Source organism: Streptomyces crystallinus, assembly GCF_039521265.1.
In the GTDB taxonomy this organism is placed as follows: domain Bacteria; phylum Actinomycetota; class Actinomycetes; order Streptomycetales; family Streptomycetaceae; genus Streptomyces; species Streptomyces crystallinus.
The window spans coordinates 1-57671 of record NZ_BAAACA010000039.1; the positions used below are offsets into that span (position 1 = coordinate 1).

The following is a 57671-nucleotide window of genomic DNA, read 5'->3' on the forward strand; positions in this document are numbered from 1 at the left end:
CCCCCCCCCCCGGGAAACCACCTCCACCCCCACCCACCCCCGGAGGGTTTAGGCGAAGGGGCGGGGTGGGGGAATCACCCGTCCAGGCCCGCCAGGATCAGCGGCAGACGCGTCCCCCCACCCGCCGTCAGGCGAACCGGCACCCCCCAGTCCTGCTGATGCATATGGCACGCCGGGTACTCGTTCGAAGGATCGTCGTCGCACGACGCCGCCATCGCGGAGACATGCAGGACCCCCTCCGGCACCGACGGGTTCAGCACCAGGTCACGGGAGAGGTCCGTCCCCGTGCCCTCCCCGGACACCAGCAGCTCCGCCGGCGTCGAGGACACGATCAGCCGCGTCGACGGGCCGTAGCGGGTGTCCAGCTTCTGGCCGGACGGAGCCTGGAAGACCACGTCGAGGCGGAGCGCGCCGGGCGCGACCTCCGTCGCCGCGCGCTGGGTGCGGTGCGCCACCGCGTCCACCCGTACCGCCGCCTCCGGCAGCCGCAGCCGCGTCAGCCGGTGCCGGGCCGACTCGACCACCACGATGTCGTCCCCGACCAGCACCGCGTCGCTGGGCTCGCGCAGGTCCGTGGCCAGCGTGGTCACTTCGCCCGTCGCCGGGTCGTAGCGGCGCAGCGCGTGGTTGTACGTGTCGGACACCGCCACCGACCCGTCCGGCAGCGCCGTGACGCCCAGCGGATGCTGGAGCAGCGCCTGCCCGGCCTCCCCGTCCCGGTGCCCGAAGTCGAACAGCCCGGTCCCGACCGCCGTACCCACGACGTACCCGGAGCCGGCGGGCTCCACGTAGCGCAGCGCGGAGTTCTCCGAGTCGGCCACCCACAGCCGGTCCCCGGTGACCGCGAGGCCGGACGGCTGCGCGAACCACGCCTCCCCGGCCGGACCGTCGACCAGGCCCTCCTGCGTCGTCCCGGCCGCGACCTCGACCGTGCCGGTGGACGGGTCGTACGTCCACAGCTGGTGCACCCCGGCCATGGCGATCCACACCTTGCCCTGCCACCAGGCCACGTCCCACGGCGAGGAGAGGTCCACGGAGAGGGCCGGGCCGGACGTGGGCGAGCCCTGCCACCACTGCTTGCCGGTGCCCGCGACCCGCTCCACGGCCCCGCTGACCGGGTCGAGGACCCGCAGCGCGTGGTTGACCGTGTCCGCGACGACCACCCGGCCGTCCGGCAGCAGCGCCAGCCCCTGCGGCTCCTTGAAGCCACCGGACTCCGCGCCGTCGATCCGGCGGACCACCGTCTCCCCGTCCGGCTCCAGCTCGACCAGCTCGTGCCGGGTCGAGTCGGAGACCAGGAAGTTCCCGCTGCCGGGCAGCACGACGGCCTTGCCGGGGAAGCGCAGATCGCTCGCCACCGCCTCCGGCGCCACATACGGCCCGTCCCCGCGCCGCAGCGTGCCCTTCGCCGCGTGCTCGGCCTCCAGCTCCTCCACCAACTTGGCGATGGCGTGGGCATGCCCCTCGCCCGCGTGCTGGGCGACGATGTACCCCTCGGGATCGATCACGACGAGCGTGGGCCAGGCCCGTACCGCGTACTGCTTCCAGGTCGCGAGCTCCGGGTCGTCCAGGACCGGGTGGTGCACCTGGTAGCGCTCGACCGCGTCGACCACGGCCTGATGCTCGGCCTCGTGCACGAACTTCGGCGAGTGCACCCCGATGATCACCACGGTATCGCGGTGCTTCTCCTCCAGCTCCCGCAGCTCGTCCAGGACGTGCAGACAGTTGATGCAGCAGAACGTCCAGAAGTCGAGGATGACGATCCTCCCCCGCAGGTCGGCGAGGGTGTACTCCTGATCACCGGTGTTCAGCCAGCCGCCCTTGCCGATGAGCTCGGGGGCGCGGAGACGGGCATGACGGGGAGCTGGGGCAGCGTTCATGGGTTCCAGGGTGCCACCCCGCCGTGAACGCCGGATCACAGCCTCGTGATGAGGGTTTCCGGGACCTCAGAAGCCGCTGGTGTCGATCGGGCAGTCGAAAGGAGCCGGGATCCTCAGCTCCTGGCCGAAGGAGACGGTGGTGCGTGAGCGGTATCCATGCGGAGAGGGGTCCCAGCAGCAGGTGATCTCGCGGTCCTGCATGTCGACCACCAGGTAGACGGGCACCAGAGACCCGTACACCTCCAGCTTCTCCTTCCAGTCCACATCGCGGGTGGAGACGGAAGTGAACTCGGCGACCAGCGCCAGCGCTTCCGCGTCCGCATGGCGCCCATCGGCTTCGAAGGCGGACTCGTCCGCCACGAAGAGGTCCGGCCCGTAGGCGCGGCCCGCTGCCGGGAAGCTGAAGAGAATGGGCGCGACGTCCGCGATGTGCGAATCCGGTACGTGGGCTTCCAACTGTTTCCGCAGTAGCCGCATGGGGCGGTAGTAGCGCAGCTTGGACCACGGCGACACGATGATCTTCCCCCGGATGAGTTCGGCCTTGAAGCCGTCCGGCGTGTCCAGCTCCTCGACGGTCCGCAGAAGGTCGTCGAACGTCCGTTCCCCCATGCTGTCTATAGGCGTGGCCTGATCCGTCATGGCGGTCACCGTGGTCCTCCGGATGCTGCGGCGTGCTCGCTGAACTCCGTACTCCGTGCCATGTCCCAGGCTAGTGCGGGACGGGGCGCCCCGCCCGAGTCATGAGCCGGATTCGCCCCCGGCGCCCGCCCCGCCCTTCAGCGCCCCGGCGTCCGCATCCCCAGCCGCCGGTCCTTCAGCGCCGGGAACTGCTCCCGCGTCGCCGCCACCTTCGTCGGGTCCAGCTCCACCGTGAGGACCTCCTCGTCCTCGCCCGCCTCGGCCAGGACCTCGCCCCAGGGGTCGACCACGACGCTGTGGCCCGCCTGCGGGACGCCCGCGTGGCTGCCGCCGGTGCCGCAGGCCAGGACGTACGACTGGTTCTCCACCGCGCGGGCCCGGGCGAGCAGCGTCCAGTGCGCCAGGCGCCGGGCGGGCCAGCCGGCCGGGACGACGAAGGTCTGGGCGCCCGCGTCCACCAGGCCCCGGAACAGCTCGGGGAAGCGCAGGTCGTAACAGGTCGCCAGGCCCAGGGTCGTCTCCGGGAGCGCGACCGTGACCAGGTCCTGGCCCGCGCTCATCAGCACCGCCTCGCCCTGGTCGAAGCCGAAGCGGTGGATCTTGCGGTAGACGGCGGCCAGTTCGCCCTCGGGTGAGAAGACCAGGGAGGTGTTGTAGAGGCCGCCGTCCGCTCCCCGCTCGGGGACCGAGCCCGCGTGCAGCCAGACGCCCGCGTCCCGCGCGGCCTTTGACATCGCCTCATGCGTCGGGCCGTCAGCAGCCCGTTCCGCCTCGGCCTCGAAGCTCTCGTACGCGAAGGCGCCCACCGTCCACAGCTCGGGCAGGACCACCAGATCGCTGCCGGACTGCTCGCGTACCAGCGACGACGCTCGCTGCCTACGGGAATCCACCGATTCCTGGGGGTCTACACCGAATTGGATGAGGGAGGCGCGCACACTACCACCGTCCTGGCATTCGAGTCGTCAACACGGGCCTACGATCGTCACACGAAAGCACTGCCGGGGTGCCTTTCGGCAGCGTAACTTAACTGCCACAGCGCCCAGCCCGCGTACGTACAGAACCGCCGAGGGGTCCCGTGACCGTCCATCCCAGCCTCCAGACCTACGCCGACGCCTGGACCCACTCCATCGAGGCGATAACCGAGCTGGTGATGCCGCTCGTCGAGGGGGAGTGGAACCGCGCCACGCCGTGCCCGGCGTGGTCGGTGCGCGACATCGTGTCGCACATCATCGGGATGGAGTGCGAACAGCTCGGCGACCCGCGCCCGATCCACACCCTGCCGCGCGATCTCTACCACGTACAGAGTGAGTTCGCGCGCTATATGGAGATGCAGGTCGATGTGCGCCGGCACCACACCGCGCCGGAGATGACCTCGGAGCTGGAGTACACGGTCATCCGCCGGGCACGGCAGCTGCGCAATGAGAGCCGGGATCCCGAGACCATGGTCCGCGCCCCGCTCGGCGCCGAGCAGACGCTGGAACTGGCGCTGCGGATGCGGGCGTTCGACGTCTGGGTGCACGAGCAGGACCTGCGGTGGGCGCTGGGCAAGCCGGGCAACCTCGACTCGCCCGGCGCGTACGTGGCCCGCGACATCCTGCTGCACACCCTGCCCAGAGTCGTGGCCAAGGACGCGGGCGCCCCGCCGAACTCGGCGGTCGTCTTCGACGTCCACGGCCCGGTCGAGTTCCTGCGTACGGTACGGGTCGACGCCGAGGGGCACGGCACGATCGACGGCGCGCCCTCGCTCGGCCCGCTGGTGACGATCGCGATGGACTGGGAGACGTTCGTACGGCTGGCCTGCGGCCGGGTGCGCCCGCACGCGGTGGCGGACCGGGTGAAGACCGAGGGCGACCAGGAGCTGGCGGCGGCGATCCTGCGGGACTTCGCGGTCACGCCGTAGCCGCCGGAAGGCGCGGGGCCCGGCCCTCACGCCGGTACGTGCACCGCCTCCACCCGGCTCGCCACCTGGTGCTCCCGCTCGCGGTGCGCCGCACGGCCGCGCAGCCGCAGGATCTGGCTGATGCCCAGCGCCTGGAGGACGAAGACGGAGGCGAACGCGATCCGGTAGTCGTCGCCGGTCGCGTCGAGCAGCACGCCGACCGCGAGCAGGGTCGTCATCGAGGCGACGAAGCCGCCCATGTTGACGATGCCCGAGGCGGTGCCCTGGCGCTCCGGCGGGTTGGCCGGGCGCGCGAAGTCGAAGCCGATCATCGAGGCGGGACCGCAGGCGCCGAGCACCACGCACAGCACGATCAGCAGCCACATCGGGGTGTGCGCGGCGGGGTAGGCGATGGCGGCGGCCCACAGCGCGGCGGTGGCCCCGACCGTGCCGAGGGCGAGCGGGGCGCGGGCCGCGTGGTGGCGGGCGATGACCTGCCCGTACACCAGGCCCACCACCATGTTGGAGAGCACCACCAGGGTCAGCAGCTCACCGGCCGTCTCCCGGGAGTGCCCCTGCGCCTCGACGAGGTACGGCATCCCCCACAGCAGCAGGAACACCATGGCCGGGAACTGGGTGGTGAAGTGCACCCACATGCCGAGGCGCGTCCCGGGCTCGCGCCAGGACTCGGCGATCTGGCGGCGGACATAGGCGGCCCCGGCGTGCTGGGCGGGCGCCGGCTCGTGGCCCTCGGGGTGGTCGCGCAGGAAGAGCAGCAGCAGGACCAGGACGGCGACGCCCGCCAGCGCGCTGCCCGCGAAGGTGGCCGTCCAGCCGATCCCGTGCAGCGCCCGGGAGATGACGATGGTGGAGACGAGGTTGCCCGCCATCCCGAAGAGCGCCGCGACCTGGGCTATCAGCGGGCCGCGCCGGACCGGGAACCAGCGCGAGCCGAGCCGCAGGACGCTGATGAACGTCATGGCGTCACCGCAGCCGAGCAGCGCGCGGGAGGCGAGGGCGGTGCCGTACGAGGGCGAGAGCGCGAAGCCGAGCTGCCCGGCCGTGAAGAGCACGACGCCCAGGGTGAGCACCTTCTTGGTGCCGAGGCGGTCGACCATGAGGCCGACGGGTATCTGCATGCCCGCGTAGACGAGCAGCTGGAGTATGGAGAAGGTGGAGAGCGCGGAGGCGTTGACGCCGAAGCGGTCGGCGGCGTCCAGCCCGGCGACGCCGAGGCTGGTGCGGAAGATGACGGCGACGAAGTAGACGCTGACGCCGATGCCCCACACGAGCGCGGCGCGCCGCCCGCCGAGGGGGGCCGGCTCGGCTCCGGCGGTGGCGGAACTCATCGTTCCTCCCCTCGGACCAGGACCTTGACCCAGCTCAGGTGCTGGCGCACACAGTGCGCGGCCCGCTCGGCGTCCCCGGCCCTGATGGCGTCCAGCATCTCCTGGTGCTCGGCGATGTTCTTGGCGATCCGGTGGGGCTGGGCGTGCATCACGGCGACGCCCATCCGCAGCTGCCGGTCGCGCATCTGGTCGTAGAGGCGGGAGAGGATCTCGTTCCCGGCGTTGCGGACGATCTCGGCGTGGAAGCAGCGGTCGGTGACGGCCACGGCGGCGAGGTCACCGGCTGCCGCGTTCGCCTTCTGTTCCTCGAGCAGCTCTTCGAGCCGTGCGATCAGCCGCTCGGGCGCGGGCACCGCCCTGCGCACGGCGAACTCCTCGACCAGCAGCCGTGTCTCGACCACGTCGGCGGTTTCCTGCGCGGAGACGGCGAGGACGAGGGCGCCCTTCTTGGGGTAGAGCCGGATGAGCCCTTCCACTTCGAGCTTGAGCAGCGCCTCGCGCACCGGGGTCCGCGACACCCCCACGGCCTCGGCCAGCTCCCCCTCGGTCAGCAGCGTCCCGCCCTCGTAACGCCGGTCGAGGACGGCCTGCTTGACGTGCATGTAGACGCGGTCGGCGGCGGGCGGCTGCTTGATGGAGGACGACGTCACGGAGAGGGGAGCGGAAGGCATGCGCACAGGATAGATACAACAGGTGTACGTGAGGAAGGAGCGTCCGGATGGCGGGACGCCCCGGGGTGCGGCGACAGGCCCACGCCGCCAGGGCACGGCGACATGGCACGGCGACATGGCACGGCGACAAATGGCCGTGCCCCCGGCCGCCTGGGCGTCCGGGGGCACGTGCCCGTCGTGATCACGCGGTCATACGGCTACGCGGTCACGCCCAGGTGATCAGCCGCTTGGGCTGTTCCAGGATGGCGGCGACGTCCGCCAGGACCTTGGAGCCGAGTTCGCCGTCGACCAGGCGGTGGTCGAAGGAGAGGGCCAGCGTGGTGACCTGGCGGGGCTTCACCTTGCCCTTGTGGACCCAGGGCTGGAGCTTGATCGCGCCGACCGCCAGGATCGCCGACTCGCCGGGGTTGAGGATCGGCGTGCCGGTGTCGACGCCGAAGACGCCGACGTTGGTGATGGTGACCGTGCCGCCCTGCATCGCCCCGGGCGACGTCTTGCCCTCGCGGGCCGTCGACACCAGCTCGCCCAGCTCCGCCGCCAGCTGCGGCAGCGTCTTGACGTGGGCGTCCTTGATGTTCGGGACGATCAGACCGCGCGGGGTGGCGGCCGCGATGCCCAGGTTCACGTAGTGCTTGAGGACGATCTCCTGCGCCGCCTCGTCCCACGACGCGTTGACCTCGGGGTTGCGCTTGATGGCGACGAGCAGGGCCTTGGCGATGAGCAGCAGCGGGTTGACCCGCAGCCCCGCCATCTCCTTATCGCCCTTGAGCTCCTCGACCAGCTTCATCGTGCGCGTGACGTCCACCGTCACGAACTCGGTGACGTGCGGCGCGGTGAACGCCGAGCCGATCATCGCCTGCGCGGTCGCCTTGCGTACGCCCTTGATGGGGATACGGGTCTCGCGCGCGTCCGAGGAGACAACGGCCGCGACCGGCGCGGGAGTTGTTTCACGTGAAACACCGCTCGGCGCGGTCTGCTCGACGGCCGGGGCCGCCGCCGCGTGCACGTCCTCGCGGGTGATGACGCCGTCCGGGCCGGTCGGCACCACGCTCGCCAGGTCGATGCCCAGGTCCTTGGCCAGCTTGCGGACCGGCGGCTTGGCCAGCGGCCGGGCGGCGGGCGCCGAGCCGTGGCCGTTGAGCTCGGCCTGTACGGCGGCCGCGGCCTGCACGGGAACCGAGGCCCCCTTGCGCGGGCGGCGCTTGGTGGAGGACTCCGCGACGCCGTAGCCGACGAGGACCGGCTGGCGGCCCTTGGGCTGCTCCTCCGGCTCGGCGGGCGCCTCCGGGACGGGGGCCTGGGCGGGCGCGGCGGCCTCGGGGGCCGGCTCGCCGGAGCCCGGGGCCACGTCCACCGAGATGATCACCTCGCCGACGTCGACCGTGGTGCCCTCGGGGAAGCGCAGCTCGTGCACCACCCCGTCGAACGGGATCGGCAGCTCGACGGCCGCCTTCGCCGTCTCCACCTCGCACACGACCTGGCCGTCGGTGACGGTGTCACCGGGCTGGACGTACCACTTGAGGATCTCCGCCTCGGTGAGCCCCTCGCCGACGTCCGGCATCTTGAACTCGCGGAAGCGGGCAGAAGTTTCAGTCATGGTCACGGGACTCCTCAGTACGCCAGCGAGCGGTCGACGGCGTCGAGCACCCGGTCCAGACCCGGCAGGTACTCCTCCTCCAGGCGCGCCGGCGGGTACGGGGCGTGGTAGCCGCCGACCCTGAGCACCGGTGCCTCCAGGTGGTAGAAGCTGCGCTCGGTGATCCGCGCGGCGATCTCCGCGCCGGCGCCGTAGAACACCGGCGCCTCATGGACCACGACCAGACGGCCGGTCTTCTCCACCGACGCCTGGACCGCGTCGAAGTCGATCGGGGACATCGAGCGCAGGTCCACGACCTCGATCGACTTGCCCTCCTCGGCGGCGGCCGCGGCGGCCTCCACACAGACCTTCACCATCGGACCGTACGCCACCAGCGTCAGATCCGAACCCGCCACGACCGTACGGGCCTTGTGCAGCGGACCGGGGATGGCCTCGGTGTCGACCTCGCTCTTGTCCCAGTAGCGCCGCTTGGGCTCGAAGTAGATGACGGGGTCGTCGCTCTGGATGGCCTGCTGCATCATCCAGTACGCGTCGGAGGCGTTGGACGGCGAGACCACCTTGAGGCCCGGCACGTGCGCGAAGAGCGCCTCGGGGGACTCGCTGTGGTGCTCGACCGCGCCGATGCCGCCGCCGTAGGGGATGCGGACGACGACCGGCAGCTTGATCTTGCCGAGCGCGCGGGCGTGCATCTTCGCGAGCTGGGTGACGATCTGGTCGTACGCCGGGAAGACGAAGCCGTCGAACTGGATCTCCACGACCGGCCGGTAGCCCCGCAGGGCCAGGCCGATGGCGGTGCCGACGATGCCGGACTCGGCGAGCGGGGTGTCGATGACCCGGCCCTCGCCGAAGTCCTTTTGGAGCCCGTCGGTGACCCGGAAGACGCCGCCGAGCTTGCCGACGTCCTCGCCCATGATGAGGACCTTGGGGTCGGTCTCCATCGCCTTGCGCAGCGACTCGTTGATCGCCTTCGCGATGGGAAGCTTCTGTACGGTCATGGCTACTTGCCCTCCCCATCCGCGAACGACGCCTGGTAGGCGGCGAACTGGGCCCGCTCCTCGTCGACGAGCGCGTGCCCGTCGGCGTAGATGTTCTCGAAGATGGCCATCCGGTCGGGGTCGGGCATGGCGCGGACCGCCTCGCGGACCCGCTTGCCCAGCGTCTCGGACTCCTCCTCCAGGGACGCGAAGAACGCCTCGTCGGCGTGCCCCTCGTTCTCCAGGTAGACCTTCAGACGAAGGATCGGGTCCTTGGCCTCCCAGGCCTCGCGCTCCTCGTCCGCCCGGTACTTCGTCGGGTCGTCGGAGGTGGTGTGCGCGCCCATCCGGTACGTGAACGCCTCGACCAGGGTCGGGCCCTCGCCGCGCCGGGCCCGCTCCAGCGCGGACCGGGTCACCGCCAGACACGCCAGCACGTCGTTGCCGTCGACCCGGATGCCGGGGAAGCCGTAGCCCTGGGCGCGCTGGTAGAGCGGCACCCGGGTCTGCTTCTCGGTCGGCTCGGAGATCGCCCACTGGTTGTTCTGGCAGAAGAAGACGACCGGGGCGTTGTAGACGGCGGAGAAGGTGAAGGACTCCGCGACATCGCCCTGGCTGGAGGCGCCGTCACCGAAGTACGCGATCACGGCCGAGTCCGCGCCGTCCTTGGCCACGCCCATGGCGTAACCCGTCGCGTGCAGCGTCTGCGAGCCGATGACGATCGTGTACAGATGGAAATTGTTGCTGTTGGGATCCCAGCCGCCGTGGTTGACGCCACGGAACATGCCCAGCAGGTTGGTGGGGTCGACCCCGCGGCACCAGGCGACACCGTGCTCACGGTAGGTGGGGAACACATAGTCGTCGTCGCGCAGGGCGCGGCCGGAGCCGATCTGGGCGGCCTCCTGGCCGAGCAGCGAGGCCCACAGGCCCAGCTCGCCCTGGCGCTGCAGTGCGGTGGCCTCGGCGTCGAAGCGCCGGGTCAGCACCATGTCGCGGTAGAGCCCGCGCAGCTCTTCGGGGGTCAGGTCAACGTCGTAGTCAGGGTGCTCGACCCGCTGGCCCTCGGGCGTCAGCAGCTGTACGAGCTGGGGGTCGGCGACAGCCTTCCCGGCGCTGCTACCGGTGCGCTTGCTGCTGCGTCGCGGTTTGCGCGCGGCAGTGCTCTCCACGGTCACGTGCGTGCTCCTCCGTCTGTCCGGCCCCCGGGTTCGCCGGTGTGGCCAGTTGCGGCTCCTCGCCTGCTTCCGGTCTCGGTGCACGGGGGTGGGTGCGCCTCACCGGGACTCAGGCGTGACAGGTGCCCCGGCGAGCGCCCTGTCATAGGCACGTTACCCAGTGCTGCGCATTCCTGCGAAACCCCATTTGACCTGCGATTTTGCTTGGATTTCCAAGTAAATCCAGAAAGCGGGGAACAACCACTGGTCACAGCACTGATGACAGCCTTGCAGGCCGCCGGAACAACGGCACGTTATCCCGGTCACCTACGGCACGGGAAGAGCGAATGTGTGAGACTGACTCCGTGCGCGAACCAGGCAAAATCACTGTATTCCTGCTCGACGACCACGAAGTGGTCCGCCGTGGCGTCCACGAAATGCTCTCCGTCGAGGACGACATCGAGGTGGTCGGCGAGGCCGGCACCGCGGCGGATGCCCTGGTCAGGATCCCCGCGACACGTCCGGACGTGGCAGTGCTGGACGTCCGGCTGCCGGACGGCAGCGGTGTGGAGGTCTGCCGCGAGATCCGGTCACAGAACGAGGACATCAAATGCCTGATGCTGACCTCGTTCGCCGATGACGAAGCTCTGTTCGATGCGATCATGGCGGGTGCGTCCGGATATGTCCTGAAGGCCATCCGGGGCAGCGAGCTGCTTTCCGCCGTACGGGACGTGGCGGCGGGCAAGTCCCTCCTCGACCCGGTCGCCACCGCGCGCGTCCTGGAGCGCCTGCGCGACGGCGGCGCGAACAAGGGCGACGACCGCCTGGCCAGCCTCACGGAGCAGGAACGCAAGATCCTCGACCTGATCGGCGAGGGCCTCACGAACCGGGTGATCGGTGAGCGCCTGCACCTGGCGGAAAAAACGATCAAGAACTATGTGTCCTCGCTGCTGTCCAAACTGGGAATGGAACGCCGATCCCAGGCGGCGGCGTATGTGGCACGGATGCAGGCGGAGCGCCACTAGTCCCCCACCCCGCCCGTTCCCTTGACCCGGTGGCGGGCTGGTCGCGCACTCCCCGTGTCCCTGAGGGGTACGCCGTAACCGGAGAACCCCGCTCGGCCACAGGTCTTTAGGGGCGCGGGGAACTGCGCGAGAAGAGGCCACGGTCCGCAGACGAAAGCAGCGGGGCGCAGGGGCCGCAGGCCCCGCGGTCAGGGGCCCGGGGCCCGCCCCACCCACCCCCGGAGGGTTTCGGGAAGGGGCGGGGTGGGGAAACACCCCAGTCCACACCCACCCACCCGTCGCAGATTCCACAGAGCGACACCCACGCCACGCCACGTGATCTAACATCTGGCGCGTGCCGCGCTCATATGCAACCCCGCCCGTGAGGGACCTGCTGCCCCGCTACGCCTCGCTGGGCGAGCCGCTCACCTGCGAACCCGTCGCCCAGGGCCTCCTCAACCGCGGCTACCGCCTCGCCACCACCCGCGGCGAGTTCTTCCTCAAGCACCACCTCGACGGCGACCGCGAGGCCATCGCCCGCCAGCACGGCGCCACCCGCCGCCTCCAGGCTCTCGGCGTGCCCGTCGCGCCCCCCGTGGCGGACTCGGACGGCGACACCGTCACCGTCCTCGGCGGCCGCTGCTACGCCCTGCACCCCTGGGTGCACGGCCGCCACCGCGACGGCGCCCAGCTCGGCCCCGTCGGCTCCCGGCGGCTCGGCGCGCTGCTCGGCCTCGTCCACATCTGCCTGGAGGAGGTGATGGGGCGCGGGCCCGCCGCCGACCACCCCAGCGCGGATCCCGTCGACACCTTCACCCTCATCGACGACCTGCTGGCGCGCGCCCGCAAGCGCCGCCCCCGCGACTCCTTCGACGAGCTCGCCGAACACCGGCTGCGCGAGCGCCGCCACCTCATCGAGGAGCACGCCCACCGCCGCCCGCCCCCGCAGGACGCCGGCGGCTGGGTGCACGGCGACTTCCACCCGCTGAACCTGCTCTACCGGGGCAAGGAGCCCGCCGCGATCGTCGACTGGGACCGGCTCGGCGTGCAGCCCCGCGCGGAGGAGGCGGTACGGGCCGCAGTGATCTTCTTCGTCCGCCCGGCCGGGGAGCTGGACCTGGACAAGGTGCGCGCGTACTCCCGCGCCTACCGGGGCGCCACCGGCGCGGACCCGGCGGAGCTCGCCGCCGCCGTCCACCGGGTGTGGTGGGAGCGGCTCAACGACTTCTGGATCCTTCGCTGGCGCTACCAGCTGCACGACCGAAGGGCCGACCCGCAGTTCCCGGCGGCGTCGGCCCTGGCGGTCTGGTGGACCCGTGAGTACGAGGCGGTGTGCGAGGCGTTCGCGGGGTGAGCCGCGCGGGATGAACCACGCGGGGTGACCCACGCGGGATGAGCCGCGAACGCCCGGCGGCTCAGGGCGTCTTGGGCGTGCTGCCGCCGGCGCTCTGACCCGCGGTCGTCCCGGCGTTGGTGCCCTGCGTCGTCCCCGCGTTGGTGCCGGCGGTCGTCCCGGTGCTGGTGCCCTGGCTCGTCCCCGTGCTGCTGCCCGTGGTCGTGCCCTGGTCGGTGCCGGACGTCTGCCCCTGGTCCGTCCCCGAGGTCTCTCCCGTGGTCGTCCCCTGGTCCGTCCCGGACGTGGTGCCCTGGTCGGTGCCGGACGTCTGCCCCTGGTCGGTGCCCGAGGTCGTGCCCTGGCTCGTGCCGGACGTGGTGCCCTGGTTGGTGCCCGGCGACGGCGAGTGCTTCTTGCTGCGCTTGGGCGACGGCGTGTACGGCGGCGGGTAGTTGCCGCCGGACGTCGACGTCTGGTCCTGGCCCCGGCTGGCCTGGTCGTCGGGGGTCGGCGAGGTCTTCGACTCGTCGGACGGCGACGGGCTGTTGGAGATCGCCGGCTTCTTGGGCGTGTGGTTGTCGTCCTTCTTGTCCGCCGCCTTCATCGCGAAGGCCACGCCCGCCGCGATCGCGATGATCGCGAGCACCACGAACAGGACGACCTTGCCCCGGCCGCCGCGCCCGGGGCGGCCGTTGCCGTTGTAGCCGCCGTTGTTGTAGCCGCCCGAGCCGTAACCCCCGTCGTACCCGCCGTCGTCCGGGTTCATCGGCGGCAGGATCGGACCGCGGAACTGCGAGGTCTCCCCGTGCCCGGGGTGGCCCATGGCGGTGGTCTGCGCGGTCATGCCCATGGCGGCGGTGTGGGCGCCGTCGTGCATGACCTCGACCGGGCCGGTGTTCCAGGTGCCGGTGTGGCCGCCCTGCGCCTGGAGCATCTGCAGTCCGTACTGGACCAGGCCGCGCATCTCCTCGGCGGACTGGAAGCGGTCGTCAGGGTCCTTGGCGAGAGAACGCATGACGAGGCCGTCGAGTTCCGGCGGCGCCACGGTGGCCACCTGGGACGGCGGCACCGGGGTGTCCTGGACGTGCTGGTAGACCACCGACAACGGTGTCTCGCCGGTGAAGGGCGGGCGCAGCGCGAGCAGTTCGTACAGCAGGCAGCCCGTCGCGTACAGGTCGGAGCGGTGGTCGACGGCCTTGCCGAGCGCCTGCTCCGGCGAGAGGTACTGCGGGGTGCCCATGACCATGCCGGTCTGCGTCATCGTCGACTGCGCGCCGTGCAGGGCGCGCGCGATGCCGAAGTCCATCACCTTCACGGCGCCGGTGTGGGTGATGATCACGTTGGCGGGCTTGATGTCGCGGTGCACGATGCCGTGCTGGTGCGAGTACGCCAGCGCCTCCAGGACACCGGAGACGATGATCAGCGCCTGCTCCGGCGGCGGCGCGTCCGCCTGCACCAGCAGATCGCGGATGGTGCGGCCCTCGACCAGCTCCATCACGATGTAGGGGACGGTCTGGCCGCCCACCACGTCCTCGCCCGAGTCGTACACCGCCACCACCGCGTGGTGGTTGAGCCCGGCCACCGACTGCGCCTCGCGCGTGAAGCGGGCCTTGGAGACGGGGTCCTCGGCGAGGTCGGCGCGGAGCAGCTTCACCGCGACCGTACGGCCAAGACGGACGTCCTCGGCCGCGAAGACCTCGGCCATGCCGCCCCGGCCGAGCCGGTGGGTGAGCCGGTAGCGGCCGTCACCGACGAGTCCGCCGACCCACGACTCGTGGTCCTGCGCATCGGGCATCCCGGCGCCGTTTCCCTCGGGTTCGGGTGCCATCAGTCCTCGCCGTCGTGTCTGGCCGCGTCAGCGGTGGTTCCTTACGGTCTTACGGTTGTGCAGTAGTGCACGCTACAGCGTTCGTCCAGGGCACCGGTCCGGGATGGACCGGCCATCCAATCGGTTCCGCGTGTACCGATGCAAATTCCATGCGATTCCTGTAACGCTTACGAGACGCTTCTTGCGCGTACGGTCACGGAACGGGCACCCGGCTTGACGTGTCGGACCCCTCGGGCAGACTTGGCTCGAAAATCCGCAGGATCATCGCTGGCCACCGCGGCCAAGGGGGATGCACAGTCATGAGCCAGGACGGCGCACAGGGCCGCTATGCGGGCGGCTCCATCGCGGGCGGGCGCTACCAGCTGCGCGACCTCCTCGGCGAGGGCGGCATGGCCTCGGTCTACCTGGCGTACGACGCCGCGCTGGACCGCCAGGTCGCGATCAAGACCCTGCACACCGAACTCGGCCGGGAAGCGTCGTTCCGCGAGCGCTTCCGCCGTGAGGCGCAGGCCGTCGCCAAGCTCCAGCACACCAACATCGTGTCGGTCTTCGACACCGGTGAGGACGAGCTGGGCGGCGCGACGATGCCGTACATCGTCATGGAGTACGTGGAGGGCCAGCCGCTCGGCTCGGTGCTGCACTCCGACATCCAGCAGTACGGCGCGATGCCCGCCGACAAGGCGCTGAAGATGACCGCAGACGTGCTGGCGGCCCTCGAGGTCAGCCACGAGATGGGGCTGGTCCACCGCGACATCAAGCCCGGCAACGTCATGGTGACCAAGCGCGGCGTCGTCAAGGTCATGGACTTCGGCATCGCGCGCGCCATGCAGTCCGGCGTCACCTCGATGACGCAGACCGGCATGGTCGTCGGCACCCCCCAGTACCTCTCGCCCGAGCAGGCGCTGGGCCGCGGCGTCGACGCCCGCTCCGACCTGTACTCGGTCGGCATCATGCTCTTCCAGCTGATCACCGGCCGGATCCCGTTCGACGCCGACTCACCGCTGGCGATCGCGTACGCACACGTCCAGGAGGAGCCGGTCGCGCCCTCCTCGGTCAACCGGTCCATCCCGCCGGCCGTGGACGCGCTGGTGGCCCGCGCGCTGAAGAAGAACCCGAACGAGCGCTTCCCGAGCGCGGCCGCGATGCGCGACGAGATCGCCCGTATCTCCGCCAGCGGCCAGACCGGCGCGGCCCCGGTGATCACCGGCGGCGGCCCGGTCTCCAGCGGCCAGGGCGTCGGCTCGACGGTCTTCCCGCCGCTGGACGCCTCGGCCCAGCAGAGCTACCAGGGCGGCGTCCAGACTCCGTACCAGCCGAGCCCGTACGGCCCGCCGACCCCGGCCCCCACGCCCCAGCCGCAGCCCTCGTACGGCTACCCGCAGCAGGCCCCGATGCCGGCGCAGCACACCCCGCCGCCGTACACCATCTCCCCGACCCCGCCGGCGAGCGGCGGCTCCTCGAACGCGTCGGGCTCCGCGAAGCGGAACACCCCGGTGATCATCGGCGCGATCGCGGTGGCGCTCCTGGCGGTCGGCGGTCTGATCACGGCGCTGACGCTGAACAAGGGGGACGACTCGAAGGGCGGCGGCGACAAGCCCAGCGGCTCGGCGGTGGCGGGCCACAAGGGCCCCGAGCGCAGCCGCACGCTGGAGACGACCAAGTGCACCAGCCCCTCGAAGTCGTCGCTCGACCCCTCGAAGGTGCAGGCACCGGACTTCACCTACAAGGACATCCTCTCGGTGAAGCTGTGCATCCAGGCGGCGGGCTGGAAGGTCAACACCGAGACCGTGGACAACGGCCAGTGGGGCCAGGACACGGTGGTGACGCAGTTCCCGGCGGCGGGCGTGGACGTGGACCCGAAGGCGGCCCAGTTCAACCTCACCCTCTCGTCGGGCAACCCGCCGCAGCAGTAGCGGACGGGGGCGGGGCCGGCGGGGCTGCACCCGCCTGACGCACCCGGGATGCCCGCCGCCTCGGCCCGTGTGACGCTGACGGCATGGCTTCAGGGCTGCCGGCAAGGCTGTGGGCGCGGCTCGGGACGCTCGGCGCGGGTGCCGCGCTGACGGGTCTGCTGCTGGTGACCCCGCCCGCGTACGCCGAGGACCCGGCGCCGGCCGTCCCGGCCCCCCTCGACCAGCACTTCGCGGGTAGCCGGGCGGGCGAGGGCCGGGCCCGGCCCGGACGCCCGCCCGGCAGCCTCCCGTACGTACCGGACGAGTCGGCGCGCCCGATCGCCGACGCCTTCGAGTCCCCCGACGCACCGCCGCCACCGAGCGCGCGTCCGGCGGCGGCGCACCGGAGCGAGCCGTCGCGGATGGTCAGTACGTCGGAGCTGCGGGTGCACGTCCTGTCGATGGGCGCGGGCCTGACCCTGACGGGCCTGGGCCTGGGATTCCTGGCCCTGCGCCTGCGCCGGACCTGACACATTCCCCTTCCCTTCGCCGGGGTGGATCACGGCTTCCCGGGGGCACAACGTGATGTGAGGCACGTGTGCGAGAGAATGGGCGGCATGGAGATGCCGAGGAACGAACAGTCGCCGGACAGCCCCCACATCCTGGTCGTCGGACAGGACGGCATGGCCATCGGCGGCGGTGACGACGAGTCGCGCGAGGTCCCGGTGACGGAGATGGTCGAACAGCCCGCCAAGGTCATGCGCATCGGCAGCATGATCAAGCAACTTCTGGAAGAAGTACGCGCGGCACCTCTGGACGAGGCGAGCCGCGTACGCCTGAAGGACATCCACGCCTCCTCGGTCAAGGAGCTGGAGGACGGCCTGGCCCCCGAACTGGTCGAGGAACTGGAACGCCTCTCCCTCCCCTTCACGGACGAGGCGATCCCCTCCGAGGCGGAACTCCGCATCGCCCAGGCCCAGTTGGTGGGCTGGCTGGAAGGCCTCTTCCACGGCATCCAGACGGCCCTGTTCGCCCAGCAGATGGCAGCCCGAGCCCAACTGGAACAAATGCGCCGAGCACTGCCACCGGGCACATCGCACGACGAGGAGGAGGGGCCTGGGGTGCGGACTGGGGGGCCGTACTTGTAGGGATACGTCCGGGGAGCACCTACAAGGGGGCACCCCCTCTCCCCGCTTCGAGCGGAGCACAGCCCCGCAATCCCCTGCCTCACCCACTCCAAAAAGGCGCGGACCATCTGAGCGGGGGGGCAGGGGGGAGCTCCGCCGGGGGTTCAGGGAGCCGGGCGCCCCGGAAACCCACCCAGCGCCTGGGGTGCAGGGGCGCAGCCCCGCCGGGGGCCGGGGGCGCAGGGGGCGGAGCCCCCGCCCAGGGGCCCGGGGACGGAGTCCCCGGGAAACCCCCTTCCCCCAGAGCCTCGCCCCCGAGCGGGGTGCAGGGGCGCAGCCCCGCAAGGGGTGCAGGGGGCGGAGCCCCCGCCCAGGGGCCCGGGGACGGAGTCCCCAGGAAACCCCCTTCCCCCACCGCCCCCCACCCCCGGAGGGTTTAGGGAAGGGGCGGGGAGGGGCTCAAACCACCAGCAAAACCTTCCCCACGTGCTGCCCCGCCTCCAACACCCGATGCCCCTCCGCCGCGGAAGCCATCCCCACCACCCGGTCCACAACCGGCCGCACCCGCCCGGCGGGCACGAGCGGCCACACATGCTCCCGTACCGCCGCCACGATCGCCGCCTTCTCCACCGCCGGCCGCCCCCGCAGCGTCGTCGCCGTCACCGCCGCCCGCTTGGCCATCAGCGCCCCGAGGTTGAGCTCCCCCTTCACCCCGCCCTGCATCCCGATGACGGCGAGGCGCCCGTTGACCGCCAACGCCCGTACGTTCCGCTCCAGATACTTCGCCCCCATGATGTCGAGGATGACGTCCGCCCCCGCCCCGTCCGTGGCGCCGCGGACCTCCTCCACGAAGTCCTGCTCGCGGTAGTCGATGAGCACGTCCGCGCCGAGCGAGGCGCACCGCGCCAGCTTCTCGGGCCCGCCCGCCGTGACGGCGACCCGCGCCCCCACCGCCTTGGCGAGCTGGATCGCCATGGTCCCGATCCCGCTCGCCCCACCGTGCACCAACAACGTCTCGCCGGGCCGCAGATGGGCCACCATGAACACGTTGGACCACACCGTCGCGACAGCCTCCGGCAGCGACGCCGCCTCCGTCAGCGACACCCCCTCGGGCACCGGCAGCAACTGCCCCGCCGGAACCGCCACCTTCTCCGCGTACCCGCCGCCGCTCAGCAGCGCGCACACCTCGTCGCCCACGGACCACCCGGACACCCCGGGCCCCAGCGCGACGATCCGCCCGGAGCACTCGAGCCCCGGATACGGGGACGCCCCCGGCGGCGGCTCGTAGAGCCCCTGCCGTTGCAGCACATCCGCCCGGTTGACGGCCGTCGCCGCCACCTCGACGAGGACCTCGCCCTCGCCCGCCACCGGATCGGGCACCTCGGCCCAGACCAGCGCTTCGGGACCACCCGGCTCAGGAATCGTGATCGCATGCATACGGCCGACGCTACTCCGCCGCACCCTCCGAAGCCGCGCCGCCCGCCCGTACGATCGTGATCAGCCGGTCCGTCAGCTGGAGCGGGCTGGCCTGCGCGTCGTCGTACGCCAGCAGCCGGTGCCCGCGCAGCACGCTGACCGTGAGGTCCTCGGTCTCCCGGACCCCCCGCCCCACCTCGCTCTTCTTGACCGGCCGCTCCACGAGGTCGAGCCCGCTGCCCTGCTGGATCAGATCCTCCATGACCGTGCCCGCGCTCGGGCTGAGCACGGAGAGCCCGAGCAGCCGCCCCGCCGCGCTCGCGCTGGTGATCACCGCGTCCGCCCCGGACTGCCGCAGCAGAGGCGCGTTCTCCTCCTCCCGCACCGCCGCGACGATCTTCGCCCCCCGGTTGAGCTGGCGTGCCGTCAGCGTGACCAGGACGGCCGTGTCGTCGCGCTGGGTGGCGATCACCACCTGACGGGCCTTCTGCACCTCCGCGCGCAGCAGCACATCACTGCGCGTGGCATCCCCGATGACCCCCACGAACCCCTCGGCGTTGGCGGTCTCGACCACCTTCGCGCTCGGGTCGACGACCACGACCTGCTCCTTCTTCAGGCCGGTCGCACACAACGTCTGGATCGCCGAACGGCCCTTCGTCCCGAAGCCGACGACAACGGTGTGGTCTCGCAAGTTCGCCTTCCAGCGGTTGAGCCGCCACTCCTCCCGGGTCCGCTCCGTGAGGACCTCGAGAGTCGTACCGACCAGGATGATCAGAAAGAGCACGCGCAGCGGCGTCACCAGCAGGATGTTGGTGAGCCTGGCACTGTCGCTGTACGGGACGATGTCGCCGTATCCCGTGGTGGAGAGCGTGACGGTGGCGTAGTACGCCGCGTCCAGCAGCTCCACCCCGCCATCGGCGTTGTCGTGGTAGCCGGAGCGGTCGATCCACACGATGAACGTGGTCAGCACCAGCACCCCGAGCGCCATCAGCAGCCGCTTGCCGACCTGCCGCAGCGGCCGGTCGACCACCCGGCGCGGCAGTTTCACCCGCCGGGTGACCAGGTTCTCGCCCGCCTGCCGGGCAATCGCGTCTTGGCCGGGCAGTTTCACGTGAAACACCGTTCGTACGTACGTGAGTTGAGGCCCGGACGCGATGTTTCACGTGAAACACCCGCCCAGGACAGCTGACTTGAGGCGGCTCGGGGTGCGGCCACCGCACCCGCCCAGCCTGCCCTCACCCCCGTATGTTTCACGTGAAACACCCTCCCCCTGCCCCGAGTTGCCCCCATGGCAGGTCCAGCACCTCGACCTCCTGCCCGCCCTTGGCCCCGCCGGGCGGCACCACCGCCAGCCCGTCCGCCGCCGCGATCCCCCGCAGCATCGCCGGGCCGTTGTAGTGCAGCGGCACGATCCGGTCGCCCTGGTGCACCACGGGAACGAGCCGTGTGTCGTACGGATGCCCGTGCACCTCATCGCGCAGCACTGCGGTGTACGGGCCGGTGGACGCGGCACCTCCGACGCGCCCCGCGAGCTCCCGCAGCAGGGGTTCGGCGAGCGTGAGCAGCGCGGAGACGGCCGCGAGCGGGTTGCCGGGCAGCCCCACCAGATGCCTGCCGTCCGCGAGCCGGGCCAGCAGCATCGGATGCCCGGGGCGCACGGCGACCCCGTCCACCAGCAGCTCGGCCCCCAACGCCCGCAGCACGGGATGCACATGGTCGACCGGCCCGGCCGCCGTACCGCCGGTCGTCATCACCACATCGGCACGCGACTCCCGCACGGCCGCCAGCAATACCTCGGCGTCGTCCGTGAGCCGCCGGGTGGCGACGACGTCCGCGCCGAGCATGGCCAGCCAGGGTCCCAGCATGGGCCCGAGCGCGTCGCGGATCAGCCCCTCGTGCGGCAGCCCTTGGGCCAGCAGCTCGTCGCCGAGGACGAAGACCTCGACGCGGGGGCGCGGCACGGTGCTCAGCTCGTCGTATCCGGCGGCCGCCGCCAGCCCCAGGACCGCCGGGGTGACGAGCGTGGCGACGGGAAGCAACTGATCGCCGGAGCGGCACTCCTGGCCGCGCGGGCGGATGTCCTGCCCGGTGACGACGTCGCGCTGGGCGTGCAGCAGCCCCCTGGCGTCGTCGGTGCGGGCGTGCTCGCTGCGGATGACGGCGGTCGCCTCGGCGGGGATGCGCGCCCCGGTGGCGATCCGTACGGCCTCGCCGTCCTCGAGGGCGGCGGGTGCGGCGTGCCCGGCGAGGATCCCGTCGGCCGCGCCACGGATCCGCCAGGGCCCGGGGCCCGCGACGACCCAGCCGTCCATGGCGGAGGTGTCGAAGGACGGCAGGTCGGTGAGGGCGGTCAGGGGCGCCGCCAGGGTCTGGCCGAGGGCCCGATCCAGCGGCACCCGGTGGCTGCGGCGCGGCGCCACCTTCCCGGCCGCGACGGCGGTGTCCCTGGCCCGGTGCCAGGGCGCGGCGCGGTGGCGGGGGCGGTGGCCCGGTGCGGGCTCGGGGGCCGGGGCGGGGCCGGGAACGGGCCCGGGTCCGGGTCCGGGTCCGGGTCTGGGAGCACTCACGAGGGCCAGCGCCTCCTCCACCCCGTCGTCGACGGGCGACACCGGCGGCTCGGAGCCGGTCACGGGTTGAGCTCGTCCTTCTCCGCGGCCCACCGGTTGGCGAGGGCGGCGGCCTTGCGGGCGGCCTCGGCGACCTCGGCGCCCTCCCCGCCCGCCTTGGCGGCCGCGTAGCCGACCAGGAAGGTCGTGAGGGGGGCGGCGGGCCGGGCGACGCCATGGGCGGCGTCCCTGGCCAGGTCGAGCAGGACGCCGGTGTCGACGTCCAGGTCGATGCCGAGTTCGTCCTTGACTGCAGTGATCCATTCGTCCAGCACGTTCCCATGCTCCCTGATCCGGGCCCGGGCCGTCGCGATGTCCTCCCAGGTGTCGCAGTCGAAGGAGGCGAGCGGCTGGGGGGCGGGCAGCCGGGCGAGGTCGAGTTCCCGGGTCAGCAGCCGTAGGGGGAGCCCTTCCAGACTGCCGTGCTCGGCGGCGAGGAGGGCGAGCTCCCGGCGGAGCGGCTCGGCCCGGTAGACGGCGACGAGTGGCTGCGCCCGCCCGTCCTCGTCGACGCAGAGGACGCCTTCGCGCCCGCCCGTGCCGAGCACGTCGAGGAGGCCCGTGACGGTGGGCTCGCCCAGGAAGGGAAGGTCGGCGGAGAGCGCGAGGACGGCGGGCGCGGTGGTCAGCCGCAGCCCCGCGTCGAGCGCGGCGAGGGGCCCGCCCCCGGCCGGCTCCTCGCGCGTCCACAGCACGGGCCGCGCCGTGCCGCGCCGCCCCCCGACGACCACGGTGGCCCCGGCCCCCGCACAGGCGGCGAGCACCCGGTCGAGCAGCGCCCTGCCACCCACCCGCACCCCGGGCTTGTCCGCCCCACCGAGCCGCCGAGCGGCCCCTCCGGCGAGCACGATGGCGTCAAAGGGCGTCGTCATCCCAGCAGTATGGGCCGCGAGGGTATGAGCGGCACGAGCGGTATCGCCCAGGGCGCGGCGGGTGGACACGGGCGGCGGCAGGCGGTTCCTCGCGGGCGGACAGGGACGAGGGCCGCTCCGAGAGAGGCGGACAGGCATGAGCAACTGGTCCGCAGGAAGCGAATGGGGACCGCAGCCGGCCCGCGAGAGGCGGATAGGCACGGCCAGCCGCTCCGCAAGGGCGGATAGGGGCGGCAGCCGGTCCGCGAGAGGCGGCAGCACCTGCCGCCGCCCCCGCCCGGCTGCCCCTGCCGGCCCAGTTGCCCCTGCCCGCCCGGCTGTCCCGGCCCGCCCCGCTTACAGCGTCCGCAGCAGTACGGCCGGCTGCTCCACGCAGTCCGCCACGTACCGCAGGAAGCCGCCCGCTGTGCCGCCGTCGCAGACCCGGTGGTCGAACGTCAGCGACAGCTGGACGACCTGACGCACTGCCAGCTCGCCCTGGTGCACCCATGGCTTGGGCACGATCCGGCCGACGCCCAGCATGGCCGCCTCGGGGTGGTTGATGATCGGGGTGGACCCGTCCACGCCGAACACCCCGTAGTTGTTGAGCGTGAAGGTGCCACCGGTCAGATCGCCCGGAGTGAGCGTCCCGGCCCGGGCCGCCTCGGTCAGCCGCGCGAACTCCTCGCTCAGCGACGCCGCGCTACGCGCCTGCGCGTCCCGGACGACCGGCACGACCAGCCCCCGCTCGGTCTGGGCGGCGAAGCCCAGGTGCACGGACGGCAGCCGCACGATCTCCCGCGCCGCCGTGTCCACCGTCGAGTTGAGCTCGGGGTAACGGTCGAGGGCCGCCGTGCAGATCCGGGCCAGCAGGGCCAGTACGGAGATCTTCGGGCCACCCACTGCGTTCATCGCGGCTCGCGCCGCCATGAGTTCGGTGGCGTCGGCGTCGACCCAGCAGGTGGCGTCCGGGATCTCGGTCCGGCTGCGCGCCAGCTTGTCGGCGACCGCGCCCCGTATCCCGCGCAGCGGTATCCGTGTCCCGGCGGTGGCCGACCCGGCCGCCACCGGCACGGTCTCGGGGGCCGACACCGGCTGGTCCTGCGCCCTCAGCGCCGACTCCACGTCGCCGCGCAGGATCAGTCCGTCGGGCCCGGAACCGGTCAGACCGCGCAGGTCCACCCCGTTCTCGCGGGCCAGTTTCCGTACGAGGGGCGAGATGACGGGCACGGGACCACCGGCCGTCGCGGCGGCCGTGGCCACGACGGCGCCGCGCGCGTGGCCGGGCGAGGCCCCCTCCGCACGGGCGGCGGAAGCCACGGGAGCGGGGGAAGCTGCGGGGGCGGTCGACTCCGCCGGCGCGGAGGGCGTCCCCGGCGCCGTGGCGGGCGGCGCGCCCACCGGCGCCGGACGCACCCGGCGCCGCCGCCGCACGGCCTCACCCGTCCCGTAACCGACCAGCACATTGCCGGAGTACTCCGACGACTCGGCGTCGGCCGCCTCGGGCGCGCCGACAGCGACGGTCAGCAGGGGCGCGCCGACGGGCAACTCCGTGCCCTCCTCGCCGAACCGCGCCGTCACCACGCCCCCGTAGGGGCACGGCACCTCCACCATCGCCTTGGCCGTCTCGACCTCGACGACCGGCTGGTCGATGGCCACGACGTCGCCCACCGCCACCAGCCAGCGCACGATCTCCGCCTCGGTGAGGCCCTCGCCGAGGTCCGGCAGCTTGAATTCCAGGACCTTGGGCATCAGCTCCCCGCCTCCCACTGCAGCCGCGCCACCGCGTCCAGCACCCGGTCCACACCCGGCAGATGGTGCTTCTCCAGCATCGGCGGCGGATACGGGATGTCGAACCCGGCGACACGCAGCACCGGCGCCTCCAGGTGGTGGAAGCAGCGCTCGGTGACCCGGGCCGCTATCTCACCGCCGGGACCGCCGAAGCCGGTCGACTCATGGACGACGACAGCACGCCCCGTACGCCGCACCGAGGCGCACACCGTCTCGTCGTCGAAGGGCACCAGCGAGCGCAGGTCGACGACCTCCAGGTCCCAGCCCTCGGCGGTGGCCGCCTCGGCCGCCTCCAAACAGACCGGGACGGACGGCCCGTACGTGATCAGCGTGGCGCTGCGGCCGGGGCGGCGCACGACCGCCTTGCCGATCGGCGCGACCTCGGCGGGCGCCTCCGGCGACCACTGGGCCTTCGACCAGTAGAGCCGCTTGGGCTCCAGGAAGATCACGGGGTCGTCGGAGGCGATGGCCGCGCGCAGCAGCCCGTACGCGTCCTCGACGGTCGCGGGCGTCACCACGTGCAGCCCCGGGGTCGCCATGTAGTAGGCCTCGGAGGAGTCGCTGTGGTGCTCGACGCCGCCGATCCCGCCGCCGTAGGGCACGCGCACCACCAGCGGCATGCCCATGGCGCCGCCGGTGCGGTTGCGCATCCGCGAGACATGGCTGATGAGCTGCTCGAACGCCGGATAGGCGAAGGCGTCGAACTGCATCTCCACCACGGGCCGCAGCCCGTACATCGCCATGCCGACCGCCGTGCCGAGGATCCCGGCCTCGGCGAGCGGGGTGTCGGTGCAGCGGTCCTCGCCGAACTCCTTGGCGAGCCCGTCGGTGATCCGGAAGACCCCGCCGAGCGTGCCCACGTCCTCCCCGAGGACGTGGACCGAGGGGTCCTCGGCCATCGCGTCGCGCATGGCGCGCTGGAGTGCCTGCGCCATGGTGGCGGGCTTCGCCGCGACCGTGGTCATCGCTGTCCCTCTTCCTCGTCCTCGTGCGCGGCCAGCTCGGCCCGCAGTTGGGCCTCCTGCTCCCGCAGCTGGGCCGTCTTCTGTGCGTAGACGTGCGCGAAGAGGTCCATGGGGTCGAGCTCCGCGTCCGCGTTCATCCGCTCGCGCAGGGCGGCGGCCATCGTCTCCGCGGCGTCGGCCGCGGCCTGCTTCTCGCTGTCGTCGAGGAATCCGCGGCTGGTCAGCTCGGCCTCCAGGAGCTGGATCGGGTCGTGGTCGCGCCACGCCTCCACCTCCGCGTCCACCCGGTAGCGGGTGGCGTCGTCGGCGTTGGTGTGCGCCTCGATCCGGTACGTCACGGCCTCGATCAGCGTGGGGCCGCCGCCGCGGCGGGCGCGCGCGACGGCGTCGGCCAGCACCTCGTGGACCGCCGCCGCGTCGTTGCCGTCGACCAGCCGGCCCGGCATGCCGTACCCGACGGCCTTGTGGGCGAGGGAGGGGGCCGCGGTCTGCTTGGCCAGCGGCACGGAGATCGCGAAGCCGTTGTTCTGCACCAGGAAGACGACCGGGGCCTGCCAGACGGCCGCGAAGTTCAGCGCCTCGTGGAAGTCGCCCTCGCTGGTGCCGCCGTCGCCGACCATGGCGAGCGCCACCACGTCGTCGCCCTTGAGGCGGGCCGCGTGCGCCAGGCCCACCGCGTGCGGGAGCTGGGTGGCCAGCGGCGTGCACAGGGGCGCGATGCGGTGCTCGTGCGGGTCGTATCCGGTGTGCCAGTCGCCGCGCAGCAGGGTAAGGGCCTGTACGGGGTCGAGTCCGCGGGCGACGGCGGCGAGGGTGTCCCGGTAGCTGGGGAAGAGCCAGTCCTGCTCCTGGAGCACCAGCGCGGCGGCGACCTCGCAGGCCTCCTGGCCGGTGGAGGACGGGTAGACCGCCAGGCGGCCCTGCTTGGTCAGGGCGGTGGCCTGCGCGTTGTACCGCCGGCCGCGGATCAGCTCCGCGTACAGGCGCAGCATCAGGGCGCGGTCGAGCGGGGCGTCCGTGCCGAGCACGCGGTACGGCTCGGGGTCCGGGAGCAGCGGGGCGGGGTCGGTGCGGGGCCTCCAGGCAGGGGGAGGGGTGGGCCGGTAGGCGGCGGCACCGGCACCGGGCAGCTCTTGGACCGTCATGACGAAGCACCTCCTCGTGGGAGCGGGAAGGAGGACACGACATGTGACGCGCCTCACCTACCGATTGTTCGGTCGAGAGCGCATTTTGGCTACAGGCACCGCGAGCCTGTGGACAAACGGTTCTGCACAGCCTGAGATGGAGACAGGTCGTCCATGCTAGGGAGGCGGGGGGACATGGCAGCTGAACAAATGGCCGACGAGGGCCAGGGCGCCGCGGCACGGCCGCTGGACGCCGTCGACCGCGACATCCTGCGCATGCTCCAGACCGACGGACGCGCCTCGATACGGTCCGTGGCCGAGCGAGTGCACGTGTCCCGCGCCAACGCCTATGCCCGGATCAACCGTCTGCTGGACGACGGCGTGATCCGCGGCTTCAGCGCGCGCGTGGACCACGAGAGGGCGGGGCAGGGCGCCTCCGCCTACATCACCCTCAAGATCGTCCAGAACTCCTGGCGCACGGTCCGCGAACAGCTCCAGGCACTCCCCGGAGCCGCGCACATCGCCCTGGTCAGCGGCGACTTCGACGTCCTGCTGCTGGTGCACTCGCCGGACAACCGCGCGCTGCGCGAACTGGTCCTGACCAAGCTCCAGTCGATCCCCGAGGTGTTGTCCACCCGTACGCTGCTGGTCTTCGAGGAAACCGACCTGGACCCGGGCCCGGGCACGCCGTAGGGCCCGGGGGCGGCTGCCCGCCGGGCCCATCTGGGGATCGCGCGCGTCAGAAGCGGGTGCGGCTCAGGGGTGGGCTCTTTCTCAGGAGCGGGTGCTTCTCAGAGGTGGGTACTTCTCAAACGTGGGAGCGGCTCAGGGATGAGTGCGCAGCCCGTCGAAGGCCAGGTGGACGACCGCCTCGGTGACCTGGGCGCGCTCGGCCTCCCCGTCGCGCTGCGGCCGGTACCACTCCACCAGGGAGTTCACCATGCCGAAGAGCAGCCGGGTGGCCAGGCGTATGTCCATGTCGGAGCGGAGGTCGCCGTCGGCGGCCGCGGCCTTGAGCAGGTCGGAGACGCGCTGGTCGAACTCCCTGCGGCGCTCCATCGCCCAGCGCTCGGTCTTGGTGTTGCCGCGCACCCGCAGCAGCAGCGTGACGTACGGAAGCTCCGCCATCAGCACCTCGACGGTGCGCCGGGTGACGTACTCGACCCGCTCGATCGCGCGCCCGCGCGTGGCCCCCGGCTCCTCCAGGACGGCGAACAGGCCGTCGATGGCACGGCTGACGGCCCGCCGCAGCAGCTCCTCCTTGCCCGCCACATGGTGGTAGATCGACGACTTGGAGATACCGGCGGCCTTGGACAGGTGCTCCATGGACGTGCCGTCGTAGCCGCGCTCGTTGAAGACCCGCACGGCGACCGTGAGCAGGGTCTCCGGGGTGTACGTGTCCCGCTTGGCGGTGGTCATGAGGCGGTCTCCTCGCCGTTGCTGTACGACTGCCGGTAGAGGGCGAGCGAGGGGGCGTAGCGCCCGGTGGGGCAGCGCTCGTGCATCGCCGAGAGCAGGTCGTACGCCCAGTCCCGGCCGAGCCGCCGGCTCCACTCGACGGGTCCGAGCGGGTAGTTGACGCCCAGGCGCATCGCGGTGTCGACGTCCTCGGGCGTGGCGACGCCCCGGGCGACCGCGTCGGCGGCGAGGTCCGCGAGCATCGCGACGGTCCGCGCGACGATCATGCCGGGCACGTCGCCGATGACGCTGACCTTCTTGCCGAGCTTCTGGAAGAGGCCCACGGCCTCGCTCACCGCGCGCGCGGAGGTGTCCTCGCTCGCCGAGAGCGCGATACGGGTGGCGCCCCGGTAGTCGAGGGCGAGGTCGAAGTAGACGACGTCCGCGTACTCCACGGAGGTGCGTCCGTCGGCCAGGACGAGCTGGCCCTCGCCCGGCAGGCCGATGTAGGGGCCGCCCGACTCGACGCTCTTCACCTCGATGCCGGCCTCGCGCATCATCGCCACGAGCTCGGCGGCCGGGCCCAGGTCACCGACGACGGTGACGGCGCCGGGCGCCTCGGCGGGTCCGGCGGTGTGCGGCTCGGGGCGCTCGGCACCCTCCCCGTACGCGTACCAGCCGCGGCCGCTCTTGCGGCCGTGCAGGCCCGACTCGACCAGCCTGCGCTGGGCGAGCGAGGGGGTGAACTTGGGGCTCTGGAAGAAGGACTCCCACACCGAGCGGGTCACGGCCTCGTTGACGTCCTGGCCGATGAGGTCGGTCAGCTCGAAGGGGCCCATGGCGAAGCCGCCGCTCTCGCGCAGCACGGCGTCGATGGTGGCGGGGTCGGCGCCGCGCTCCTCGTGGACGGCGAAGGCCTCCGCGTAGAAGGGCCGCGCGATGCGGTTGACCAGGAAACCCGGGGTGTCGGCGCACCGCACCGGGGTCTTGCCCCAGGCCTTCGCCGTCTCGTACGCGCGCGTGGCGGCCGCCTCCTCGGTCGCGAAGCCGGAGACGACCTCGACGAGGGGGAGCAGCGGCGCCGGGTTGAAGAAGTGCAGCCCGACGAAGCGGCCCGGGTGGCGCAGGGCGCCGGCGACGGCGGTGACGGACAGGGAGGAGGTGTTGGTGGCGAGCAGGCAGTCCTCGGCGACGATGTCCTCCAGCGCCGTGAAGAGCCGCTGCTTGACGTCGAGTTGCTCCACGACCGCCTCGACGACCAGCGCGGCGTCGGCGAGCTCGGCCGGGTCCTCGGCCGGGTGCAGCCGGGCGAGCGCCTCGTCGCGTCCCTCCGCCGTGATCCGGCCTTTCTCGACCAGCCGCGCCAGGCGGGCCGCGACGGCCGCAGCGGCCTCCCGCGCCCGGCCGGGAACGGCGTCGTACAGCCGCACGGGGTGCCCGGCGACCAGGGCCACCTGGGCGATGCCCTGTCCCATGGTCCCGGTGCCGACGACGGCGACGGGACGGTCCGGCCCCACGGCGGGGCTCTGTTCGATGGCGGTCATGACGCGATCCTCCCCGATGCGTTGTCCACAGCTTCGACGGACCCCCTTGTCCCGACCGATCGTTCGGTTACTCTAACTCTGTCCGCCCGTCCCTGCCCAGCTCGACGAGGAGTTGGTCCGTATGGCCGCCCAGCTCAGCCCCCAGCAGCTCACCGAGACCCACCGGACCACGCTCGACCAGGCCCTGGAAGCGATCCGCACGCGTGCGTACTGGTCCCCCCACCCCGAGCACCCCAAGGCGTACGAGAACGACGGCAAGGCCGCCTTCGACGCCCTGCTCGGCAGCCGATTCGACCTGGACCAGCCCGGCACCGACGACTGGACGGGCGCGGAAGTCTCCCCGTACGGCACGGAGTTGGGCATCACCTACCCGCACCCGGACCTGGACGTGCTGCTGCCCGCGATGAGGGCCGGCATGGGCGCCTGGCGCGATGCCGGACCCGAGCTGCGCGCCCTGGTGTGCCTGGAGATCCTCTCCCGCATCTCCGCCCGCACCCCGGAGCTGGCGCACGCGGTCATGCACACCAGCGGCCAGGCCTTCATGATGGCCTTCCAGGCGGGCGGCCCGCACGCCCAGGACCGCGGCCTGGAGGCCGTGGCCTACGCGTACCAGGAGCAGACCCGCACCCCCCAGGACACGGCGCACTGGTCGAAGCCGCAGGGCAAGCGCGACCCGCTGGAGCTCAGCAAGACCTTCGTGCCCACCGCGCGCGGCATCGCGCTGATGATCGGCTGCAACACCTTCCCGACGTGGAACGGCTACCCGGGCCTGTTCGCCTCGCTGGCCACCGGCAACCCCGTCCTGGTCAAGCCGCACCCGCGCGCGGTGCTGCCGCTGGCCCTGACCGTCAAGATCGCCCGCGAGGTGCTGGCGGAGGCGGGCTTCGACGCGAACCTGGTGGCGCTCGCCGCCGAGCGGCCCGGCGAGGGCATCGCCAAGACACTGGCCGTCCGCCCCGAAATCAAGATCATCGACTACACGGGCTCGACCGCCTTCGGTGACTGGCTGGAGACCAACGCCCGGCAGGCGCAGGTCTACACCGAGAAGGCCGGCGTCAACACGGTCGTGGTGGACTCCACCGACAACTACAAGGGGATGCTCTCCAACCTGGCCTTCTCGCTGTCCCTCTACAGCGGCCAGATGTGCACCACCCCGCAGAACCTGCTGATCCCCCGCGACGGCATCAGCACGGACGCTGGAGACAAGTCCTACGACGAGGTGGTGGCCGACCTCGCCGCGTCGGTCGGCGGTCTGCTCGGCGACGACGCGCGCGCCAACGCGATCCTGGGCGCGCTGGTCAACCCGGACGTGAAGGCCCGCCTGGAGGCCGCCGCCGGGCTCGGGGAGGTCGCCTTGCCCTCACGGGAGATCGCCAACCCCGAGTTCCCGGACGCGGTGGTGCGCACCCCGGTCATCGTCAAGCTGGACGGCGCGAAGCCGGACGCGGAGGCGGCCTACCTGTCGGAGTGCTTCGGCCCGGTCTCCTTCGCCGTGGCGGTCGACTCCACGGCGGGCGCGCTGGACCTGCTGCGGCGCACGGTCCGCGACAAGGGCGCCATGACGGTCGGCGCGTACACGACGTCGCAGGACGTGGAGCGCGCCGTCGAGGAGGTCTGCCTGGAGGAGTCCGCCCAGCTCTCCCTGAACCTGACGGGCGGCGTCTACGTCAACCAGACGGCGGCGTTCTCCGACTTCCACGGCTCGGGCGGCAACCCTGCGGCGAACGCGGCCCTGTGCGACGGCGCGTTCGTGGCCAACCGCTTCCGGGTGGTCGAGGTCCGCCGCCAGGCCTGACGCGCGCGTACCGGCGCCCGTACCGGACCCGGCGGCCTCACCTCGAAGCGCCGGGTCCGGTACGGGCCCCTTCAGACCGCCGGGTCGGGCCCGGCCCCCCTTCAAACCACCGGGTCCGGGATCGCGGCATAGCGCTGCACCCACGCGTGCATCGCGATCGCGGCCGCCGCGCCCGCGTTGATCGACCGGGTCGAGCCGAACTGGGCGATCGAGCACACCGCCGAGGCGTGCTCGCGCGCCTGCTCGGTCAGCCCCGGGCCCTCCTGCCCGAACAGCAGCACACAGCGCCGGGGCAGCACCGTGCGCTCCAGCGGCACGGCGCCCGGCAGATTGTCGATCCCGATGATCGGCAGCCCCTCGGCGGCCGCCCACCGCGTCAGCGACTCGGTGTCCGGGTGGTGGCGCACATGCTGGTAGCGGTCGGTGACCATCGCCCCGCGCCGGTTCCAGCGCCGCCGCCCCACGATGTGGATCTCCTTCGCCAGGAAGGCGTTGGCGGTCCGTACGACGGAGCCGATGTTGAAGTCATGGCCCCAGTTCTCCACCGCCACATGGAAGTCATGGCGGCGGGTGTCCAGGTCCGCGACGATCGCCTCACGCGTCCAGTAGCGGTAGCCGTCGACGACATTGCGCCGGTCACCGTGCGCGAGCAGCTCCGGGTCGTACCGCTCCCCCTGCGGCCAGGGCAGCGGGTGCGGCCCCACCCCGACCTCGGGCGTGTAGCCCTCGTCGTACTGAAGGGGCTCCTGCGCCGGGGTCTCGGCGGAGGGGGAAGGGCTGGGGCTGGTCTCGCTGCTCACGCCACGAGCGTACGGGGCCGCTGCTCCTCGTCCGTACGCCGTCGCGGGGCCACCCGCGCCGCCAGCCGCTCACGCAGCCGCCCGACACGGCCGCCCAGCCACCGCAGGAACCCGGTCGGCAGGAACACCGCGTCCGCCGCGATCATCGCGAGCGAGAAGAACGGCAGCCCGAGCAGCAGGGCGATGCCCGCGTGCTCCAGCATCATCATCACCAGCAGGACGTTCTTGACCCGCCGGTTGAAGAGCGTGAACGGGAAAGCCACCTGGACGGCGACCGTCCCGTAGGTGAGCAGCATGACGATCAGGCCGCTGCCGCCGAGGATGTCGGAGAGGGCGGGCCAGGGCGAGAAGTAGTCCAGGTGCAGCGGGTAGTAGAGCGCGGTGCCGTCCTGCCAGCGCGACCCCTGGATCTTGTACCAGCCGGCGGTCGCGTAGATCAGACAGACCTCCGCCATGATCACGACCATGGTGGCGTTGTGCGCGAGGTTGGCGACGACGTCGAGCAGCGCGCGCGGTTCACCGCGCCCGTACCGCCCGGCCGCCCACCACAGTGCCTGTGCCGCCCACAGACCCCAGAAGATCAGCAGCCAGCCGCCACCGGCGTCACCGAGCAGCGTCACGGCGACCAGGGCGGCCCCGAGGACGGCCCACAGTGCGGGCCCCACCCGGTCCGGCACCGGCTCGCCCGACCGGGCGGCGCGGGCCGCGGCCCGTGCGCGCCGGCGCGCGTCCAGCGACCAGACCTGGCCGCAGCGGGTGAGCACCAGATAGATCGCCATGAGGTGGATGACGTTGTCGCCGCCGTCCCCCATGAAGACGGACCGATTCTGCAGCGACAGCACACCCACCATGAACAGCACGGACATCGTCCGGGTGCGCCAGCCGAGCATCAGCAGCGCGCTGGAGAGCACGGCGACGGCGTACACGACCTCGAACCAGAGCGTGCTGTCCGTCCACAGCAGCGCCGTGAAGGCGTGGTTGCCGTCCACCAGCCGCTGGGCCATGTCCCAGCTCCACGGGCCGTCCGGACCGTACAGCTCACGGCGGTGCGGCAGCTCCCGCAGCAGGAAGAGCAGCCAGGCCGCGGAGAACCCGATGCGGACGACGGCGCTCTGGTACGGGCCGAGGGCGGCGCCGGTGATGCGGCGCAGCGCTTGCGCGGGCTTGGATTCGAAGGCGGTGCTCTGGGGCGGGCGGGGTGCGGGGGAATCGGGGGGTGTCTGGGGAGTCTGAAGCGTCTGGTGCTCCAGGGAGGCGTGCCAGCCCTGGGTCTCGGGGGATGTACGGGGGGCGTGGGGGTGCTCGCCGGGGGACCCGGTCACAGCCCCGCTTCCCGCCTCACTCCTCGCCTCACCCGCGGCCTCACTCGTCGCTCCGTTCATCGAAGGGTTCATCGACATCGACGCGTTCATGGAGCCGCTGGTGGGGCCGTGGGCGGAGCCACTGGTGGGGCCGTGGGTGGATCCGTTCGTAGATCCGTTCGTAGATCCGTTCGTAGATCCGCTCGTGGACTCGTTCATCGGCCCGCCTCCGTGCGTGCGTCGGCGGAACCGGCGCCGGCCGGGAGGTCGGCGGGCGTCACGGTCCACCAGGGGACGACCCGGTAGTACGGGCGGGTGTCGATCTTCTCGTCGCTCCACGCCGGAGCCTTCACGGACCTCGTCACGGACCTGACCTGTACACGCTCGACGGTCCCGCCGTCACGGCGCGCGCCGAGGCGGAGCATCACGATCCGGTGGATGTAGCGGTCGGAGAGCTCCCCGCGCAGGCCGTTGGGCTTGTTGTCGTCGGTGTGGGAGTTGATGAAGAACTCCCAGCCCCGGCGCAGCTCGTTCTGCTGGGTGTGGCTCGGCAGCGGGTTGCCGCGGATGCCGGAGCCGTCCTGGGCCGACAGGTCGATCCAGTCGGTCGTCTTGCGGTTGCCGTCCGGCATACGGATCTCGGCACGGGCCTGGACCGCGATGTTCTGCTGAAGCGGATTGGGAGCGAAAAGCTTCCAGTTCTGTTCGAACTCGGGATAGATCCAGTCGTCGACGACCTTGCCGTGCTGCTTGGTGACCGTGTTCGACGGCGATACATGCAGGAACACTATGGCGATGTGGACAACCGCCACGACCGCGACGACGGCCAGCGCGAGCGCGGCGGCCACCTGGTACGGGAGTGAGAGGCCGGCGATACCGGCGGTGGGCTCGCCGGGAGCGGGGGTGCCGGAGGCAGGGGCGCCGGGGGCGGGGGTGGAGGAGGCAGGGGCGCCGGGGCGGGAGATGCCAGGGGCCGGGGTTCCGGGGCCGGTGACGCCAGGCGCGGAGGTGGCCGAGTTGCCGGGCGCGGGGGCCGATGCGTCCGAGGGGCCGACGGCCGGGTTCCCGTCTTCACCCTGCCGGGTCACCTGTGCGCCATGCGGGGCCATGCCTTCGTCGCGCGGGCGCACGCCTTGGCCGTACGCGGACACGCCCTCGCCGTCCCCGGCTGCGGCCTCGCCGTGCGTGGGCGCGTCTTCGCTGGTCGGAGCGGGTGCGGCAGCGCCGGGGGAAGCCTGTGGACCGCCGTCGGCGGCGTCGGGCCCGGGCCGCCGGGACCGCCCCTCCCCGCCCGGCAGGTCCTTCTCGTCGTACGAATCCATCCCGCCCCGATCCCGGTCGGCTCCACTGGGTTATCCACAGGGTTGACACCCTACGGGCCGTCGACTCACCATTGAAGTCAATGGACCGAACGATCGGTCGGGCGCGAGTGGCCCGGCGGACGGCCCGGAATCGACAGCTCGGCAGGGGGCTCGGATGACGGCAGTGACCGCGGAGACCGGCACCAACAAGCACGGTTCACCAGCGGCGGACGAGAAGGACGCGTCGGCGTACGCGGCCGCGTTCGACGCCGCGGTGGCCGCCGACGAGCGCATCGAGCCGCGCGACTGGATGCCCGAGGCCTACCGGGCCTCGCTGGTCCGCCAGATAGCGCAGCACGCCCATTCCGAGATCATCGGCATGCAGCCCGAGTCCAACTGGATCACTCGCGCGCCCTCGCTGCGCCGCAAGGCGATCCTGATGGCGAAGGTGCAGGACGAGGCGGGCCACGGGCTGTACCTCTACAGCGCGGCGGAAACCCTCGGTGTCAGCCGCGACGAGCTGCTCGACAAGCTCCACTCGGGCCGCCAGAAGTACTCGTCGATCTTCAACTACCCCACCCTGACCTGGGCGGACGTCGGCGCCATCGGCTGGCTCGTGGACGGCGCCGCCATCACCAACCAGGTCCCCCTCTGCCGCTGCTCCTACGGGCCGTACGCACGGGCGATGGTCCGCGTCTGCAAGGAGGAGTCCTTCCACCAGCGCCAGGGCTACGAGCTGCTCCTCGCCCTCTCCCAGGGCACCCCGGAACAGCACGCGATGGCGCAGGACGCGGTGGACCGCTGGTGGTGGCCCTCGCTGATGATGTTCGGCCCGCCCGACGACGAGTCGTCCCATTCGGCCCAGTCCATGGCCTGGAAGATCAAGCGCCACTCGAACGACGAGCTGCGCCAGCGCTTCGTCGACATCTGCGTCCCCCAGGCGGAGGCACTCGGCCTCACCCTCCCCGACCCCGACCTGCGGTGGAACGAGGAGCGAGGACACCACGACTTCGGGACGATCGACTGGACCGAGTTCTGGGACGTCCTCAAGGGCAACGGACCCTGCAACGAACAACGGCTCACCCAGCGCCGCCGCGCCCACGAGGAAGGCGCCTGGGTCCGCGACGCGGCAGCCGCGTACGCGACCAAGCAGCACAGGAACGGGGAGGCAACGGCATGACCACACACGACTGGCCGCTGTGGGAGGTGTTCGTGCGCTCGCGCCGCGGACTGTCCCACACGCACGCCGGAAGCCTGCACGCCCCGGACGCCCAGATGGCCCTGCGCAACGCGCGCGACCTCTACACCCGCCGCTCCGAAGGCGTCTCCATCTGGGTGGTGCCCTCCACCTCCGTCACCGCCTCCTCCCCCGACGAGAAGGACTCCTTCTTCGAACCGGCCGGCGACAAGCCCTACCGCCACCCGACCTTCTACGAGATCCCGGAAGGGGTGAAGCACCTGTGACGGACCCGACCCCCGCGCAGCCCACGGCCACACAGACGGCCGCCCCCGCCACGGTCCCGCCCGCCACGGCCGCCGCGCTCGCCCTCGGCGACGACGCCCTGGTGTTCTCGCACCGGCTGGGGGAGTGGGCCGGACACGCCCCCGTCCTCGAAGAGGAAGTGGCCCTCGCCAACATCGCCCTCGACCTGCTCGGCCAGGCCCGCGTCCTGCTCTCCCTCGCGGGCGACGAGGACGAGCTGGCCTATCTGCGCGAGGAGCGGGCCTTCCGCAACCTCCAGCTGGTCGAACAGCCCAACGGCGACTTCGCCCACACCATCGCCCGCCAGCTCTACTTCTCCACCTACCAGAAGCTGCTCTACGGACAGCTCGCGACAGGCGACGGCGAGCTCGCCGGGCTGGCCGCCAAGGCCGTCAAGGAAGTTGCCTACCACCAGGACCACGCCGAACAGTGGACCCTGCGCCTGGGCGACGGCACCGAGGAGAGCCACCGGCGGATGCAGCGCGCCTGCGAGGCGCTGTGGCGGTTCACCGGAGAGATGTTCCAGCCCGTCGACGGTGTCGAGATCGACTGGCAGCAGACCGAGCAGACCTGGCTTGCCTCCGTCACCGCCGTGCTGCACCAGGCCACCCTCACCGTCCCCGAAGGCCCCAGGACCGGCGCCTGGGCCGCCGGAGCAGGTCGCCAGGGCCTGCACACCGAACCCTTCGGGCGGATGCTCGCCGAAATGCAGCACCTGCACCGCAGCCACCCGGGTGCGACATGGTGACCGGCACGGCCGCGGCCACGGCCGACATGACCCCGCTGGAACAGGAACTGGCCCGGCTCGCCGGATCCGTCCCCGACCCCGAGCTGCCCGTGCTCACCCTGGAGGACCTCGGCGTGCTGCGCGGAGTCCACCTGGAAGGCCCCGGCAAGGTCACCGTCCGGCTGACCCCCACGTACACCGGCTGCCCCGCCATAGAGGCGATGACCGCCGACATCGAACAGGTCCTGCACGAGAACGGCATCCCGGACGTCTCGGTCGTACGGGTACTGTCCCCCGCCTGGTCGACCGACGACATCAGCGCCGAAGGCCGCCGCAAACTGGCGGAGTTCGGCATCGCTCCGCCCCGGCCGCAGCGCGCCGACGGCCCCGTCCCCCTCACCCTGTCGGTGCGCTGCCCGAACTGCGGCTCCACCGACACCGAACTGCTGAGCAGGTTCTCCTCCACGGCGTGCAAAGCCCTGCGCCGCTGCGCCGCCTGCCGCGAACCGTTCGACCACTTCAAGGAGTTGTAGATGTTCCATCCACTCCGGGTGAGCGAAGTCGAACGGCTCACGGACGACTCGGTGACCGTCACCTTCGACGTACCACCGGAGCTGCGCGAGGCCTACCGGCACCGCCCCGGCCAGCACCTCGCCCTGCGCCGCATCGTGCAGGGCCAGGAGATCCGCCGCACCTACTCGATCTGCGCACCCGCCGTCGAGCAGCCCGGCACACCCGTCCTGCGGGTCGGCATCCGCCTCGTCGAAGGCGGCGAGTTCTCCACGTACGCCTTCAAGGAACTCACCGTCGGCGACACGGTCGACGTGATGGAACCGATGGGCCGCTTCATCTTGGAGCCGCGCGCCGGATACTTCGTGGCCGTCGTCGGCGGCAGCGGCATCACCCCGGTGCTGTCGATCGCCACCACCCTCCTGGAGCGGGAGCCCGAAGCCCGCTTCTGCCTCATACGCAGCGACCGCACGGTGTCGTCCACCATGTTCCTGGAGGAGACAGCCGACCTGAAGGACCGCTTCCCCGGCCGGTTCCAGCTGGTCACCGCTCTCTCCCGGGAGGAGCAGCAGTCCGGACTGCCCTCCGGACGGCTCGACCAGGAACGGCTGACTGCCCTGCTGCCCGCACTGCTCCCAGTGGAGCAGGTCGACGGCTGGTACCTGTGCGGACCGTTCGGCCTGGTCCAGGGCGCCGAACGGGCCCTGCGCGAGCTGGGCGTCGCCCGCGGCCGCATCCACGAGGAGATCTTCCACGTCGACGAGGCGCCCACACAGAGCGCCGCGGCGGCCACGGCCCCCGCACACGCCACCCTGACGGCGACGCTCCACGGCCGCTCCGGCACCTGGCCGGTCCAGGACGGCGAAAAGCTCCTGGACACCGTGCTGCGTGCCCGCTCGGACGCCCCGTACGCCTGCAAGGGCGGGGTGTGCGGCACCTGCCGGGCGTTCCTGGTCTCGGGCGAGGTGCGCATGGACCGCAACTTCGCCCTGGAGGAAGACGAGACCGAGGCGGGCTACGTCCTGGCCTGCCAGTCCCGTCCGGCGACCAAGGACGTGGAGCTGGACTTCGATCGGTGAGGTCTCGGGGGAGAGAGCCTGGGCCGACTGAGCTGGGCTTGGCTTGGCTGAGCTGGGCTGACTTGGGCTGGGCTGGGGGGGGTGTGGGCCGAGGGTGGGGGTGGGGCGGGGGGGAGGGAGGCCCCCAGGGTCGGGCTCATCGAGCGGCGCTGACCATTCCCATCCGCTAGAACCTGTTCTATCTTGACGAACCGTCAGATCCGGCGTTCGCGGGAGGACAGGGCTGTGGACTTCACCTTCACCGAGGAGCAGCAGGCGGCCGTCGAGGCGGCGAAGGCGGTCTTCTCGGGGGTCGCGCCAGACGCCGTGCCGAGCCCCGCGCTGACTCAGGGCACGGTGGCCGAGGAGTTCGACCGCCCGCTGTGGGCCAAGCTCGCCGAGTCGGACCTGCTGAGCCTGGTCATCGACCCCCAGTACGGCGGGGCAGGCCTCGACCCGATCGCCCTCTGCCTGGTCCTGCGCGAGTCCGCCAAGGTGCTGGGCCGGGTGCCGCTGCTGGAGAGCAGCGCGGTGGCGATGGCCGTACAGCGGTACGGGGACGCCGAGTTGGCCCACCAGCTGCTGCCCGCCGCGGGCCGGGGCGAACTCGTGTTCACCGTCGGGGCCAACGGGCGCACCGGCCACGACCCCGCCGAACTCGCCGTCACCGCACGGCGGGAGAGCGACGGGAGCGGCGGGAGCGGCGGCTGGGTGCTCGACGGGGTCCAGACCGGCGTGCCCTGGGCGCAGAGCGCGGACCGTATCGCCGTGCCCGCGCACACCGGCGAGGGCCGCGCCGTACTCGCGCTGGTCCCCCGCGTCCACGACGGGATCACGCTCGCCGAGCAGATCTCCACCAGCGGAGAGCGCTATGCCGAGGTCCGCCTCGACTCCGTACGTATCGAAGCGCTCGCGGTCATCACGGCCGAGGGAGTCTGGGAGTGGCTGCGCGATCTGCTGGCCACCGGCACCTGCGCGCTCGCGCTCGGCCTCGGCGAAGGCGTACTGGCGATGACCAGCGCATACGCCGGCAAACGCGAACAGTTCGGGTTCCCCATCGCCACCTTCCAGGCAGTCGCCGTCCAGGCAGCCGACCGCTACATCGACCTGCGCGCGATGGAGGCCACCCTCTGGCAGGCCGCGTGGCGCATCAGCACCGGCGCGAGCGGCACACTGCCCGTGACCGGGGACGTCGCGGTGGCGAAGATCTGGGCGTCCGAAGGCGTACGCAGAGTCGTACAGACCGCCCAGCATCTGCACGGCGGATTCGGCGCCGACACCGACTACCCCCTGCACCGCTACCACGCGTGGGCCAAGCAACTGGAACTGTCACTCGGCCCGGCCGCGGCCCACGAGGAAGCCCTCGGCGACCTGCTGGCCGCACACCCGCTGGGATAGTCGGGCAGCGGCACGTACGGCCGCTCGCCACCGCGTGCGAGCGGCCCGGCCGACAGGGCCGGTCAGCGCCTCAGAGGACGAAGGCGTCGCTGCCGTTGTCAGTGACCATCGGGCGCCCGGCGGCCTCCCACGCCTGCATGCCGCCGTCGATGTTCACGGCGTCGATGCCCTGCTGCACCAGATACTGCGTGACCTGCGCGGACCGTCCGCCGACCCGGCACATCACATACGCCCGGCGGCCGTCCTCGACAGCCTGCGTCACATCGCCGAAGCGCGCCACGAAGTCGCTCATCGGCACATGCAGCGCGCCCTCGACGTGCCCGGCCGCCCACTCGTTGTCCTCACGGACGTCCAGCACCAGGGCGTCTGCCGGCACGGCGGCGACATCCACGGACGGCAGCTGGGCGAAATTCATGGGTCATGCCTTCTCTCGTACGTGACGGTCGACTGTTCCGGGCGTCGGGCCTGCCATAACAGCTGTCCGGCTGTCTTTCAGGATGCCAGCCGTTCAGTGTGGCCAGGTCACTGGGAACGCTACTGCACCAGCTCGGCCAGGACCGCCTCGCGCCCGGCCACCTCGGCCAGCAGCTGCTCGGCGATCTCTTCCAGGAGGCGGTCCGGGTCGTCGGGCGCCATCCGCAGCATCGAGCCGATCGCGCTCTCCTCCAGCTCACGGGCGAGTACGGCCAGCAGCTCCTTGCGCTGGGCCAGCCACTCCAGCCGGGCGTAGAGCTCCTCGCTCTCGCTGGGCCGCACCTCCTCCGGCACCGGCCCCGCCGCCCACTCCTCGGCGAGCTCCCGGAGCAGGTCCTCGTCACCGCGGGCGTAGGCGGCGTTGACGCGGGTGATGAACTCCTCGCGCCGGGCCCGTTCCTGGTCCTCCTGCGCGAGGTCGGGGTGCGCCTTGCGTGCGAGGTCGCGGTAGAGCTTGCGCGCCTCCTCGCTGGGGCGGACCCGCTTCGGCTGCCGTACGGGCTGGTCGGTGAGCATGGAGGCGGCTTCGGGGGAGAGGCCGTCGGAGTCCATCCAGTCGTGGAAGAGCTCGTCCACCCCGGGCATCGGCAGCACCGCGGCCCGCGCCTCGCGCGCCTTGCGCTGGTCCTCCGGGTCGCCGGTGAGGGAGGCCCTGGCCTCGGCGATCTGGGCGTCGAGCTCGTCGAGCCGCGCGTACATCGGGCCGAGCTTCTGGTGGTGCAGGCGGGAGAAGTTCTCCACCTCCACGCGGAAGGTCTCCACGGCGATCTCGAACTCGATCAACGCCTGCTCGGCCGCCCGCACAGCCCTGTCCAGCCGGGCTTCGGGCCGTTCCGCGTTCTCGGGGTCCTGGGGCTGGGCGGTGGTGTCTTCGGCAGGTTCGTCCGTCACCGGTCCAGCGTACGGGCGCGGGGGGTGGGGGCCCTCCCTCCCCCTCCCCCCCCCACCCCCTCCCCGCCCTCCACCACCACCTCAAACCCCCAGCTCAGCCTTCACCCGCCCATCCCGGATCCCGGCCAGCAGGGTCGCGTGGTCGGATTCCGTGCGGTCGGCATAGAGGACCGCGAACCCGGCGACGGCCTCGTCGAGCTCTTCGTTCTTGCCGCAGTACCCGGCTATCAGGCGCGGGTCCGCACTGTGGGAGTGGGCGCGGGCCAGCAGTGCGCCTGTCATGCGGCCGTAGTCGTCCAGCTGGTCGGGTGCCAGGGCTGCGGGGTCGACGCTGCCCTTGCGGTTGCGGAACTGGCGTACCTGATAGGGGCGTCCGTCGACCGTGGTCCAGCCGAGCAGGATGTCGCTGACGACCTGCATCCGCTTCTGGCCGAGGACCACCCGCCGTCCCTCGTGGCCCGCGTCCGGGGCGTGGAAGCCGGCCTTGGCCAGGTGCGGCAGCAGGGCGGAGGCGCGGGCCTCCTTGACCTGGAGCACCAGCGGTTCGCCGCGGTGGTCGAGGAGCAGCACCACGTACGACCGTGTTCCGACGCTGCCGGTGCCGACGACCCGGAAGGCCACGTCATGTATCGCGTACCGCGCGAGGAGCGGCAGACGGTCTTCGGAGAGGGTTTCCAGGTAGGGGCCGAGCGAGGCGGCCACCGCGGCCGCCTCGGCGTCGGGCACCCGGCGCAGCACGGGCGGCGCGTCGACGAAGCGGTGGTGGCCGTCGGCGATCTGCTCGGTGGCCTTGGCGGCGAAGCGGGCGCTGGTGTTGTTGCGGGCCTTGGCCGATACCCGTTCCAGGGTGCCCAGCAGGTCGCGGGCGTCGGTGTGGGAGACCAGTTCCTCGTCGGCTATCGCGTTCCACGCGTCCAGCACTGGCAGTTTCGCCAGGAGCCGCATGGTGCGCCGGTAGGCGCCGACCGCGTCGTACGCGGCGGCCCGGCAGGTGTTCTCGTCGGCGCCGGCTTCCCGCCCGGCCAGGACGAGGGAGGCGGCGAGGCGCTTGAGGTCCCATTCCCAGGGACCGGCCACGGTCTCGTCGAAGTCGTTCAGGTCGATGACGAGGCCGCCGCGCGCGTCACCGTAGAGGCCGAAGTTGGCCGCGTGGGCGTCGCCGCAGATCTGGGCGCTGATCCCGGTGACGGGGGTGCCGACGAGGTCGTGGGCCATGAGGCCGGCGGCGCCGCGCAAGAAGGCGAACGGGGAGGCGGCCATGCGGCCGACGCGGATCGGAGTGAGCTCGGGCACGCGGCCCTGGTTCGACTCCTCGACGGCCCGCAAGGCGTCGGGTCGGTCCGCAGAGAGAAGAAGGGAGTCGTGCGAGGCGCGGGGGACCCGGTCGCGCAGGGCCTTGCCGTCGCTCTTCGGCGAACCGGCCTTGTGTCCGGTCGGTCCCGCCTCCCGGCCGTTGTGGTGGCGGAAGCCCGGCACCTCGGGAATCCGGATCTGCCCGTCGTCGGGCACGGCTCGCATGCCCGGAATCACCGTTTCGACATCGCTCATCGCGTGCCGCCTCCCCCGTGCTCGTTCAACATCAACAGCTCGAATGCCATGACGGTACCGTCGGCGGCCGACAGCCGTCTCCCCCTGTGGATAACTCCCGGCAACGGCCGTTGAGCAGGCCGTTGCCGGGAGTTATCCACAGCCGAGGTCCAAGAGTTCAGTCCTGCCGGAACCCAAGGGTGAGCTGAGAACTCAGGGGTCAGCCGAGACCCAGGCTTCGGCTGAGAATCCAGCGCCCAGCCGCCGTGAGACGCCCGTCAGACGCCGACCGCCTCCTCCAGTTCCTCCTCGATCTCCTCATCCCCCTCACGCCGGTCACCTCCGTCACCTCGGCCACCAGCACCACTACCGACATCCGCAACACCGTCCTCCCCAGCCACGCCCGATCCAGCCCCGGCACCGCCCGCACCGACCCCCGCACCGGCACCCGCACCCGCCCCGGAAGCCACCGCCTTCCGCCCCCGCTCGGCCACCGCCGCAACCCCCATCAGCACGACGCCCGCCAGCAGCCACAGTCCCAGGACCAGCACATGGCCACCGAGCCCGTGGCCCCCGAAGTAGACGTGGCTGCGGGCGCCCTCGATGAACCCGGCACCGTTCCAGAAGGCGTGCAGGGAGCCGAAGAAGCCGGGCTGGAGTTCGGGGCGGAAGATGCCGCCCGAGCTGGTGAAGTTGAGCATCACGAAGAGGACCATCACGCCGAGCGTCGTCCACCTCTTGAGGAAGGTGTGCAGTCCGACGCCGATCAGCAGGATTCCGGCCGAGTACAGCCACGCCATGCCCCAGACGCCGCCGAGTCCGCTGTCGACGAGGTGGAACATCGGGCCTGCGAAGACCGCTCCAATACCGCTGACCAGCAGCGACATACCCAGCGCCAGCAGTGCCCTGATCCGCAGCGAGAGCACCGCTCCGGCGCCGCCGATCACCGCGACGGACGCGTACGAGCCGATGCTCAGCGCGACGAGCAGGAAGAAGATGCCCTGGCCGGTGGGGTCGCCCTTGGCGAGTTCCGTCACGTCGGTGACCTTCAGGGGCGCGTCCTGCGCCGCCGCCACCTTGGTGAAGACCTTCTCCACGGCCGTCGCGCTGGTGTCGGAGGAGGCGGAGGCGACGAGCAGTTCGGGCTTGGCGCCGGGGATGTAGGCGCCGAACGCGTGCTGCTGTTCGAGGCTGTCGACGGCGGAGGCGCGGTCGGGCACGGTACGGACGTCGAGGGCGCCCGCGCCCTGGTCCTGGAGGGTCTGGGCGAGCACCTGCGTACTGGGACCCGAGCCGACGATGTCGACCCGCAGGTCGTGCGGCTGCGGGTTGTGGAAGGCCCCCAGATACGCGAGGCCCATCCCGACGCACATCAGCAGCGGGGTGAGGAGATGGCTGAGCACATGGCGCAGAGGGCTGGGAGCGGTACCGGCGGACACCACAACTCCAATGGTTGGCTTATACAACTCACTCGATATGTTGTACTCTACAACCACTTACAGGAGATGGCGAACGCGCAGGTCAGACCGGTCAAACCGGTCAGGCCCGTCAGAGGTCAGACCCGTCAGAGCACTCGGAAACGCGCCGAACAGATCGCCCCGCAACTCTCCGCCGCCCGCGCCGCGCCCCGTTGTTTCACGTGAAACAGGCTCCCGCCGCCAAGCGGCTCCCTACAGCCCCGCGTCCCGCGCCAACAGCGCGGCCTGCACCCGGTTCTCGCACTCCAGCTTCGCCAGGATGCGGCTCACATAGGTCTTCACCGTGGCCTCGCTCATATGGAGCCGCTTCCCCGCGTCCGCGTTGGACAGGCCCTCCCCGAGGAGGACGAGTACGTCCCGCTCCCGCGCGGACAGCACCTCCACCCGGCGTCGCGCCTCCTCGCCCCGGACCACCGCGCGCCCCGTGGCCAGCTGGTCCACCACGTGCCGGGTCGCGCCGGGTGAGAGATACGCGTCCCCGGCCGCCGCCGCCCGTACCGCGGCGATCAGCTCCGCCGGGGCGGTGTCCTTCAGGAGGAATCCGGCGCCCCCGTGCTCCAGCGCGCGCAACACGTTCTCCCGCTCGCCGAACGTCGTGAGGATGATCACTCGGGTCCCCGGCGTGCTCCGGCGCAGCTCGGCCAGCGCGGTCAGCCCGTCCATCACCGGCATCTGGATGTCGAGCAGCACCACGTCGGCGCCGTGCGCCCGCGCGGCCTCGACGGCTTCCCGACCGTTCGCCGCCTCCGCCGCCACCGTGATGGCCGGGTCCGAGGTGAGGATCATCCTGATCCCCGCCCTGATCAGCGGCTCGTCGTCTGCGATCACGACCTTGATCCGCGGACCTCGGGTGCCGTCCATACGGAATGCGCCGTCCACCCCAGAGGGGCCGTCCGGCCCGCCTGGACCGCCCGGACCGAGTGGACCGCCTGGACCCGTCACACCTGCTCCTGTCCTCGCGCCACGCCGACGCGCTCCCGCCGCGCGACCGCAACCGCTGTAGCCACAGCTACAGCTACAGCTACAGCCAGCCAGCCAGCCAGCCAGCCAGCCAGCCACACCTAACGCTCGACCTCGTACGACTGCTTCTCGATCAGCTTGCCGTCCTTGAAGCAGAACCGGAAAACAGGCTCGGTCCTGACGCTGTCGCCGACCTCGGACGACATCAGTACCAGGCAGCTCGAACCGGCGGGCTCGGCAGGCCCCTTGCCGGGCAGGCCCGTCGTCAGGAACGTGTCGCCGTCGGGCAGCCGGCCGCGTACTTCCTGCTCGGAGGCGCCGACCTTGATGTCCTTGTACTCGGCGGGGTCGATCATCGCCTTGTCCGCGGACCCGGCGAGGAAGAACAGCCCGACGCCCGCCGCCACCGCGAGCAGCACCACCACCGCGAAGGCGATCCCGCACCCCAGGGCGACGCCTCCGGCCCTGCTCCTGCTGCTCATGGCCAACTCCCTCTCCGCGACGTTCAGGTCGACGTCCCAGCCGACGTGCCGACCGGCCTGGTGCCGGCCGGTCCCCGTCGCACCGGTCGCACCACCGTCGCCGGGCGGGAGGGCTGACGGCTGCTGTCGGAAGTCGTCCGCCGCATCGACGAAGGTCGTCGCCTCCGGCGCGCCGTAGGGCAGCACTCCGGCGACCCGGAAGCCCCCGTCGCCGGTCCGCCCCGTGTGGACCATGCCGCCGACCAGACGGGCCCGTTCATGCAGCCCGGTCAGGCCCTGTCCGCCGCTGACCACCTCGTTCGGCGGGGGCCCGGCCGCCGGCCCGTTGACGACCTCGACGACGAGCGCGTCGGGCTCGTAGCGCAGTTCCACGCCGATGGGAGCGCCGGGCGCGTGCTTGTACGCGTTGGTGAGCGCCTCCTGGACGATCCGGTACGCCGCGTGGTCCGAGGCGGGGGCGAGCTGGCGGGGCTCCCCCGTCTCGCGCAGCTCCACCGTGGTGCCCGCCGCCCGTGCGGCCGCCACCAGGGGTTCGACGCCCGCTGTGCCGCGGGCGGCGCGCTGGGCCTCGTCCGTGTGGTGCTCGGGTGCCTCGACGCCGTCGCGCAGGATGCCGACGACGGCGCGCAGTTCGTGCATGGCGGCGACCGAGGCCTCCCGCAGCACGCCTACGGCCTCGCGCTGGCGGCCCGTCAGCGCCGGGTCGACTTCCAGGGCCCCGGTGTGCACGGAGATCAGCGCCAGTTGGTGGCCGAGGCTGTCGTGCATGTCCTGGGCAATGCGCTGGCGTTCGCGCAGCCGGGCCTGCCCGGCGACCATGGCGCGCTCGCGCAGCAGCTGCGCGTTGCGCTCCTGCATGGTCTGGAGCAGGGTGCGCCGCTGGTACCAGTAGCGGCTGGCGAGGCCCGGCACCACGGCGATCACCATGAAGAAGAGCGCCGAGAACAGGGAGATGACGAGGAGCGGGCCGCCGCCGGACTCGGTGAGTAGGAGAGCGAGGAGGTATCCGGCGAACGCGGCGCAGAAGGCGGCCAGTGCCTTTCCCGCCCCGGCGATGCGCCGGCCCGCCGAGCAGGCCACCACGAGCAGCAGCAAGGTGGCGCCCGCGGCGGCCCCGCTGAGGGCGGCGGTGGCGATGAGCACGCTCGAGGGGAACCTGCGGCGCAGCGGCGACAGGGCGAGTACGGCGAGCGCCACCAGGGCGGGCAGGACCAGGCCGCCGTCGGCCAGCCGGGTCACCCCGGCGGCGACCAGGGCCAGCGGCAGGGCGAGGGCCGACTCGCCGGCGATCCGGCGGCCGGACCAGGGTTCCGGTCCCACCAGCCGCAGCCGGGCGTCCTGGATCTTCGATGACACGTCCACGGAGGCACCCTAGGCAGCGGCGCGGGCGGCGGACGGCTCTCTTTCGTCGCGCCCCGCCGAGACAAAAGTCGCCCGCCGCGGCCGGGCTTCCCCCCCTGCCGACGGCCATCCCGGGCCCCGGGAAGGCCCCTCGCGAATTCGCTCGCGCGTCCGGGAACGCGAAAGCCCCGCCGGTCGTTTGACCTGCGGGGCTTTCGTTCTGTGGGCGAGGGGGGATTTGAACCCCCACGTCCCGAAGGACACTGGCACCTGAAGCCAGCGCGTCTGCCGTTCCGCCACTCGCCCGAGTGGTGTCCAGTTCTTCGCACCGTTTCGGTCCGTTTCCCTGGCGACGTCGAGAAGATTAGCACGCTGCGCAGGGTGGATTCACATCCGTTGTTTCCGCCGCCCCCACCGGGCATGAGAGGAGGAGGAAGGTCGACGTACAGCGACGACCTGGGGACCCACAGGAACCTCACAGGGGTCCGAAGGGAACGGGGAGGGGCCGCACCCACTCCTCCACGGTGCACCCCGGGTGCGGGACACTGTCAGGAGGCCACCTCTACGATCCGTGTGAGAGGTGACACTCGTCCACCGGTCACAGAAGGGGAACCAGCCGATTTCCCGACGCGTGGATACGATCAGTAAGCAGTACCAGGACGACATCGACGGAGGAGGTGCCCCATGGGAGTCCTGAAGCGTTTCGAGCAGCGTCTCGAAGGCCTGGTCAACGGCACCTTCGCGAAGGTCTTCAAGTCCGAGGTCCAGCCCGTCGAGATCGCCGGCGCCCTCCAGCGCGAGTGCGACAACAACGCGACGATCTGGAACCGCGAGCGGACCGTCGTCCCCAACGACTTCATCGTGGAGCTCAGCGCGCCCGACTTCGAGCGCCTGAGCCCGTATTCGGGGCAGCTGGGCGACGAACTGTCCGGCCTGGTCCGCGACTACGCCAAGCAGCAGCGCTATACGTTCATGGGCCCCATCAAGGTCCACCTGGAGAAGGCCGAGGATCTCGACACCGGCCTGTACCGGGTGCGCAGCCGCACGCTCGCCTCCAGCACCGACCAGCAGGACCAGCACAACCAGCAGGAGCAGTACGGCAGGCCCGCGGGTCCGTCCCGGCCCGCTCCCGCCGCGGCGCCGCAGTCCCCCCAGGGCCGCGGCGGCTACGGCTATCCGCCCGCCGCCGCACCGCCGATGCCGGCCGCCCCGCCCCCCGGCGGGAACGGCGGCCCCGGCCGTCCCGGCGCGGACCGCCGCCCGACGGCTCCCGGCCCCATGCCGGGCTCCCAGGTGCGGCGCTGGATCGAGATCAACGGCACACGCCACCAGATCTCCCGCCCGACGCTGGTGCTGGGCCGCAGCACCGACGCCGATGTGCGGATCGACGACCCCGGCGTCTCGCGCCGGCACTGTGAGATCCGGACCGGAACGCCCTCGACGATCCAGGATCTCGGGTCCACCAACGGCATCGTGGTGGACGGGCAGCACACCACCCGCGCTACGCTCCGCGACGGCTCGCGGATCGTCGTGGGCAGCACCACCATCGTTTACCGGCAAGCCGAAGGGTGAAGCGGGGGCAATGTCAGAGCTGACCCTCACGGTCATGCGGTTGGGTTTCCTCGCCGTACTGTGGCTGTTCGTCATCGTGGCCGTCCAGGTCATCCGCAGCGACCTGTTCGGCACCCGGGTCACCCAGCGCGGTTCGCGCCGTGGCGGGGACACCGGCCGCCAGCAGACCGGCCGGCAGGCCGCCGCCGCTGCCGCGCCGCCGCAGCAGCGCGGCCAGCAGGCCCCGTCGGGCGGCCGCCAGCGCCGGGGCGCGCCCACCAAGCTGGTGGTGTCCGAGGGCACCCTGACCGGCACGACGGTGGCGCTGCAGGGGCAGACCATCACGCTGGGCCGGGCGCACGACTCGACGATCGTCCTCGACGACGACTACGCCTCGAGCCGGCATGCCAGGATCTACCCGGACCGCGACGGCAACTGGATCGTCGAGGACCTCGGCTCCACCAACGGCACCTACCTGGACCGGACGCGGCTCACCACCCCGACCCCGATTCCGCTGGGCGCGCCGATCCGCATCGGCAAGACCGTCATCGAGCTGCGGAAGTAGTACGACAATGAGCGAGCGGAGCGAGCGAGCCGCGGCGGTCCGGACGACGGACCGGGACGGGCTCCCGACCGGAGGGTGGGCAGTGTGGCTCGACATGACCGGCTGTACCCCGAGCCGACGGGCGAGGTGGGCATGAGTCTCTCCCTGCGCTTCGCCGCCGGATCCCACAAGGGCATGATCCGCGAGGGCAACGAGGACTCCGGTTACGCGGGTCCGCGTCTCCTCGCCATCGCCGACGGCATGGGCGGCCAGGCCGCCGGTGAGGTCGCCTCCTCCGAGGTGATCTCCACCCTGGTCACGCTCGACGACGACGTGCCCGGCTCCGACATCCTGACGTCGCTGGGTACGGCGGTGCAGCGCGCCAACGACCAGCTGCGCATGATGGTCGAGGAGGACCCCCAGCTGGAGGGGATGGGCACCACGCTCACCGCTCTGCTGTGGACGGGCCAGCGCCTGGGCCTGGTGCATGTGGGCGACTCGCGCGCGTACCTGCTGCGCGACGGCGTCCTCACCCAGATCACACAGGACCACACCTGGGTGCAGCGGCTCGTGGACGAGGGCCGCATCACCGAGGAGGAGGCGACGACGCATCCGCAGCGCTCGCTGCTGATGCGCGCGCTCGGCAGCGGCGACCACGTCGAGCCGGACCTGTCGATCCGCGAGGTGCGGGCGGGCGACCGCTATCTGATCTGCTCCGACGGCCTGTCGGGGGTGGTGTCCCACCAGACGATGGAGGACACCCTCGCCAGCTACCAGGGGCCGCAGGAGACGGTGCAGGAGCTGATCCAGCTCGCGCTGCGCGGCGGCGGCCCCGACAACATCACGGTGATCGTGGCCGACGTCCTGGACGTCGACTCCGGAGACACGCTGGCCGGGCAGCTCAGCGACATCCCGGTGATCGTGGGCGCGGTCGCCGAGAACCAGCTCCAGCTCAACGATGACGGGGCGATGCAGACCCCGGCGGGCCGCGCCTCCGGGCTCGGCCGCCCCGCCCCGCCGCAGGGCGGCTTCGGCCCGCCCGGCAGCGGCGACGAGAGCGGCTACGGCGCCCCGCCCGAGGGCGCCTTCGGGGCGTACTCGGACGAGGACTTCGTCAAGCCGCGGCGCGGCAAGTGGCTGAAGAGATCCGCCTACATCGTGCTCGCCCTGGCGGTGGTCGGCGGCGGTCTGTACGGCGGCTACCGCTGGACGCAGACGCAGTACTACGTCGGCACCAAGGACGAGCACGTCGCGCTCTACCAGGGCATCAGCCAGGACCTGGCCTGGGTGAAGCTGTCGAAGGTGGAGACCGACCACCCCGAGATCGAACTCAAGTACCTGCCGCCGTACCAGCGCAAGCAGGTCGAGGCGACGATCGCCGAGGGCAGTCTCTCCAAGGCCCAGGCCAAGATCACCGAACTGTCCACGCAGGCGTCGGCGTGCAAGAAGGACGAGCAGCGGCGCGCCGCCGAGAGCCAGAACCCGCCGAAGACCGGTACGACGGCGTCGCCGTCGCCCGGCAAGACCGGGTCCACCAAGACCACCGCCACTCCCACGCCCGGCCCCAGCCTCTCGGAGGAAGAGCAGAAGCTGGTCCCGCAGTGCGGTAAGCAGTAGGCAGCCGTAGGGGGCCTTTCCACACCATGAGCGTTGTCACTAACACGACCACCATCGGCGCGATCGACGCACCGAGCCGCCGCAACACCGAGCTCGCGCTGCTCGTCTTCGCCGTCGCCATCCCGGTGTTCGCGTACGCCAACGTGGGCCTGGCCATGACCGGCAAGCTGCCTTCCGGCATGCTCGGTTATGGGCTGGGCCTCGGGCTGCTCGCGGCCGTCGGGCACCTCGTGGTGCGCAAGTTCGCCCCGTACGCGGACCCGCTGCTGCTGCCGCTGGCGACGCTGCTCAACGGGCTGGGCCTGGTGATGATCTGGCGCCTGGACCAGTCGCCGCGGTTGATCCAGCGGGCCAAGAGCGCGTTCGGCGCCTTCCACGCGGACGCGCCCAAGCAGATGCTGTACACGGCGATCGGCGTGGCGCTGTTCATCGGTGTCCTCATGCTCCTGAAGGACCACCGCATCCTCCAGCGCTACACCTACATCTCGATGGCGGTCGCGCTGTTCCTGCTGATCCTGCCTATGTTCTTCCCGGCGGTGAACGGCGCCAAGATCTGGATCTCCGTCCCCGGCTTCGGCACCATCCAGCCCGGAGAGTTCGCGAAGATCATCATCGCGGTGTTCTTCTCCGGGTACCTGATGGTCAAGCGGGACGCGCTGGCGCTCGCCAGCCGCCGTTTCATGGGTCTGTACCTGCCGCGCGGCCGTGACCTCGGTCCGATCCTCGTGGTGTGGGGCGTCTCGATCCTCATCCTGGTCTTCGAGACCGACCTGGGCACCTCGCTGCTCTTCTTCGGCCTCTTCGTGATCATGCTGTACGTGGCCACCGAGCGCACCAGCTGGATCGTCTTCGGTCTGCTGATGTCGGCGGCCGGAGCGGTCGCCGTGGCCTCCTTCGAGCCGCACGTCCAGTCCCGTGTGAACGCCTGGCTCGACCCGTTCGCCTGCTACAAGACCGACAAGACCGGTGCCTGTGAGCAGATCGGCCAGGCGATCATGTCGTTCGGCTCCGGCGGCACCCTCGGTACGGGCCTGGGCCAGGGCAACTCGGACCTCATCGGCTTCGCCGCCAACGCCGACTTCATCCTCTCCACCGTGGGCGAGGAGCTGGGCCTGGCCGGGATGATGGCGATCTTCCTCATCTACGGGCTGATCGTGGAGCGGGGTGTGCGCACCGCGCTCGCCGCCCGCGACCCGTTCGGCAAGCTGCTGGCCATCGGCCTCTCGGGCGCCTTCGCGCTCCAGGTCTTCGTGGTCGCCGGCGGCGTCATGGGCCTCATCCCGCTGACCGGTATGACCATGCCGTTCCTCGCGCAGGGCGGCTCCTCCGTGATCGCCAACTGGGCGCTGATCGGCATCCTCATCCGCATCAGTGACACCGCCCGCCGTCCGGCGCCCGCCCCCGCCCCTTCCCCCGACGCCGAGATGACCCAGGTGGTCCGACCGTGAACAAGCCCCTGCGACGGATCGCGATCTTCTGCGGGCTGCTGATCATGGCCCTGATGATCCGCGACAACTGGCTCCAGTACGTGCGCGCCGACGAGCTCAACGCGCACAAGTACAACCGGCGCGTCCAGATCGAGCGGTTCGCCCATGAGCGCGGCAACATCATCACGGCCGACGGCCAGCCGATGACCGCGTCCAAGGAGACCTCGGGCAGCGACTACAAGTTCAAGCGGGCCTGGAACAACGGCGCCCTGTGGTCGCCGGTGACCGGCTACAACTCGCAGGCCTTCGACTCCTCGCAGCTGGAGAACATCGAGGACAAGATCCTCTCGGGCAACGACGACCGGCTCTTCTTCGACCGGACGCTCTCGATGTTCACCGGTGAGAAGAAGCAGGGCGGCAACGTCGTCACCACCCTCAACACCGCCGCCCAGAAGGCGGCCTTCGAGGGCCTCGGCGACAAGAAGGGCGCGGTCGCCGCGATCGACCCGCGCACCGGCGCGATCCTGGCGCTGGCCTCGACGCCCTCGTACGACCCGTCGGTCTTCGCGGGCAACACCAAGGCGGACTCCGAGGCCCGCCAGAAGCTGCTCACCGACAAAGACAAGCCCATGCTGAACCGGGCGCTGCGCGAGACCTACCCGCCCGGCTCCACGTTCAAGGTGGTCACCGCCTCGGCGGCGCTGGAGAACGGGCTGTACTCCAGCATCGACGAGCCGACCCGCTCGCCGGTGCCCTACCAGCTGCCGCAGTCGACGACCCCGCTGAAGAACGAGGGCAGCATCCCCTGCGAGAACGCCACGCTCAAGGTGGCCCTCCAGTGGTCCTGCAACACCGTCTTCGGCAAGATCAGCGATGACCTCGGCAACAAGAAGATGATCGACGAGGCCAACAAGTTCGGCTTCAACGACGAGATCTTCACCCCCGTCCGCGCCGACGCCAGCGTCTACCCCAAGGACAACCGGCCGCAGAACGCGATGGCCGGCATCGGCCAGGCCTCCAACCGCGCCACCCCGCTCCAGATGGCCATGGTGGCCGCCGCGGTCGCCAACGACGGCAAGCTGATGAAGCCGTACATGGTCGACCAGCTCCAGGCGCCCAACCTGGACGTCCTGTCCAAGACCCAGCCCGAGAAGATGAGCCAGCCGCTGTCGGCCGCCAACGCCCAGAAGGTCCAGGCGCTGATGGAGAACGTCGTCACCGACGGCACCGGCAAGAAGGGCGCCATCGACGGCGTCACCGTCGGCGGCAAGACCGGTACCGCCCAGCACGGCCTCAACAACAGCGAGAAGCCGTACGCCTGGTTCATCTCGTACGCCAAGACCGATCAGGGCTCCCCGGTCGCGGTCGCGGTCGTCGTCGAGGACGGCGAGGCCCACCGGGACGACATCTCCGGTGGCGGTCTGGCCGCTCCCATCGCCAAGGCCGTGATGAAGGCGGTGCTCAAGAAGTGACCCCGGGACGTTTCACGTGAAACGGTCCTCGTTTCACGTGAAACGTCGCTCGCGCCCTGTACCGGTCCGGTATCAGCTGACGGTCACGGACTGATCCGCTTCCGGTGCCCGGTAGCGTATGCGCGAACAGCACACCGCCGGACCACACACACGGGTGCGGTCGGGACTGACGGAGAGGGCTGGAACGTTATGGAAGAGCCGCGTCGCCTCGGCGGCCGGTACGAGCTGGGCCAGGTGCTCGGCCGTGGTGGCATGGCGGAGGTCTACCTCGCGCACGACACCCGGCTCGGCCGCACTGTCGCCGTGAAGACGCTGCGGGCCGACCTCGCCCGCGATCCGTCCTTCCAGGCCCGGTTCCGCCGTGAGGCCCAGTCCGCCGCCTCGCTCAACCACCCGGCGATCGTCGCGGTCTACGACACCGGCGAGGACTACGTCGACCAGGTCTCCATCCCGTACATCGTGATGGAGTACGTCGACGGATCCACCCTGCGTGAGCTGCTTCACTCCGGGCGCAAGCTGCTGCCCGAGCGCACGCTGGAGATGACGGTCGGCATCCTCCAGGCCCTGGAGTACTCCCACCGCGCCGGCATCGTCCACCGCGACATCAAGCCGGCCAACGTCATGCTGACGCGCACCGGCCAGGTCAAGGTCATGGACTTCGGCATCGCCCGGGCCATGGGCGACTCCGGTATGACGATGACGCAGACCGCCGCCGTCATCGGCACCGCCCAGTACCTCTCCCCGGAGCAGGCCAAGGGCGAGCAGGTCGACGCCCGCTCCGACCTGTATTCGACCGGCTGCCTCCTCTACGAGCTGCTGACCGTGCGGCCGCCGTTCGTCGGTGACTCACCGGTCGCGGTCGCCTACCAGCACGTACGGGAAGAGCCGCAGCCGCCGAGCAACTTCGACCCCGAGATCACGCCCGAGATGGACGCGATCGTCCTGAAGGCGCTGGTCAAGGACCCGGACTACCGCTACCAGTCGGCCGACGAGATGCGCGCCGACATCGAGGCCTGCCTCGACGGCCAGCCGGTCGCCGCGACCGCCGCCATGGGCGCGGTCGGCTACGGCGGCTACGACGCCTACACCTCGGGCCCCCAGGACCAGCCCACGACCGCGCTGCGCCCCGCGGACGCGGCGGGCCAGACGTCCATGCTGCCCCCGGTCAACCCGGACGACAGCGGCTACGGATACGACGACCGCCCCGACCGGCGCCGCCAGAAGAAGTCGAACACCTCGACCATCCTGCTGGTGCTCGCCGGTGTGCTGGTGCTCGTCGGCGCGATCCTGATCGGCAAGGCGGTCTTCGGCGGCGGCGGCAGCGACAGCGGCCTGGTGCCGGTGCCGCAGCTGGTCGGCGAGACCAAGAAGTCCGCCGAGACCCTCACGGCGAACGTCGGTCTCAAACTGACGGTCGCCAAGTCCGAGCCCTGTGCCGACCAGCCCAAGGACAGCATCTGCAGCCAGACCCCGACCAGCGGCAAGCTGAAGAAGGGCGAGGCCGTCTCGGTCGTCGTCTCGACCGGCGCGCCCAAGGTCGAGGTGCCGGACGTCACGGAGAAGAAGAAGGACAACGCGACCCAGCTCCTCGAGGCCAAGGGCTTCACCGTGAAGACCACCACGGTCGAGTCCGAGTCCGAGGAGGGCACGGTCGTCAGCCAGGACCCCAAGGGCGGCCAGCAGGCCGAGAAGGGCTCCGAGGTCACGCTCTCCATCGCCAAGAAGAAGACGTCCAAGATCCCCGACGTCACGAACACCGACTACAACGCGGCGGTGGCCCAGCTGAGCACGCTCGGCTTCACCAACGTCTCGCGTCAGGACGTCGACTCGGACAAGCCCGCGGGCCAGGTCGTCGACCAGACGCCCAAGGGCAACACCAACCAGACCAAGGACGTCCAGATCGTCCTGAAGGTCTCCAAGGGCCCGCAGACGCCCACGCAGGTCCCCGTGCCGAGCGTGTTCGGCAAGACGGTCAAGCAGGCCACGGAGATCCTCAACGGGGCAGGGTTCAGCAACATCCAGTTCGCGCCCGGCAGCTCCAGCGACGAGAAGGCACGGGTCACCTCGCAGACCCCGCCGGCCACCACCCCCTCCGACCCGGCCACCACGGCGATCGTCCTGACGACGATCGGCGGGGGCGGCGGCGGCCAGGACGGCGGCGGGAACTTCCCGTTCGGCGGCCCCTCCGGCGGCTGACGACCGGCCCAGCGCGAAGCCCCGGCTCCCCCTCAGGGGGGCCGGGGCTTTTCCGTACGTACGTGAAGGTGCCCAGGGGCCGGGCGGTGGCCGCTAGCGCAGCTCGGCCGGCTTGGTGCGCTTCTCGTCGACTTTCTGGGTGCGCACCAGCTCGCCCCAGACGATGTAGCGGTAGTCGGAGGTGTAGACGGGCGTGCACGTGGTCAGCGTGATGTAGTGGCCCGGCCGGTGGGCGCCCGACTCCTTCGGCACCGGCTTGAGGACGTCGACGTTGTACTTCGACGTCTCCTTGAGCTCGGCGAACGTCTTGTAGACGTACCAGGTGTCCTTCGTCTCGAAGACGATCGGATCGCCGGTCCTTATCTTGTCGATGTTGTGGAACTTCGCGCCGTGGCCGTCGCGGTGCGCGGCGAGCGTGAAGTTGCCCTTGGCGCCGCCGGGCAGGACCGCCTTCAGCGGGTCGGTGTAGTAGCCCGCCACACCGCCGTTGAGCACCTTGGTGTCGGTGCCCCGCTTCACCAGCACCTCGCCGTTGTGCATGGCGGGGACGTGCAGGAAGCCGATGCCGCCCTTGGTGTCCAGGGCCCCGGGGCCGCTGTTGGCCCAGTCGCGGCGCACGTCCTTGCTCTGCCTGGCCGCCTCGCGGTCCGCTATGACGTTGGTCCACCACAGCGAGTAGACGACGAAGAGGCCGAGCACCAGCCCGGCCGTGATCAGCAGCTCGCCGATGACGCTGACCACCCCGGCGACCACACCGCGGCGGCGCGGTCGCGGCGGGCCGGGGGCCTCGGTCTGCTGCTCGTCGTGCTCGGTCCTCAACTCCACCGCACCTGTCTGTCGTTGCGTCAGTCGGCGAGCGCGTCGGGCACGCCCTTGCTGCGCGGTCGTTCGTCGACCATCTTGCCCCACACGATCATTCGGTACGTACTCGTGAATTCGGGGGTGCAGGTCGTCAGGGTCAGATAGCGGCCCGGCCGGGTGAACCCCGAGCCGACCGGGATCGGCTTGAGCACCGAGACGTTCTTGGGGCTGGTCGAGGGGAGCGTACGGCTGATCGCGTACGTGTAGTACGCCTGCTGGGTCTCCACGATCACCAGGTCGCCGGGCTTGAGCCGGTTGATGTAGCGGAAGGGCTCGCCGTGCGTGTTGCGGTGCCCGGCGACCGCGAAGTTGCCCGTCTTGTCCCCGGGCATCGCGGTCTTCAGGCTGCCCTGGCCGTAGTGGCCGACCATGCCCTTGTCGAGGACCTTGTGCTTGCTGGTGCCCTCGGCGACCGGGACGACCACGTCCAGCTTGGGGATGTGCATGAGGGCGAAGCCCTTGCCGGGCTCGAAGGCGCCGGGGGCCTTCTTGCCGCTCGCCCAGTCGTGGGTGATCTTCTTGGCCTCGCTGCCCGCCTGCTGATGGGCGCGGATGTTGGTCCACCACAGCTGGTACGTGACGAACAGGAGCATCACCACGCCGAGCGTAATGAACAGCTCCCCGACGATGCGGCTGGCCACGACGGCCGCGCTGTCCTTGCGCGCCTTGGCCGCGCGGCGCGCCTCGGCGCGGGTCGGCGGACGGCCGGTCCTCGCCGGTTCGGTGGGCGCGGCGGCCGGGGCCCGGTGTCCGCGCGCTTTCGCGGCCCGGCGCCGCTCGGCCCGGCCACCGGTGGGAGGCGCGGGCGCCTCAGCTATGCGCTTCAGCGCCATGGTGGCGTCGTCGAGGGCGGCACCGTTGGGGGCGGGTTCAGGGGCAGGCTCGGGGGCGACCGGAGGCAGTGGCGCGGGCTCCACGGGGGCCGCCGAGGGCTCCCCGTACCACTCCTGCGCGGGCGCGGGCGCGGCCTCCGGCGCCGGTGCCACGCGCGCGTAAGGGTCCACGGGCGCGTAGGCGTCCACAGGCGCGTAGACGTCACCCGGCGTCTGTGCCTGGCCAGGCGCCTGAGCCCGGGGCGGGGGCTGTCCCTGCGGGATGGAGTCCGCCCTGAACCAAGGCGACCCGTGACCACCCGCCGGAAGGGGGTCCGTCAGCGGGTCGAACTCGTGCTCCGGCCGGACCGCCGTCACGCCGCGGCCTTGCCCACCACCGGTGCCAGGCCTGCCGACCGCTCGACGGCTCCGGTGTCCCCGCAGCGCACCAGCCAGTTGGCGAGCATCAGATGGCCGTGTTCGGTCAGGACCGACTCCGGATGGAACTGGACGCCCTCCACCGGCAGTTCCCGGTGGCGCAGCCCCATCACGATCCCGTCGGCCGTGCGGGCCGTGACCTCGAGCTCGGCGGGGAGGGTCGAGGGCTCGGCGGCCAGCGAGTGGTACCGGGTCGCGGTGA

The 57671-nt window shown here is 71.5% G+C and carries 50 protein-coding genes and 1 tRNA gene (1 of these 51 running past the window's edge); 20 read left to right on the top strand and 31 right to left on the bottom strand.

Annotation, left to right across the window (positions count from 1 at the left end; translation table 11 throughout):
- Window positions 1-74 precede the first annotated feature (74 nt).
- The 3 genes from ABD236_RS27310 to ABD236_RS27320 form a co-directional block, all read right to left on the bottom strand.
- Window positions 75-1880: an NHL domain-containing thioredoxin family protein gene (locus tag ABD236_RS27310; protein ID WP_344078006.1), complete on the bottom strand. Its 1806-nt coding sequence runs from the start codon at window positions 1878-1880 to the stop codon at window positions 75-77.
- Between the two features lie 66 nt (window positions 1881-1946).
- Window positions 1947-2519 carry a Uma2 family endonuclease gene (locus tag ABD236_RS27315; protein WP_344078008.1) on the bottom strand — a complete coding sequence of 191 codons (573 nt, stop codon included), beginning with the start codon at window positions 2517-2519 and terminating at the stop codon, window positions 1947-1949.
- A gap of 137 nt (window positions 2520-2656) precedes the next feature.
- Window positions 2657-3454, bottom strand: coding sequence for a carbon-nitrogen family hydrolase (locus ABD236_RS27320; protein ID WP_344078011.1), 798 nt, complete (start codon window positions 3452-3454; stop codon window positions 2657-2659).
- 140 nt (window positions 3455-3594) lie between these two features.
- Between ABD236_RS27320 and ABD236_RS27325 the strand changes: the two genes are divergently transcribed.
- Entirely contained in the window at window positions 3595-4419 is an 825-nt protein-coding gene (locus tag ABD236_RS27325; protein ID WP_344078014.1) for a maleylpyruvate isomerase family mycothiol-dependent enzyme, read from the top strand.
- Between the two features lie 26 nt (window positions 4420-4445).
- Here the strand turns inward: ABD236_RS27325 and ABD236_RS27330 are convergent, their stop codons facing one another.
- The 5 genes from ABD236_RS27330 to pdhA (ABD236_RS27350) form a co-directional block, all read right to left on the bottom strand.
- Window positions 4446-5747, bottom strand: a complete 1302-nt coding sequence (locus tag ABD236_RS27330) for an MFS transporter (protein ID WP_344078018.1) — start codon at window positions 5745-5747, stop codon at window positions 4446-4448.
- Window positions 5744-6418 (bottom strand): GntR family transcriptional regulator, encoded by a 675-nt coding sequence (locus ABD236_RS27335; RefSeq protein WP_344078020.1) that lies wholly within the window; start codon window positions 6416-6418, stop codon window positions 5744-5746. Before ABD236_RS27335 ends, ABD236_RS27330 begins: the two co-directional genes overlap by 4 nt.
- Window positions 6419-6623: 205 nt before the next feature.
- Entirely contained in the window at window positions 6624-8015 is a 1392-nt protein-coding gene (locus tag ABD236_RS27340) for a dihydrolipoamide acetyltransferase family protein (protein ID WP_344078022.1), read from the bottom strand.
- A 14-nt stretch (window positions 8016-8029) separates the two neighbouring features.
- Window positions 8030-9010, bottom strand: coding sequence for an alpha-ketoacid dehydrogenase subunit beta (locus ABD236_RS27345; protein WP_344078024.1), 981 nt, complete (start codon window positions 9008-9010; stop codon window positions 8030-8032).
- A 2-nt stretch (window positions 9011-9012) separates the two neighbouring features.
- Window positions 9013-10164 carry a pyruvate dehydrogenase (acetyl-transferring) E1 component subunit alpha gene (gene pdhA, locus ABD236_RS27350; protein WP_344078026.1) on the bottom strand — a complete coding sequence of 384 codons (1152 nt, stop codon included), beginning with the start codon at window positions 10162-10164 and terminating at the stop codon, window positions 9013-9015.
- Window positions 10165-10508: 344 nt separating this feature from the next.
- Between pdhA (ABD236_RS27350) and ABD236_RS27355 the strand changes: the two genes are divergently transcribed.
- Complete coding sequence (locus ABD236_RS27355) at window positions 10509-11168, top strand: response regulator (protein WP_344078028.1); 660 nt, start codon at window positions 10509-10511, stop codon at window positions 11166-11168.
- A gap of 334 nt (window positions 11169-11502) precedes the next feature.
- Window positions 11503-12501 carry a phosphotransferase gene (locus ABD236_RS27360; protein ID WP_344078030.1) on the top strand — a complete coding sequence of 333 codons (999 nt, stop codon included), beginning with the start codon at window positions 11503-11505 and terminating at the stop codon, window positions 12499-12501.
- 61 nt (window positions 12502-12562) lie between these two features.
- Here the strand turns inward: ABD236_RS27360 and ABD236_RS27365 are convergent, their stop codons facing one another.
- Entirely contained in the window at window positions 12563-14311 is a 1749-nt protein-coding gene (locus ABD236_RS27365) for a protein kinase domain-containing protein (RefSeq protein ID WP_344078032.1), read from the bottom strand.
- A gap of 299 nt (window positions 14312-14610) precedes the next feature.
- Between ABD236_RS27365 and ABD236_RS27370 the strand changes: the two genes are divergently transcribed.
- The 3 genes from ABD236_RS27370 to ABD236_RS27380 all read left to right on the top strand — a co-directional run bounded on the left by ABD236_RS27370 (window position 14611) and on the right by ABD236_RS27380 (window position 17351).
- The gene (locus ABD236_RS27370; RefSeq protein WP_344078034.1) at window positions 14611-16224 is read left to right on the top strand and encodes a protein kinase domain-containing protein; all 1614 of its coding nucleotides are present in this window, start codon (window positions 14611-14613) and stop codon (window positions 16222-16224) included.
- A gap of 83 nt (window positions 16225-16307) precedes the next feature.
- A complete protein-coding gene (locus ABD236_RS27375) occupies window positions 16308-16733 on the top strand; it encodes a hypothetical protein (protein ID WP_344078036.1) in 426 nt (141 codons plus the stop codon).
- Between the two features lie 87 nt (window positions 16734-16820).
- Window positions 16821-17351, top strand: a complete 531-nt coding sequence (locus ABD236_RS27380) for a bacterial proteasome activator family protein (protein WP_344078038.1) — start codon at window positions 16821-16823, stop codon at window positions 17349-17351.
- A 438-nt stretch (window positions 17352-17789) separates the two neighbouring features.
- Here the strand turns inward: ABD236_RS27380 and ABD236_RS27385 are convergent, their stop codons facing one another.
- The 7 genes from ABD236_RS27385 to pdhA (ABD236_RS27415) form a co-directional block, all read right to left on the bottom strand.
- Entirely contained in the window at window positions 17790-18767 is a 978-nt protein-coding gene (locus tag ABD236_RS27385) for an NAD(P)H-quinone oxidoreductase (RefSeq protein WP_344078040.1), read from the bottom strand.
- A gap of 10 nt (window positions 18768-18777) precedes the next feature.
- Window positions 18778-19857 (bottom strand): potassium channel family protein, encoded by a 1080-nt coding sequence (locus ABD236_RS27390; protein ID WP_344078042.1) that lies wholly within the window; start codon window positions 19855-19857, stop codon window positions 18778-18780.
- Between the two features lie 139 nt (window positions 19858-19996).
- Window positions 19997-21406, bottom strand: a complete 1410-nt coding sequence (locus ABD236_RS27395) for a molybdopterin molybdotransferase MoeA (RefSeq protein ID WP_425543968.1) — start codon at window positions 21404-21406, stop codon at window positions 19997-19999.
- A complete protein-coding gene (locus tag ABD236_RS27400; protein ID WP_344078046.1) occupies window positions 21373-22224 on the bottom strand; it encodes a DUF6457 domain-containing protein in 852 nt (283 codons plus the stop codon). The genes ABD236_RS27395 and ABD236_RS27400 overlap by 34 nt, the downstream gene beginning before the upstream one ends.
- Before the next feature lie 336 nt (window positions 22225-22560).
- Window positions 22561-23955: a dihydrolipoamide acetyltransferase family protein gene (locus ABD236_RS27405; protein WP_344078048.1), complete on the bottom strand. Its 1395-nt coding sequence runs from the start codon at window positions 23953-23955 to the stop codon at window positions 22561-22563.
- On the bottom strand, window positions 23955-24959 hold the full coding sequence (locus tag ABD236_RS27410) for an alpha-ketoacid dehydrogenase subunit beta (protein WP_344078050.1): 1005 nt from the start codon (window positions 24957-24959) through the stop codon (window positions 23955-23957). The genes ABD236_RS27405 and ABD236_RS27410 overlap by 1 nt, the downstream gene beginning before the upstream one ends.
- A complete protein-coding gene (gene pdhA / locus ABD236_RS27415; protein WP_344078052.1) occupies window positions 24956-26104 on the bottom strand; it encodes a pyruvate dehydrogenase (acetyl-transferring) E1 component subunit alpha in 1149 nt (382 codons plus the stop codon). The genes ABD236_RS27410 and pdhA (ABD236_RS27415) overlap by 4 nt, the downstream gene beginning before the upstream one ends.
- A gap of 174 nt (window positions 26105-26278) precedes the next feature.
- Between pdhA (ABD236_RS27415) and ABD236_RS27420 the strand changes: the two genes are divergently transcribed.
- Window positions 26279-26776 carry an Lrp/AsnC family transcriptional regulator gene (locus tag ABD236_RS27420; protein WP_344078054.1) on the top strand — a complete coding sequence of 166 codons (498 nt, stop codon included), beginning with the start codon at window positions 26279-26281 and terminating at the stop codon, window positions 26774-26776.
- A 132-nt stretch (window positions 26777-26908) separates the two neighbouring features.
- Here the strand turns inward: ABD236_RS27420 and ABD236_RS27425 are convergent, their stop codons facing one another.
- Together ABD236_RS27425 and ABD236_RS27430 are read right to left on the bottom strand one after the other, a co-directional pair.
- On the bottom strand, window positions 26909-27502 hold the full coding sequence (locus tag ABD236_RS27425) for a TetR/AcrR family transcriptional regulator (protein ID WP_344078056.1): 594 nt from the start codon (window positions 27500-27502) through the stop codon (window positions 26909-26911).
- The gene (locus ABD236_RS27430) at window positions 27499-29025 is read right to left on the bottom strand and encodes a 3-hydroxyacyl-CoA dehydrogenase (protein WP_344078058.1); all 1527 of its coding nucleotides are present in this window, start codon (window positions 29023-29025) and stop codon (window positions 27499-27501) included. Before ABD236_RS27430 ends, ABD236_RS27425 begins: the two co-directional genes overlap by 4 nt.
- 121 nt (window positions 29026-29146) lie before the next feature.
- Between ABD236_RS27430 and paaN the strand changes: the two genes are divergently transcribed.
- The gene (gene paaN, locus ABD236_RS27435) at window positions 29147-30820 is read left to right on the top strand and encodes a phenylacetic acid degradation protein PaaN (RefSeq protein WP_344078060.1); all 1674 of its coding nucleotides are present in this window, start codon (window positions 29147-29149) and stop codon (window positions 30818-30820) included.
- Window positions 30821-30921: 101 nt separating this feature from the next.
- On the opposite strand, the gene ABD236_RS27440 is transcribed toward paaN, so the two are convergent.
- The 3 genes from ABD236_RS27440 to ABD236_RS27450 form a co-directional block, all read right to left on the bottom strand.
- A complete protein-coding gene (locus ABD236_RS27440) occupies window positions 30922-31620 on the bottom strand; it encodes a TrmH family RNA methyltransferase (RefSeq protein WP_344078063.1) in 699 nt (232 codons plus the stop codon).
- On the bottom strand, window positions 31617-32942 hold the full coding sequence (locus tag ABD236_RS27445) for an HTTM domain-containing protein (RefSeq protein WP_425543969.1): 1326 nt from the start codon (window positions 32940-32942) through the stop codon (window positions 31617-31619). The genes ABD236_RS27440 and ABD236_RS27445 overlap by 4 nt, the downstream gene beginning before the upstream one ends.
- A 194-nt stretch (window positions 32943-33136) precedes the next feature.
- On the bottom strand, window positions 33137-34243 hold the full coding sequence (locus ABD236_RS27450; RefSeq protein WP_344078065.1) for a DUF5819 family protein: 1107 nt from the start codon (window positions 34241-34243) through the stop codon (window positions 33137-33139).
- A 154-nt stretch (window positions 34244-34397) separates the two neighbouring features.
- Here ABD236_RS27450 and paaA point away from each other — a divergent pair, with 154 nt between their 5' ends.
- The 6 genes from paaA to ABD236_RS27480 all read left to right on the top strand — a co-directional run bounded on the left by paaA (window position 34398) and on the right by ABD236_RS27480 (window position 39398).
- Window positions 34398-35402, top strand: a complete 1005-nt coding sequence (gene paaA, locus ABD236_RS27455; protein WP_344078067.1) for a 1,2-phenylacetyl-CoA epoxidase subunit PaaA — start codon at window positions 34398-34400, stop codon at window positions 35400-35402.
- Entirely contained in the window at window positions 35399-35686 is a 288-nt protein-coding gene (gene paaB / locus ABD236_RS27460; RefSeq protein WP_344078069.1) for a 1,2-phenylacetyl-CoA epoxidase subunit PaaB, read from the top strand. Before paaA ends, paaB begins: the two co-directional genes overlap by 4 nt.
- Window positions 35683-36453 (top strand): 1,2-phenylacetyl-CoA epoxidase subunit PaaC, encoded by a 771-nt coding sequence (gene paaC, locus ABD236_RS27465; protein WP_344078071.1) that lies wholly within the window; start codon window positions 35683-35685, stop codon window positions 36451-36453. Before paaB ends, paaC begins: the two co-directional genes overlap by 4 nt.
- The gene (gene paaD / locus ABD236_RS27470) at window positions 36447-36965 is read left to right on the top strand and encodes a 1,2-phenylacetyl-CoA epoxidase subunit PaaD (RefSeq protein WP_344078073.1); all 519 of its coding nucleotides are present in this window, start codon (window positions 36447-36449) and stop codon (window positions 36963-36965) included. Before paaC ends, paaD begins: the two co-directional genes overlap by 7 nt.
- Window positions 36966-38021 carry a 2Fe-2S iron-sulfur cluster-binding protein gene (locus ABD236_RS27475; RefSeq protein WP_344078075.1) on the top strand — a complete coding sequence of 352 codons (1056 nt, stop codon included), beginning with the start codon at window positions 36966-36968 and terminating at the stop codon, window positions 38019-38021. It abuts the gene before it with no gap.
- Window positions 38022-38246: 225 nt separating this feature from the next.
- On the top strand, window positions 38247-39398 hold the full coding sequence (locus tag ABD236_RS27480) for an acyl-CoA dehydrogenase family protein (RefSeq protein WP_344078077.1): 1152 nt from the start codon (window positions 38247-38249) through the stop codon (window positions 39396-39398).
- Between the two features lie 70 nt (window positions 39399-39468).
- Here the strand turns inward: ABD236_RS27480 and ABD236_RS27485 are convergent, their stop codons facing one another.
- From ABD236_RS27485 to ABD236_RS27515, 7 genes are all read right to left on the bottom strand, one after another.
- Window positions 39469-39813, bottom strand: coding sequence for a rhodanese-like domain-containing protein (locus ABD236_RS27485; RefSeq protein ID WP_344078079.1), 345 nt, complete (start codon window positions 39811-39813; stop codon window positions 39469-39471).
- A gap of 119 nt (window positions 39814-39932) precedes the next feature.
- Window positions 39933-40763 carry a J domain-containing protein gene (locus ABD236_RS27490; RefSeq protein ID WP_344078081.1) on the bottom strand — a complete coding sequence of 277 codons (831 nt, stop codon included), beginning with the start codon at window positions 40761-40763 and terminating at the stop codon, window positions 39933-39935.
- Window positions 40764-40844: 81 nt separating this feature from the next.
- Window positions 40845-42311: a DUF2252 domain-containing protein gene (locus tag ABD236_RS27495; RefSeq protein ID WP_344078083.1), complete on the bottom strand. Its 1467-nt coding sequence runs from the start codon at window positions 42309-42311 to the stop codon at window positions 40845-40847.
- 257 nt (window positions 42312-42568) lie between these two features.
- A complete protein-coding gene (locus ABD236_RS27500) occupies window positions 42569-43729 on the bottom strand; it encodes a hypothetical protein (RefSeq protein ID WP_344078085.1) in 1161 nt (386 codons plus the stop codon).
- Between the two features lie 231 nt (window positions 43730-43960).
- Window positions 43961-44629 (bottom strand): response regulator transcription factor, encoded by a 669-nt coding sequence (locus ABD236_RS27505; RefSeq protein WP_344078087.1) that lies wholly within the window; start codon window positions 44627-44629, stop codon window positions 43961-43963.
- 200 nt (window positions 44630-44829) lie between these two features.
- A complete protein-coding gene (locus ABD236_RS27510) occupies window positions 44830-46572 on the bottom strand; it encodes a sensor histidine kinase (protein ID WP_425543970.1) in 1743 nt (580 codons plus the stop codon).
- A 202-nt stretch (window positions 46573-46774) separates the two neighbouring features.
- Window positions 46775-46857, bottom strand: a tRNA-Leu gene (locus ABD236_RS27515).
- 378 nt (window positions 46858-47235) lie between these two features.
- Here ABD236_RS27515 and ABD236_RS27520 point away from each other — a divergent pair.
- The 6 genes from ABD236_RS27520 to pknB all read left to right on the top strand — a co-directional run bounded on the left by ABD236_RS27520 (window position 47236) and on the right by pknB (window position 55358).
- Complete coding sequence (locus tag ABD236_RS27520; RefSeq protein WP_344078089.1) at window positions 47236-48123, top strand: FHA domain-containing protein; 888 nt, start codon at window positions 47236-47238, stop codon at window positions 48121-48123.
- Between the two features lie 10 nt (window positions 48124-48133).
- A complete protein-coding gene (locus ABD236_RS27525) occupies window positions 48134-48667 on the top strand; it encodes an FHA domain-containing protein FhaB/FipA (RefSeq protein ID WP_101389129.1) in 534 nt (177 codons plus the stop codon).
- A 132-nt stretch (window positions 48668-48799) separates the two neighbouring features.
- Window positions 48800-50263, top strand: coding sequence for a Stp1/IreP family PP2C-type Ser/Thr phosphatase (locus ABD236_RS27530; protein WP_344078365.1), 1464 nt, complete (start codon window positions 48800-48802; stop codon window positions 50261-50263).
- 26 nt (window positions 50264-50289) lie between these two features.
- Entirely contained in the window at window positions 50290-51711 is a 1422-nt protein-coding gene (locus ABD236_RS27535) for an FtsW/RodA/SpoVE family cell cycle protein (RefSeq protein WP_344078093.1), read from the top strand.
- Window positions 51708-53162 carry a penicillin-binding transpeptidase domain-containing protein gene (locus tag ABD236_RS27540; protein WP_344078096.1) on the top strand — a complete coding sequence of 485 codons (1455 nt, stop codon included), beginning with the start codon at window positions 51708-51710 and terminating at the stop codon, window positions 53160-53162. Before ABD236_RS27535 ends, ABD236_RS27540 begins: the two co-directional genes overlap by 4 nt.
- A 189-nt stretch (window positions 53163-53351) precedes the next feature.
- On the top strand, window positions 53352-55358 hold the full coding sequence (pknB, locus tag ABD236_RS27545; RefSeq protein WP_344078098.1) for a Stk1 family PASTA domain-containing Ser/Thr kinase: 2007 nt from the start codon (window positions 53352-53354) through the stop codon (window positions 55356-55358).
- Window positions 55359-55451: 93 nt separating this feature from the next.
- On the opposite strand, the gene ABD236_RS27550 is transcribed toward pknB, so the two are convergent.
- The 3 genes in view from ABD236_RS27550 to ABD236_RS27560 are tightly spaced (at most 20 nt apart) and all read right to left on the bottom strand, a layout consistent with a single transcriptional unit that may run on beyond the window.
- Complete coding sequence (locus ABD236_RS27550) at window positions 55452-56183, bottom strand: class E sortase (protein ID WP_344078100.1); 732 nt, start codon at window positions 56181-56183, stop codon at window positions 55452-55454.
- Window positions 56184-56203: 20 nt separating this feature from the next.
- On the bottom strand, window positions 56204-57409 hold the full coding sequence (locus ABD236_RS27555; protein WP_344078102.1) for a class E sortase: 1206 nt from the start codon (window positions 57407-57409) through the stop codon (window positions 56204-56206).
- A protein-coding gene (locus ABD236_RS27560; protein ID WP_344078104.1) for an aminodeoxychorismate/anthranilate synthase component II crosses the window boundary here: on the bottom strand, window positions 57406-57671 show its end. Its footprint extends 373 nt past the window's final position; only the last 266 of its 639 coding nucleotides appear in the window; its start codon lies off the right edge, out of view; it ends in the stop codon at window positions 57406-57408. The genes ABD236_RS27555 and ABD236_RS27560 overlap by 4 nt, the downstream gene beginning before the upstream one ends.

Coding starts and splice junctions, on each gene's coding strand:
- ABD236_RS27310 (WP_344078006.1), bottom strand. CDS start 1,880: ATGAACGCTGCCCCAGCTCCCCGTCATGCCCGTCTCCGCGCCCCCGAG.
- ABD236_RS27315 (WP_344078008.1), bottom strand. CDS start 2,519: ATGACGGATCAGGCCACGCCTATAGACAGCATGGGGGAACGGACGTTC.
- ABD236_RS27330 (WP_344078018.1), bottom strand. CDS start 5,747: ATGAGTTCCGCCACCGCCGGAGCCGAGCCGGCCCCCCTCGGCGGGCGG.
- ABD236_RS27335 (WP_344078020.1), bottom strand. CDS start 6,418: ATGCCTTCCGCTCCCCTCTCCGTGACGTCGTCCTCCATCAAGCAGCCG.
- ABD236_RS27340 (WP_344078022.1), bottom strand. CDS start 8,015: ATGACTGAAACTTCTGCCCGCTTCCGCGAGTTCAAGATGCCGGACGTC.
- ABD236_RS27345 (WP_344078024.1), bottom strand. CDS start 9,010: ATGACCGTACAGAAGCTTCCCATCGCGAAGGCGATCAACGAGTCGCTG.
- ABD236_RS27365 (WP_344078032.1), bottom strand. CDS start 14,311: ATGGCACCCGAACCCGAGGGAAACGGCGCCGGGATGCCCGATGCGCAG.
- ABD236_RS27370 (WP_344078034.1), top strand. CDS start 14,611: ATGAGCCAGGACGGCGCACAGGGCCGCTATGCGGGCGGCTCCATCGCG.
- ABD236_RS27375 (WP_344078036.1), top strand. CDS start 16,308: ATGGCTTCAGGGCTGCCGGCAAGGCTGTGGGCGCGGCTCGGGACGCTC.
- ABD236_RS27380 (WP_344078038.1), top strand. CDS start 16,821: ATGGAGATGCCGAGGAACGAACAGTCGCCGGACAGCCCCCACATCCTG.
- ABD236_RS27385 (WP_344078040.1), bottom strand. CDS start 18,767: ATGCATGCGATCACGATTCCTGAGCCGGGTGGTCCCGAAGCGCTGGTC.
- ABD236_RS27400 (WP_344078046.1), bottom strand. CDS start 22,224: ATGACGACGCCCTTTGACGCCATCGTGCTCGCCGGAGGGGCCGCTCGG.
- ABD236_RS27405 (WP_344078048.1), bottom strand. CDS start 23,955: ATGCCCAAGGTCCTGGAATTCAAGCTGCCGGACCTCGGCGAGGGCCTC.
- ABD236_RS27410 (WP_344078050.1), bottom strand. CDS start 24,959: ATGACCACGGTCGCGGCGAAGCCCGCCACCATGGCGCAGGCACTCCAG.
- pdhA (WP_344078052.1), bottom strand. CDS start 26,104: ATGACGGTCCAAGAGCTGCCCGGTGCCGGTGCCGCCGCCTACCGGCCC.
- ABD236_RS27420 (WP_344078054.1), top strand. CDS start 26,279: ATGGCAGCTGAACAAATGGCCGACGAGGGCCAGGGCGCCGCGGCACGG.
- ABD236_RS27425 (WP_344078056.1), bottom strand. CDS start 27,502: ATGACCACCGCCAAGCGGGACACGTACACCCCGGAGACCCTGCTCACG.
- ABD236_RS27430 (WP_344078058.1), bottom strand. CDS start 29,025: ATGACCGCCATCGAACAGAGCCCCGCCGTGGGGCCGGACCGTCCCGTC.
- paaN (WP_344078060.1), top strand. CDS start 29,147: ATGGCCGCCCAGCTCAGCCCCCAGCAGCTCACCGAGACCCACCGGACC.
- ABD236_RS27450 (WP_344078065.1), bottom strand. CDS start 34,243: ATGGATTCGTACGACGAGAAGGACCTGCCGGGCGGGGAGGGGCGGTCC.
- paaA (WP_344078067.1), top strand. CDS start 34,398: ATGACGGCAGTGACCGCGGAGACCGGCACCAACAAGCACGGTTCACCA.
- paaB (WP_344078069.1), top strand. CDS start 35,399: ATGACCACACACGACTGGCCGCTGTGGGAGGTGTTCGTGCGCTCGCGC.
- paaD (WP_344078073.1), top strand. CDS start 36,447: ATGGTGACCGGCACGGCCGCGGCCACGGCCGACATGACCCCGCTGGAA.
- ABD236_RS27475 (WP_344078075.1), top strand. CDS start 36,966: ATGTTCCATCCACTCCGGGTGAGCGAAGTCGAACGGCTCACGGACGAC.
- ABD236_RS27485 (WP_344078079.1), bottom strand. CDS start 39,813: ATGAATTTCGCCCAGCTGCCGTCCGTGGATGTCGCCGCCGTGCCGGCA.
- ABD236_RS27495 (WP_344078083.1), bottom strand. CDS start 42,311: ATGAGCGATGTCGAAACGGTGATTCCGGGCATGCGAGCCGTGCCCGAC.
- ABD236_RS27505 (WP_344078087.1), bottom strand. CDS start 44,629: ATGGACGGCACCCGAGGTCCGCGGATCAAGGTCGTGATCGCAGACGAC.
- ABD236_RS27520 (WP_344078089.1), top strand. CDS start 47,236: ATGGGAGTCCTGAAGCGTTTCGAGCAGCGTCTCGAAGGCCTGGTCAAC.
- ABD236_RS27525 (WP_101389129.1), top strand. CDS start 48,134: ATGTCAGAGCTGACCCTCACGGTCATGCGGTTGGGTTTCCTCGCCGTA.
- ABD236_RS27530 (WP_344078365.1), top strand. CDS start 48,800: ATGAGTCTCTCCCTGCGCTTCGCCGCCGGATCCCACAAGGGCATGATC.
- ABD236_RS27535 (WP_344078093.1), top strand. CDS start 50,290: ATGAGCGTTGTCACTAACACGACCACCATCGGCGCGATCGACGCACCG.
- pknB (WP_344078098.1), top strand. CDS start 53,352: ATGGAAGAGCCGCGTCGCCTCGGCGGCCGGTACGAGCTGGGCCAGGTG.